General features: G+C 34.1%; 52 protein-coding genes, 1 pseudogene and 1 riboswitch (1 of these 54 running past the window's edge). Of the genes and pseudogenes, 9 read left to right on the top strand and 44 right to left on the bottom strand.

Annotated features, from left to right (window positions below):
- The 3 genes in view from H8R24_RS07195 to H8R24_RS07185 are tightly spaced (at most 20 nt apart) and all read left to right on the top strand, a layout consistent with a single transcriptional unit that may run on beyond the window.
- Positions 1-308, top strand: the final stretch of a protein-coding gene (locus tag H8R24_RS07195) for an MFS transporter (protein WP_187017866.1). It extends 934 nt beyond the left edge of the window; only the last 308 of its 1242 coding nucleotides appear in the window; its start codon lies off the left edge, out of view; its stop codon occupies positions 306-308.
- Between the two features lie 11 nt (positions 309-319).
- Positions 320-1213, top strand: coding sequence for a hydroxypyruvate isomerase family protein (locus H8R24_RS07190; protein WP_187017867.1), 894 nt, complete (start codon positions 320-322; stop codon positions 1211-1213).
- A 20-nt stretch (positions 1214-1233) separates the two neighbouring features.
- Positions 1234-2109 carry a sugar phosphate isomerase/epimerase family protein gene (locus H8R24_RS07185; RefSeq protein ID WP_187017868.1) on the top strand — a complete coding sequence of 292 codons (876 nt, stop codon included), beginning with the start codon at positions 1234-1236 and terminating at the stop codon, positions 2107-2109.
- 39 nt (positions 2110-2148) lie between these two features.
- Here H8R24_RS07185 and H8R24_RS07180 read toward each other — a convergent pair whose 3' ends face one another.
- The 20 genes from H8R24_RS07180 to H8R24_RS07085 form a co-directional block, all read right to left on the bottom strand.
- On the bottom strand, positions 2149-2823 hold the full coding sequence (locus H8R24_RS07180) for a DUF4240 domain-containing protein (protein ID WP_187017869.1): 675 nt from the start codon (positions 2821-2823) through the stop codon (positions 2149-2151).
- A 46-nt stretch (positions 2824-2869) separates the two neighbouring features.
- Positions 2870-4525, bottom strand: coding sequence for a M1 family metallopeptidase (locus tag H8R24_RS07175; RefSeq protein ID WP_187017870.1), 1656 nt, complete (start codon positions 4523-4525; stop codon positions 2870-2872).
- Between the two features lie 49 nt (positions 4526-4574).
- On the bottom strand, positions 4575-5789 hold the full coding sequence (locus tag H8R24_RS07170) for an ATP-grasp domain-containing protein (protein WP_187017871.1): 1215 nt from the start codon (positions 5787-5789) through the stop codon (positions 4575-4577).
- A 5-nt stretch (positions 5790-5794) separates the two neighbouring features.
- Positions 5795-7225 carry a leucyl aminopeptidase family protein gene (locus H8R24_RS07165; protein ID WP_187017872.1) on the bottom strand — a complete coding sequence of 477 codons (1431 nt, stop codon included), beginning with the start codon at positions 7223-7225 and terminating at the stop codon, positions 5795-5797.
- A gap of 6 nt (positions 7226-7231) precedes the next feature.
- The gene (locus tag H8R24_RS07160) at positions 7232-8356 is read right to left on the bottom strand and encodes an alpha/beta hydrolase (protein WP_187017873.1); all 1125 of its coding nucleotides are present in this window, start codon (positions 8354-8356) and stop codon (positions 7232-7234) included.
- Between the two features lie 144 nt (positions 8357-8500).
- Positions 8501-9100, bottom strand: a complete 600-nt coding sequence (gene hisIE, locus H8R24_RS07155; protein ID WP_187017874.1) for a bifunctional phosphoribosyl-AMP cyclohydrolase/phosphoribosyl-ATP diphosphatase HisIE — start codon at positions 9098-9100, stop codon at positions 8501-8503.
- Positions 9101-9178: 78 nt separating this feature from the next.
- Positions 9179-9934: an imidazole glycerol phosphate synthase subunit HisF gene (gene hisF / locus H8R24_RS07150; RefSeq protein ID WP_187017875.1), complete on the bottom strand. Its 756-nt coding sequence runs from the start codon at positions 9932-9934 to the stop codon at positions 9179-9181.
- 63 nt (positions 9935-9997) lie between these two features.
- On the bottom strand, positions 9998-10720 hold the full coding sequence (gene hisA, locus H8R24_RS07145) for a 1-(5-phosphoribosyl)-5-[(5-phosphoribosylamino)methylideneamino]imidazole-4-carboxamide isomerase (RefSeq protein ID WP_187017876.1): 723 nt from the start codon (positions 10718-10720) through the stop codon (positions 9998-10000).
- Between the two features lie 100 nt (positions 10721-10820).
- Positions 10821-11402, bottom strand: coding sequence for an imidazole glycerol phosphate synthase subunit HisH (gene hisH, locus H8R24_RS07140; RefSeq protein WP_187017877.1), 582 nt, complete (start codon positions 11400-11402; stop codon positions 10821-10823).
- A gap of 77 nt (positions 11403-11479) precedes the next feature.
- A complete protein-coding gene (gene hisB, locus H8R24_RS07135; protein WP_187017878.1) occupies positions 11480-12616 on the bottom strand; it encodes a bifunctional histidinol-phosphatase/imidazoleglycerol-phosphate dehydratase HisB in 1137 nt (378 codons plus the stop codon).
- 184 nt (positions 12617-12800) lie between these two features.
- Positions 12801-13379 (bottom strand): hypothetical protein, encoded by a 579-nt coding sequence (locus tag H8R24_RS07130; protein ID WP_187017879.1) that lies wholly within the window; start codon positions 13377-13379, stop codon positions 12801-12803.
- A 15-nt stretch (positions 13380-13394) separates the two neighbouring features.
- Positions 13395-14444, bottom strand: a complete 1050-nt coding sequence (hisC, locus tag H8R24_RS07125; RefSeq protein ID WP_187017880.1) for a histidinol-phosphate transaminase — start codon at positions 14442-14444, stop codon at positions 13395-13397.
- A complete protein-coding gene (gene hisD / locus H8R24_RS07120; RefSeq protein ID WP_187017881.1) occupies positions 14434-15726 on the bottom strand; it encodes a histidinol dehydrogenase in 1293 nt (430 codons plus the stop codon). The genes hisC and hisD overlap by 11 nt, the downstream gene beginning before the upstream one ends.
- Positions 15727-15797: 71 nt before the next feature.
- Positions 15798-16655 carry an ATP phosphoribosyltransferase gene (gene hisG / locus H8R24_RS07115; protein WP_187017882.1) on the bottom strand — a complete coding sequence of 286 codons (858 nt, stop codon included), beginning with the start codon at positions 16653-16655 and terminating at the stop codon, positions 15798-15800.
- A 270-nt stretch (positions 16656-16925) separates the two neighbouring features.
- Positions 16926-17426 carry a hypothetical protein gene (locus tag H8R24_RS07110; protein WP_187017883.1) on the bottom strand — a complete coding sequence of 167 codons (501 nt, stop codon included), beginning with the start codon at positions 17424-17426 and terminating at the stop codon, positions 16926-16928.
- 24 nt (positions 17427-17450) lie between these two features.
- Complete coding sequence (locus H8R24_RS07105; RefSeq protein WP_187017884.1) at positions 17451-18176, bottom strand: VIT1/CCC1 transporter family protein; 726 nt, start codon at positions 18174-18176, stop codon at positions 17451-17453.
- Between the two features lie 78 nt (positions 18177-18254).
- Positions 18255-19373, bottom strand: coding sequence for an efflux RND transporter periplasmic adaptor subunit (locus tag H8R24_RS07100; protein WP_187017885.1), 1119 nt, complete (start codon positions 19371-19373; stop codon positions 18255-18257).
- Positions 19374-19383: 10 nt separating this feature from the next.
- Positions 19384-23718, bottom strand: coding sequence for a CusA/CzcA family heavy metal efflux RND transporter (locus H8R24_RS07095; protein WP_187017886.1), 4335 nt, complete (start codon positions 23716-23718; stop codon positions 19384-19386).
- 84 nt (positions 23719-23802) lie between these two features.
- Positions 23803-25182 carry a sensor histidine kinase gene (locus tag H8R24_RS07090; protein ID WP_187017887.1) on the bottom strand — a complete coding sequence of 460 codons (1380 nt, stop codon included), beginning with the start codon at positions 25180-25182 and terminating at the stop codon, positions 23803-23805.
- Positions 25179-25850 carry a response regulator transcription factor gene (locus H8R24_RS07085; protein WP_187017888.1) on the bottom strand — a complete coding sequence of 224 codons (672 nt, stop codon included), beginning with the start codon at positions 25848-25850 and terminating at the stop codon, positions 25179-25181. Before H8R24_RS07085 ends, H8R24_RS07090 begins: the two co-directional genes overlap by 4 nt.
- A gap of 279 nt (positions 25851-26129) precedes the next feature.
- Here H8R24_RS07085 and H8R24_RS07080 point away from each other — a divergent pair, with 279 nt between their 5' ends.
- Complete coding sequence (locus H8R24_RS07080; protein ID WP_187017889.1) at positions 26130-28226, top strand: LTA synthase family protein; 2097 nt, start codon at positions 26130-26132, stop codon at positions 28224-28226.
- A gap of 60 nt (positions 28227-28286) precedes the next feature.
- On the opposite strand, the gene H8R24_RS07075 is transcribed toward H8R24_RS07080, so the two are convergent.
- Entirely contained in the window at positions 28287-29291 is a 1005-nt protein-coding gene (locus H8R24_RS07075) for a zinc dependent phospholipase C family protein (RefSeq protein WP_187017890.1), read from the bottom strand.
- Between the two features lie 96 nt (positions 29292-29387).
- Between H8R24_RS07075 and H8R24_RS07070 the strand changes: the two are divergent.
- Positions 29388-30121: pseudogene (locus H8R24_RS07070) on the top strand (YoaK family protein).
- Here H8R24_RS07070 and H8R24_RS07065 read toward each other — a convergent pair.
- The 14 genes from H8R24_RS07065 to H8R24_RS07000 all read right to left on the bottom strand — a co-directional run bounded on the left by H8R24_RS07065 (position 30118) and on the right by H8R24_RS07000 (position 44766).
- Entirely contained in the window at positions 30118-31095 is a 978-nt protein-coding gene (locus H8R24_RS07065; protein ID WP_187017891.1) for a YeiH family protein, read from the bottom strand. The pseudogene H8R24_RS07070 and the gene H8R24_RS07065 overlap by 4 nt on opposite strands.
- 73 nt (positions 31096-31168) lie before the next feature.
- Complete coding sequence (locus H8R24_RS07060; RefSeq protein ID WP_187017892.1) at positions 31169-32065, bottom strand: LysR family transcriptional regulator; 897 nt, start codon at positions 32063-32065, stop codon at positions 31169-31171.
- A gap of 20 nt (positions 32066-32085) precedes the next feature.
- Complete coding sequence (locus tag H8R24_RS18280) at positions 32086-34113, bottom strand: hypothetical protein (protein ID WP_262891093.1); 2028 nt, start codon at positions 34111-34113, stop codon at positions 32086-32088.
- Positions 34114-34186: 73 nt separating this feature from the next.
- Complete coding sequence (fabG, locus tag H8R24_RS07050) at positions 34187-34933, bottom strand: 3-oxoacyl-[acyl-carrier-protein] reductase (protein ID WP_187017893.1); 747 nt, start codon at positions 34931-34933, stop codon at positions 34187-34189.
- A 187-nt stretch (positions 34934-35120) separates the two neighbouring features.
- On the bottom strand, positions 35121-36443 hold the full coding sequence (locus H8R24_RS07045; RefSeq protein ID WP_187017894.1) for a Na+/H+ antiporter NhaC family protein: 1323 nt from the start codon (positions 36441-36443) through the stop codon (positions 35121-35123).
- A gap of 58 nt (positions 36444-36501) precedes the next feature.
- A riboswitch (SAM-I-IV-variant riboswitch) is annotated at positions 36502-36598 on the bottom strand.
- A gap of 117 nt (positions 36599-36715) precedes the next feature.
- Entirely contained in the window at positions 36716-37138 is a 423-nt protein-coding gene (locus H8R24_RS07040; RefSeq protein WP_187017895.1) for a hypothetical protein, read from the bottom strand.
- 87 nt (positions 37139-37225) lie between these two features.
- A complete protein-coding gene (gene sucD, locus H8R24_RS07035) occupies positions 37226-38098 on the bottom strand; it encodes a succinate--CoA ligase subunit alpha (RefSeq protein WP_187017896.1) in 873 nt (290 codons plus the stop codon).
- An 85-nt stretch (positions 38099-38183) separates the two neighbouring features.
- The gene (locus H8R24_RS07030; RefSeq protein WP_187017897.1) at positions 38184-38546 is read right to left on the bottom strand and encodes a nuclear transport factor 2 family protein; all 363 of its coding nucleotides are present in this window, start codon (positions 38544-38546) and stop codon (positions 38184-38186) included.
- A gap of 2 nt (positions 38547-38548) precedes the next feature.
- Positions 38549-39478, bottom strand: a complete 930-nt coding sequence (locus H8R24_RS07025; protein WP_187017898.1) for a UDP-3-O-(3-hydroxymyristoyl)glucosamine N-acyltransferase — start codon at positions 39476-39478, stop codon at positions 38549-38551.
- Between the two features lie 66 nt (positions 39479-39544).
- Positions 39545-40111, bottom strand: coding sequence for an elongation factor P (efp, locus tag H8R24_RS07020; protein WP_187017899.1), 567 nt, complete (start codon positions 40109-40111; stop codon positions 39545-39547).
- Positions 40112-40209: 98 nt separating this feature from the next.
- Entirely contained in the window at positions 40210-40995 is a 786-nt protein-coding gene (gene lpxA / locus H8R24_RS07015; RefSeq protein WP_187017900.1) for an acyl-ACP--UDP-N-acetylglucosamine O-acyltransferase, read from the bottom strand.
- Between the two features lie 77 nt (positions 40996-41072).
- Entirely contained in the window at positions 41073-42461 is a 1389-nt protein-coding gene (locus H8R24_RS07010; RefSeq protein ID WP_187017901.1) for a bifunctional UDP-3-O-[3-hydroxymyristoyl] N-acetylglucosamine deacetylase/3-hydroxyacyl-ACP dehydratase, read from the bottom strand.
- Positions 42454-43497, bottom strand: coding sequence for a UDP-3-O-(3-hydroxymyristoyl)glucosamine N-acyltransferase (gene lpxD, locus H8R24_RS07005; RefSeq protein ID WP_187017902.1), 1044 nt, complete (start codon positions 43495-43497; stop codon positions 42454-42456). Before lpxD ends, H8R24_RS07010 begins: the two co-directional genes overlap by 8 nt.
- Before the next feature lie 39 nt (positions 43498-43536).
- A complete protein-coding gene (locus H8R24_RS07000) occupies positions 43537-44766 on the bottom strand; it encodes an HD domain-containing protein (RefSeq protein ID WP_187017903.1) in 1230 nt (409 codons plus the stop codon).
- A gap of 207 nt (positions 44767-44973) precedes the next feature.
- Between H8R24_RS07000 and H8R24_RS06995 the strand changes: the two genes are divergently transcribed.
- The 4 genes from H8R24_RS06995 to H8R24_RS06980 are packed head-to-tail and all read left to right on the top strand — an operon-like array spanning position 44974 to position 51197.
- On the top strand, positions 44974-45468 hold the full coding sequence (locus tag H8R24_RS06995) for a GbsR/MarR family transcriptional regulator (protein WP_187017904.1): 495 nt from the start codon (positions 44974-44976) through the stop codon (positions 45466-45468).
- Between the two features lie 28 nt (positions 45469-45496).
- Positions 45497-46603 (top strand): efflux RND transporter periplasmic adaptor subunit, encoded by a 1107-nt coding sequence (locus H8R24_RS06990; protein ID WP_187017905.1) that lies wholly within the window; start codon positions 45497-45499, stop codon positions 46601-46603.
- A 33-nt stretch (positions 46604-46636) separates the two neighbouring features.
- Positions 46637-49804 carry an efflux RND transporter permease subunit gene (locus tag H8R24_RS06985; protein WP_187017906.1) on the top strand — a complete coding sequence of 1056 codons (3168 nt, stop codon included), beginning with the start codon at positions 46637-46639 and terminating at the stop codon, positions 49802-49804.
- Entirely contained in the window at positions 49794-51197 is a 1404-nt protein-coding gene (locus tag H8R24_RS06980; RefSeq protein WP_187017907.1) for an efflux transporter outer membrane subunit, read from the top strand. The genes H8R24_RS06985 and H8R24_RS06980 overlap by 11 nt, the downstream gene beginning before the upstream one ends.
- Before the next feature lie 93 nt (positions 51198-51290).
- On the opposite strand, the gene H8R24_RS06975 is transcribed toward H8R24_RS06980, so the two are convergent.
- The 9 genes from H8R24_RS06975 to H8R24_RS06940 form a co-directional block, all read right to left on the bottom strand.
- A complete protein-coding gene (locus tag H8R24_RS06975; protein ID WP_187017908.1) occupies positions 51291-52085 on the bottom strand; it encodes a 3-keto-disaccharide hydrolase in 795 nt (264 codons plus the stop codon).
- A 230-nt stretch (positions 52086-52315) separates the two neighbouring features.
- A complete protein-coding gene (locus tag H8R24_RS06970) occupies positions 52316-52951 on the bottom strand; it encodes a nitroreductase family protein (RefSeq protein ID WP_187017909.1) in 636 nt (211 codons plus the stop codon).
- A 34-nt stretch (positions 52952-52985) separates the two neighbouring features.
- Positions 52986-53408: an organic hydroperoxide resistance protein gene (locus H8R24_RS06965; RefSeq protein WP_187017910.1), complete on the bottom strand. Its 423-nt coding sequence runs from the start codon at positions 53406-53408 to the stop codon at positions 52986-52988.
- 2 nt (positions 53409-53410) lie between these two features.
- Positions 53411-53830 (bottom strand): MarR family winged helix-turn-helix transcriptional regulator, encoded by a 420-nt coding sequence (locus H8R24_RS06960; RefSeq protein WP_187017911.1) that lies wholly within the window; start codon positions 53828-53830, stop codon positions 53411-53413.
- 125 nt (positions 53831-53955) lie between these two features.
- Positions 53956-54219: a hypothetical protein gene (locus H8R24_RS06955; protein ID WP_187017912.1), complete on the bottom strand. Its 264-nt coding sequence runs from the start codon at positions 54217-54219 to the stop codon at positions 53956-53958.
- On the bottom strand, positions 54216-54566 hold the full coding sequence (locus H8R24_RS06950) for a hypothetical protein (protein WP_187017913.1): 351 nt from the start codon (positions 54564-54566) through the stop codon (positions 54216-54218). Before H8R24_RS06950 ends, H8R24_RS06955 begins: the two co-directional genes overlap by 4 nt.
- Positions 54567-54677: 111 nt before the next feature.
- Positions 54678-55283: a hypothetical protein gene (locus H8R24_RS06945; protein ID WP_187017914.1), complete on the bottom strand. Its 606-nt coding sequence runs from the start codon at positions 55281-55283 to the stop codon at positions 54678-54680.
- A 239-nt stretch (positions 55284-55522) separates the two neighbouring features.
- Entirely contained in the window at positions 55523-55645 is a 123-nt protein-coding gene (locus H8R24_RS18275) for a hypothetical protein (RefSeq protein ID WP_262891094.1), read from the bottom strand.
- 137 nt (positions 55646-55782) lie between these two features.
- Positions 55783-57468: a TonB-dependent receptor gene (locus H8R24_RS06940; RefSeq protein ID WP_187017915.1), complete on the bottom strand. Its 1686-nt coding sequence runs from the start codon at positions 57466-57468 to the stop codon at positions 55783-55785.
- Positions 57469-57671 lie beyond the last annotated feature (203 nt).

Genomic DNA, 57671 nt, shown 5'->3' with positions numbered 1-57671 from the left:
TCGCTTTGCATGGAATATGTTACGATTTCTTTTTTGTAGCAGGTCAAATTTACACCAATTCTAAAGCGGGTGAAAAATACAAAAGTGCCGCCCAAGGATTGATAACACTAGCGACTTATGGAATAGGAATGCTTGTTGGATTTATGGTAGCAGGTTTCATTACAGACAATTATAAGTTAGCAGATGGTTCCGCAGATTGGAAAATGGTTTGGATTATTCCTGCGGCTATTGCATTAGCAGTATTTTTACTGTTTGGACTCGTATTTAGTGATACAGCTACAACCGAGAATAAAGCAACTGCTGTTTAAATCAAATAGAAATGAGTGGACAGTTAAATAGAAGATCGTTACTAAAAGGAATCCTTGCTGGATCAGCTGTTTTAGGCTTTCCTACTGGTTTTTCCGCTTTCGCAAAAGTAAACCAACAATCTCAAATAACACCCGACTCTTCAAAAGGACAATTAAAACATTCGGTAGCACGTTGGTGCTTTAATGATTTTAACATAGAAACGCTTTGCATCGAACTAAAAAAAATAGGTGTAACAGGTATTGACCTGGTAGGACCAAAGGATTGGCCTGTGTTAAAAAAACACGGCCTATTATCAACGATGTGTAATGGCGCCGAAATTAATTTGGTTGATGGTTTTAATGATGAGCAATTTCATGAAAAACTTCTTAAAAATTATAGTCAGATGATTCCACTGGTCGCTGATGCAGGTTACCAAAATCTAATTTGCTTTAGCGGAAGCAAAAGAGGAAAAACAGATGAAGAAGGTTGGCAAAATTGTGTTAAATCACTACAGCAGCTCATTCCGTTAGCCGAAAAGTATAACGTAATCTTAGTAATGGAACTTTTAAATAGTAAATTGGACCACCACGATTACCAATGTAACAAAACGTCATGGGGCGTCGAACTGGCTAAAAGATTAAATTCGGATCATTTTAAATTGCTATACGATATTTATCATATGCAAATTGATGAGGGTGATGTCATCCGTACCATAACCGAAAATCACCATTATATCGCACATTACCATACTGCCGGAGTACCTGGACGCCATGAAATTGATGAAACGCAAGAATTAAATTATGCGGCCATCATGAAAGCTATCGCGGCTACGGGATTCAAAGGATTTATAGGGCAAGAATTTATACCAAAAAATGCTAACAAATTGGAATCTTTAAAAAAAGCAATTTCAATTTGTTCTATCTAATAAAACTAAAAAACCAACTCATGATAAAAAGAAGAGATTTTTTAATAAGTAGCGGCTTGGCACTGGGAGCAATTGCAATTGCACCTTCCCTAGCCTTTTCGATGAAAAAAAATAAAATTGGGATCCAGTTATGGACTTTAAGAGATAGCTTACCAAAAGACGTTAAAGGAGTTCTTGCCCAAGTAGGAAAAGCAGGGTACACAGAGGTGGAGACTTATGGTTATTCGCCTAAAACCAACTTTTTTGGTACATCTGTGAAAGACTTTAAGTCCATACTTTGTGATAATAATTTGAAAGCTACCAGTAATCACTTTGATTTCAATGGCTATTTAGAAAATGGAAATACAGATGTTTTCAAGTCGTACACGGAAACAGCAAATCTATTGGGAAGTAAGTACATAGTATTTCCTTATGTTGTTGAAAACTTACGTGCAAAATCGGCTGATGATTATAAAATGATGGCTGCTAAGATTAATAAAGTAGCCGCAGTTGCAAAGGCGGCAGGCCTAAAATTTGCTTATCACAACCATGCTTTTGAATTTGAAAAATTTGGAGCAACCAATGGCTATGAAATTTTGCTAAATGAAACCGATAAAAATCTAGTTGATTTTGAAATGGACCTGTATTGGGTAGTTCGCGCAGAACATGATCCTTTGCAATTATTTAAAGAGCACCCAGGTCGGTTTAAAATGTGGCATGTAAAAGATATGGATAAAGTAAATCCTGATTTTAATGCCGAAATTGGAACTGGAAAAATTGACTTCAAAGCTATTTTTGCGCAAGCGAAACTTGCAGGCATGGAACGCTTCTTTCTAGAGCATGAAAGTAACTACAAACCTAATCCTATTGAATCATCAATCACAAGTTATAATTACATCAAAAATAATTTGATCTAAAAGCTATAAAACTATGGGATATTCAACTATCCCACAGTTCTATTTCCAAAGATTTTTATATAAAATAGGACAAATTTTCTCCATTGTTTTAGGCTGATCTACATTCCAAGTAAAGTCTAAAACAGGATAATTTTCGTCATTTGTAACAAAAGTATCATAATCAATATACAAGAATAATTCCTTATTCGTTTTGTTCTTGAATGCGTTCATGGCTACATACCAAAAACCCTCAAATTCATAGTTTTCTTGCCCTTTCACCACTAAATTCATCAGAGCATCTGGATTGTTTTTTACTTTATAATATGCTTCTTTTCCTCTCGAAATTAACCAGCATCTAAAATACTCAAAACCACCATCAGAGCAACCTCCGTTGATGATATAAGCGGCACACCAAAGGTTTTCATTGTAGGTATCAAATAACAATTGATCTGTTCTTAATCGAAAACCAATCATCTCTTTTGGAGTTAGTTTCTCGATTTTAGCAATTAAATAGATTTCCTGATCTTCTTGCGTTTTTGTTTCTTTAATCGAACTTTCAACTATTGACCAATACAATTCTTCATCAAGCATTTCACTTGAAGGAGACAAACTAAGGGTATCAATTGAAATCGCATTGGCCCCTGCAGTCAAATTAGAGGTCTTGACACTATTCTGCCCTAAGGCAAAACTAGTTACAAATAGAAAAGAGACCATTCTTTTAGCTGAATTTTTCATAAATCGAAAAGTATAGTTACACATACCGATGTAAAATTAGCAAAAATTATTCTGTAATATCAAATCCTGCCACATAAAAATCAGGATCAATCTTTAGAGTCGGTTTCTCTACATTTAAAGGTTCCTTGTTCCAATTAGCACTAGGTTTCAACCATTTTTCTTGACCATCAATAATCACTTTCAAAGGCATGTTAAAACCTTCAACACAATTTGTCCACCGATATGTAATTGTATTTCTATTAAAAAAATACTCCAATGTGGGAATGCGAATATCTCTTAAATATTGATTAAATACAGTCGATAAATCTATTCCTGCTTGAGCACTTAAATAATCTTCAATTTGTTTTGTAGTGACCGTTTGATGGTAAAAAGTACTGTTTAAACCTCTCAGAATGGCTCTCCATTTTTCATCATTGTTCACTATTTGTCGTATCGTATGCAACATATTGGCACCTTTATAATACATATCACTTGAGCCCTCATTGTTCACATTGTACTGACCAATTATAGGTTTGTCATTTTCTATGTTTTTTCGAATGCCCCGCACATACTCATTACCAGCTTCTTTACCATAGTAGTATTCTACAAAAAGACTCTCGGAATAGTTAGTAAAACTTTCATGAATCCACATATCTGCAATATCTTTATAGGTGATATTATTAGCAAACCACTCATGTCCTGACTCATGAATAATGATAAAATCAAACTTAAGCCCCCAACCAGTTCCGCTTAAATCGCTACCGCGGTAGCCATTTTTGTACCCATTTCCATAGGTAACAGAGCTTTGATGTTCCATACCTAAATAAGGAGCTTCCACTAGTTTGTAACTGTCTTCGTAAAAAGGATAAGGACCAAACCAATGTTCAAATGCTTTTAACATACGAGGTACATCTTTGAATTGTACTTTGGCTTTCGCCAAATTTTCTCTTAAAACATAATAAACACAGTCTAGATCTCCTTTTTCACCTTTATATTTCTCTGAAAATGTTACATAATCTCCAATATTGATGTTAACGCCATAATTATTGATAGGGTTTTTAACTACCCAGGTATAGGTTTTAGTTCCATCTTTAAGTGTTTTTACTGCTTCTAGTCGACCATTCGAAACATCCGTTAAATTACCCGGAACATTCACGCTAATTTCCATTCCTTCAACTTCATCATACATATGGTCTTTATTGGGCCACCAAACACTAGCACCCAACCCTTGACAAGAAGAGGCGATAAATAGATTTTTAGTACTATCTTTTTTCCAAGTTATTCCACCATCCCAAGGCGGATTAACAGCTACTTTTGGTTTACCTCCATAAAAAATAGTTAGTTCCTTAGTCGTACCTAGAGTTTGAGCCGCTTCTAGATCAATATAAAATACATTCCCTTCACGTTTGAATTGCACTGTTTTACCATCTTGCATTACTTTGTAAATCTCCATCGGTTTTTGCAAATCGATTTGCATCCTTTTATATTCCTGTAACACTTTATATTGAATCGTGTTATAGCCTGTAATAGTGCTATCTAACGGATTTACTTTTATATCTAAATGATAGTATTTTACATCCCACCAAATCCTTTCTTTTGTGATGCTTCCACGCAAAGAATCTTGTTTACTAAATTGATTTTCAGACTTAGATAGTAGTCCCTGCGCCTCGCTATATGTTACAGAAAGCAGGAATATAAAAAGGAAAATAGAATATTTTTTCATGAATGGATGAACAGGTTATTACTTATTATTTAAATTTTTATTTTCGAACTTAATGAAGTTTATCTAATTTTTCGGGCGCAACTACAACCGAAAAATCACTAATCAATCGATCAGTGTAGTCGTTCAACAATTCTAATACACGTTCATTCTTTTTGGATTCGACTATAAGCCCAGCATGGTAATCCAATGGTACTGTAAAACAAACCTCCGGATCTGAGAAAGAAGATAAATCGGGATGTTGGTATTTAGACAGCGTCAGTACAATACCAGCATATTCTTTCTTTACTTTGGGTAGTTTGTATTTTTTACCTTTTACTAATGCATTTTCAATAGCAGCCCATTCCTTCCACAAATTAATATTAGATGCTGCGGCAACCATTTCGGCAAGGTGAGCGCCACCTACGCGCGACGAAGTCTCTAGAAAGTAGATCTTACCATCCTCCTTGCACTTAATAAACTCAGTGTGTGCGGCTCCATGTTTTAAACCAAAACCTTTCATGACCTGCTCGTTTACCTCTTTAATAGCTTTATCATCTTCTGATCCATAAGGAACATTTGAGCTTCTAAAAACACCTCCTCCTTGTGAAATTTCCATAGGAGTGGCTAAATATCTAGAAGTTAAGCTAAAGATTACTTTTTTATCCAAAATTAAACTATCACAATGGTACACATCACCTGGTTTAAATTGTTCCAATACATATTTAAAACGGTTATTTCCCATTTCATTGATGTGAATCCATAGCGCTTCCTTATCAAAAACCTTAATAATCCCAGATGCCGAAGCTTCGGAACGCGGCTTTAAGACCCATGGCGCCTCGACAGTATCTGCAAAAGTATTGATATCATGATCGTTAAAAAGCGAGCAAAATGAGGGATTGGGAATAGCACAACTTTTGGCTCTCATACGCATGGCAAGTTTATCTCTAAAGTAACGACCCGTAGTTTGCCCCATGCCGTCAATTCGCAAGTTTTCCCTTAGATAGGTTGCTTTTTCAACATCGTAATCATCCAAGGCTACTATGGCATCAATTTTATTCGATTTCATTAAATTACCAACCCCCAATAATAAATGCTCTAAGTTCCAGTCGATGTCCTGCCCTTGCATGAAAAAAATCTCTTCGATAGCATCATGTGGCCAGGGTTTATCACGTAATTTTTCACTAGTGATTAGATAAACTTTATTTCCAAGATCATTTAAATGAGTCAAAAAATCGGCTCCTTTGAAATAATTAGAAATACAAATGAAGGTTTTAGTAGTTTCCATAAGCGCTATAAATTTTCTATGAATTTAGTTAATAAATGAACACCATAAGCGGTTGCATGCTTACTTTTTGCAAATTCGTCATCTCCAAACGCGACTCCTGCTACATCAAGATGCGCCCATGCTGTATGCTCTTGCGTAAAAAATTCTAAAAACTTAGCAGCGCTAATAGCACCAGCAACAGGTTTTCCACTGTAATTTTTCACATCGGCAATATCACTGGCTATATCTGATTTGTAAGAATCCCAAAGCGGCAACGGCCACAATCGTTCTCCAACAGCGTCTCCTGCTTCTTGTATTTTTTTCGAAATAGAATCATTATTGGTGAACAAAGCACCACATTCATAACCAAAAGTACCTACACTACTTCCCGTCAGAGTAGCGATATCAACGATATATTCGGGTTTGTAATTTTTAATTAGGTACGATAATCCATCAGCAAGTACTAATCGTCCTTCAGCGTCTGTATCGATAATTTCGATCGAATGACCGCTATAACTTTGAATCACATCACTAGGTAAAAAAGCAGTTTTATCAACAGCATTTTCTGCGCAGGGAACAATTGCAGTAACTTGTACGGGTAGTTGCAGGTCGGCTATTAATTGCATAGCGCCAAAAACCGCGGCACCGCCCGCCATATCACATTTCATATGAACCATTCCTGCCGTCTTAATATTTAAGCCCCCTGTATCAAAGGTGATTCCTTTTCCAACGAGTCCGATATGCTTTAATTTAGCCGAACTCATTTTTGGTGTATAAGTCATAATAACAAATTGCGGTTCATTTTGACTTGCTTTACCAACAGCAAGAAATGCACCTAAACCTTCTACTCTTGCAGCATCTAAGCCCAATACTTTGACCTCAAATCCATACCTATTTCCCTTTTCTTGTGCCCAAGTAGCTAGGTATCTTGGTGTTACGGTATTAGGTGGTAAATCAACTAATGATAAGGTTTCTAATTGCGCTTTTGCAATTTTAATAGCCTTGTTTACAACAGTTGTATACTCTTTATTGGAGCAGATTTTTAAATCGAAATTGGTGTCCAAGAACGGATGCTCCTTTTCATTTTTAAAATGACCTAGATTGTAAGTCCCCAACAATAATCCCGAAACTGCCGCCTCGACTTGATCGTCCCCAAATTCTTCGGGAATATTCAAAACTACTTGATTTTCTAATATAGCTTTTTCCTTTACTGCGATTCTTCTAAAAATAGTTTTTAACGATTTGTAATCAATGGTTTTTCCTAGACCTATGAAAACATAGGTTTTACCTCCATTTACGGCTAAGTAATAACTGTCTTTTTTTCCAGTAAACACTTTAGGCGATATTGCTAAACCATCAAATTCAATTGTTACCGTGTCATTTGTTTTTGTTTCGAATAGGGGAACTAATACCGTTCCTGAAAAATTTTTGATACGATCCACTTTTGATGTTTTCATTTCCTTTTATTTAGTGTTAAAAAATAACCATTCGATTGCCTTCGGGAATTCATCACTCCAGTACAATTCGTTGTGTTTCCCCTCTTTGTTAATACTTAAATTAATTTCCATTTTATCTTTTACAAACTCGCTCGCGATAAGCCGTTCTTTAAAATTTTTAACATGAGAAATCATTGTTTCACTTTCGTCTCTTCCAGCATACAAATAGATCTTTGTGTCCCAATCATTTTGATTTGCCACCTTAATTTTCATATCTGGTTTTACCCATAAGGAAGGAGAAAAAATCATCAACTTGCCATAAATACTAGGATACCGTAAGCCGCTAAAAATACTGATTAATGCTCCCATTGAACTACCTCCAATTCCTGTGTTTTGCCTATCGGTTTTAGTTCGGAAATTAGCATCTACAAAAGGTTTCAATGTTTCGGTTAAAAATTGCATGTACTTTTTTCCTTGTCCTTTTCCAAGAACTGTTTTGCCTACATTGTATTCTCTAATCCGATCTTCTTCGGCATGTTCTATCGCAATGATTATAATTTTGCCCACTTTGTACTCGCTCATTACAGCCAGTTTTTTATCTATTTCCCAATTACCATAGTCGGCCTCTTCGTTGAATAAATTTTGTGCGTCTTGTAAGTACATTACAGGATAACTTTCGGTAGAACTATCATAATCATGAGGCAGTAATGCCCATATTTTTCTCGTTTTGTTGAGCTGCGGAATCTCAAATTCATCCGAAAGGAGCACTACTTGTGGTAAAAAATTAGGTTTAAAAGGCAGCCAATTTTTTCTCCATCGGGCAACATGTTCATTTTGAATACCTGTATGCCTGCCGGTTTCTCTATTTAATGTTCTATTTCCATTTTCGTCAATTTCAACTTCGCTCCAATCTCCCTTAGTAAATTTATAAATCAGCTGTTCAGGATAATTAAAATCATGTGTGAATTTATAATGGTACAAACCGTTTCCAATTTTTTCCATTACAAACGCTTTATCCTGAGTAAGCCAATGGTTAAAATTACCCGCAATATAGACTGGTCGCGCATCATCATCGTCTGTGGTCAATATAATATGTAATCCCGTTTTAATAATGGTCTGTTTTATTGTTTGAGTATCCGTTTGTTGTTCCATATACATATTCTCGTCCGTGGTATTTTTTTTTAAATATAATAAAAAATACAGTGGTTGCTTTACAGATAGGCAGAAAAAAAAGAAAACCCAATAACGAAATCCTTCATTAATGGGTAGTCTACTATTTTTAACCAGAATAAATCTTTATTTCTGACGGCTTTTTAAAACTTTAACCACATCTTCTAATTCAAATCCTTTGGCTTGTAGTAGAATTAAATAGTGAAACAATAAATCAGCACTCTCGCTCAAGAATAAATCATCTTTGTTATCAAGCGCTTCGATAACCACTTCAACTGCTTCCTCGCCTACTTTTTGAGCAATTTTATTCATTCCTAATTTGAATAAAGATGCCACATAACTCTTCTCTGAGTCTGCGTTTTCTCTCCTAGTTTTGATAGTTTGCTCTAAGTTTGATATAAATCCATAATCTGATTTATTCTCTGTTTGCCAACAAGTGTCTGCACCAGTATGACACGTAGGTCCCACTGGTTTTGCTTGAATTAATAAAGTATCACCATCACAGTCATTTTTTATATCTACCAAGTTTAAAAAGTTTCCACTTTCCTCCCCTTTGGTCCAAAGTCTTTGTTTTGAACGACTAAAAAAAGTTACTTTTTGTGTATCAATTGTTTTTTGGTACGCCTCTGCATTCATGTAACCCAACATTAAAACGGCTTTGGTTTCGCTATCTTGTATAATTCCCGGAATTAATCCGTGTGCGCTTTTTGAAAAATCTATGTTCATTTTTTATTATTTAATGATTAAAAGATTCAAATATTGAAAGATTTTCAGATCTGACTTCTTTGCTCTTTTTTCTATGTTTTATAATCGCACTGCGATATTATTATTTCTCAATTCCCGCTTCAACGTCTTGATTTCAATTTCTTTAAAATGGAATACGCTTGCCGCTAATGCTGCATCTGCTTTACCTTCTATAAAACTGTCAACAAAATGTTGCATATTCCCTGCTCCTCCCGAAGCGATTATCGGAATATTAACTAACGTTGATAATTTAGCCAAAGCCGCATTAGCAAAACCGTTCTTTGTTCCGTCATTATCCATCGAGGTAAACAAGATTTCTCCCGCTCCTCTTTCGGCTACTTCCACAGCCCAATCAAATAAATTCAGTTCTGTAGGTACTTTTCCGCCCATTAAATGCACGATCCATTGCCCATCTATTTGTTTAGCATCAATGGCTACAACCACGCATTGGCTTCCAAATTTATTAGCCAAATCATTAATCAACTGCGGATTTTTTATCGCTGATGAATTGATCGAAACTTTATCGGCTCCGTTTTGCAACAACACTTCCACATCGGCTACAGACGAAATTCCTCCACCTACAGTAAACGGAATATTGATGGTAGATGCCACTTCACGAACCAAATTGACTAATGTTTTTCGGCGTTCTTCAGTTGCTGATATGTCTAAAAACACCAATTCGTCAGCCCCTTCATTAGAGTAGATCTTTGCTAATTCCACCGGATCACCCGCATCACGCAAATCTACAAAATTTACGCCTTTTACAGTACGACCATTTTTTATATCTAAACAGGGGATTATTCTTTTTGTTAACATGTTTTATTTTTTTATTTCATTCCGTAGAGACGCACTGCAGTGCGTCTCTACAACATTGCGTCTCTACCCAATGATAAATTGTTCCAATTGTTTCATTGAAATCCTTCCTTCGTAAATCGCTTTTCCAATGATTGTTCCTTCACAACCTAATTCGGCCAATTTAGGTAACTCATCAAAAGTCGAAATTCCACCGGAAGCGATTAATTTAATTCCTTGGGCTTCCCCTAAAATTTTTGCGTACAAGTCAAAACTCGGACCTTCTAACATTCCGTCTTTTGCAATATCAGTACAAATTACATACTGAATTCCCTTGGACTGATACCCTTGAATAAAGGGAACTAAATCTTCATCAGATTCTTCTAACCATCCTGAAACAGCAACTTTTTCGTTATTCGCATCTGCTCCAAGAATGATTTTATCAGCACCATACTCTGCAATCCATTTTTCGAAAATAGTTCTATTTTTTACAGCGATACTACCACCTGTAATTTGGTTTGCACCACTTTCAAAAGCAATTTTCAAATCGGCATCCGACTTTAATCCACCTCCAAAATCGATTTTTAAGCTCGTTTGACTTGCAATTTGTTCTAGTATTTTATAATTGACAATTTTGCTTGACTTCGCTCCGTCAAGATCTACTAAATGCAAATATTCAATTCCGTGTGCTTCAAATTCTTTGGCAACTTCAAGCGGGTTTTCGTTATATATAATTTTGGTATTGTAATCGCCTTTTGATAAGCGAACACATTTTCCGTCAATAATGTCAATGGCAGGTATTATACGCATGATTAGCCCCCTAACCCCCGAAGGGGGAATTCCTATTAGGGGTCAATAGGTTTTTTAATTAATATTTATTTGCGTCTTTTAATATTTCCCTCTTTGGGCACTAAAGCGCTAAAAAATTTCCCAGAATTTTCTCCCCTACGTCACCACTTTTTTCTGGGTGAAATTGGGTTCCGTAAAAATTATTTTTTTGCAATGCCGAAGCATATTCTAGTTCGTAATTTGTAGTAGCAATCGATTCGGCGCAATTAGGAGCATAAAAACTGTGTACCAAATACATGTATTCGTTTTCTGAGATGTCTTTGAGCAAATCCGATTTCAAGTTATAAATCGTGTTCCAACCCATTTGCGGCACTTTAACTTTATTCGAAAATTTAAGTACATCTACGTCAAAAATTCCTAATCCTTTTGTGTTTCCCTCTTCGGTTTTGTTGCACATCAATTGCATTCCTAAGCAAATACCTAATACAGGCTGCGTCAATGTTGGAATCAATGCATCCAAACCACTTGCCAAAAGCATTTTCATTGCTGAACTCGCCTCGCCTACACCCGGAAAAATCACTTTATCCGCTGCTTTTATCTCGGCTGGATCATTACTCAAAACTGCGTTATATCCCAATCTTTCGATAGCAAACATAATGCTTTGAATGTTTCCTGCTCCGTAATTTATTATTACTAGTTTCATTGTTTTTTGTTTCAGGTTTAAAGTTTAAGGTTTAAGGTTCATCACAGAACCTGAAACTTTAAACTTTAAACAAATTTTTACAACATTCCTTTCGTAGATGGCAAAATCATTTTCTCTGTATCGCGTTTTACGGCAACCTTTATCGCTTTGGCGAAAGCCTTAAAAATAGCCTCGATCTTATGATGCTCATTGTCTCCTTCAGCTTTGATGTTGATGTTTGCTTTAGCTCCGTCTGAGAACGATTTAAAGAAATGCAAGAACATCTCTGTTGGCATCTTCCCTACCATTTCACGTTTGAATTCGGTTTCCCAAACCAACCAGTTTCTACCTCCAAAATCAATAGCCACTTGTGCTAAGCAGTCGTCCATTGGTAAACAAAAACCGTATCTTTCAATACCTAGTTTGTTTCCTAACGCTTTTGCAAAAACTTCTCCTAGAGCGATAGCGGTATCCTCAATAGTATGGTGCTCATCAACTTCTAGATCTCCTTTTACCAAAATCTCCAAATCCATTTGCCCGTGACGTGCAATTTGGTCAAGCATGTGATCAAAAAAGGCAATTCCGGTTTCGATTTTGCTTTTCCCTGTACCATCAAGATTCAAGTTAATGTAAATATCAGTTTCATTGGTTTTTCTCGAAATCGTTGCTGAACGTGCTTCAAGTTTTAAGAACTCATAAATCACTTTCCAGTCCATCGATTGCAGGGCTATTGTCTCATCTAGCTCTTCTCTTTTGGCGCTAATCTCTTCACTACCTGCTCCATCAGAATCATTCATAAAAACCGCCTTTGCACCAAGGTTTTTAGCTAGTTCAACATCCGTTAATCGATCACCTAATACAAAAGAGTTAGCCAAATCATACGACGGATTGTCAATATATTTTGTCAACATTCCTGTTCTGGGCTTGCGTGTAGGTGCATTGTCTTCAGGAAATGAGCGATCTACAAAAATATCGTCGAATAAAACTCCTTCATTTTCAAAAGCTCTCAAGATGAAATTTTGCGTTGGCCAAAACGTATCTTCCGGAAAACTATCTGTTCCCAATCCGTCTTGGTTGGTCACCATTACCAATTCATACTCTAATTCCGTGGCAATTTTAGCCAAATACTGAAAAGCTTTTGGATAAAACTCTAATTTTTCCAGGCTGTCTAATTGATATCCTTCTGGTTCCAAAACAATCGTTCCATCACGATCGATAAAAAGTACTTTTTTCATTTTATATAAGCTTTTAGCTGTTAGCTTTTGGCCTTTAGCTAGTTGTGTTTTATTTTTTATTTTGGCGTGTCCCTTCGGGTCGGGCTATTCGTTCCCGCTTTTTTTATCTTGAAAAAACAAGATAAAAAAGAGCTTCACTGCTATCCCTCACGCAATGCTCCATAATTCAAAAACATCAGTATATTTATTTCTTCTTTAATGGCTTGCATTCTTTACAAAAATCAGAAAGTTCCGCAATATCCAACATAACTTGTTGGTGTAAAGTGGCTAATTTATTCTGGGATTTTCCTAGATCTGTTTCTTTTGATGCGTTTGCTAATTTTTCATTCAATTCTCTTTGAAAATCATCATAAATTGGCTTTAAGAAAGATACATTAGATAAAGTCTTCTTATCGTCATAAATCTTTTTTCTTAATTTTCTTGCGTACAATTCTGTTAAATCAAATCCATATTGTGCAAAATTAACTAAGTATTTTGCTGTAGCTTCATCAACTGCAATAATTGACGCCGCTTCTCTATTAAAACTATTACCTACTTTTGAATTAAAATTTTTAGTAAACATAAATTCTACGTTTGACATCATGATAGAAAATTCAAATCCAATAGGCATCATAATATTGTTTATCTGTACACCCCCAATTTGTGTTGATGCTGATTTAAAATCCGATAACTGTAAATTATACTTTCCATCCCAATTAATTTCATTTTGAGAGTAAGTAATTAAATTTATAAAAATGCATAATAAACTAAATAGCTTCTTCATAGAAATAAATATTTTTTATATTAGTTGTAATGCCTCCATCAGCAATTTATTCTCGTCAACAGTTCCAATAGTCAAACGTAACGTATTTTCACAAAGCGGTTGTGTCGTTCTGTTTCTGATTACAATTCCTTTGGCAATTAATTCATTGTATCTTTTTGTAGCATCATCGACTTTTATTAAAACAAAATTAGCTTCAGTAGGATAAATTTTAGATACAAATGAAACTTCATTTAATACTTTAAGTAAATCATCTCTTTGTATTACTATAGAGTCTATTTCGAGTTGTATTTTTTCTTTTTCAGCTAGTCTTTCTAATGCTCTTTGTTGTGTTAACTCATTCACATTATAAGGAGGTTTTATTTTGTTTAAAACCGCGATAATCGCTGCCGAAGCATAACAGATTCCCAAACGAATTCCTGCTAAACCATACGCTTTCGACAAGGTTTGTGTGATAATCAAATTTGGATATTCATCGAGTTCATTCAGCCAGCTTTGCTTTTTCGAGAAATCGATATACGCTTCATCGATAACCAGCAACCCTTTGAAATTTTGCAACAATGTCACGACACTTTCATCACTAAATGAATTTCCTGTTGGATTGTTTGGTGAACAAAGAAAGATCATTTTTGTATTCCCATCCACAGCATCTAGAATGGCGTCAACCTCAGGTTGGAAATCAGTTGAAAGTAAAACTTCTCTATTCTCTACTGCATTGATAATTGCCAAAACACCATACATTCCGTAAGTAGGTGGCAATGTAATTACATTATCTACTTTAGGCTCACAAAAGGCTCTAAATAGCAAATCCAATACTTCATCACTACCGTTTCCTAATAAAACTTGATTCGTATTCAAATTTCTTTGTTTCGCTAAAACGGCTTTCACGCTACTTTGTTGCGGATCTGGATACCTGTTTACGCCATTTTGATACGGATTTTCATTGGCATCCAAAAAAATCATTTGAGCCACATCAAAATCTTTAAATTCATCACGTGCCGATGAATACGGCTTCATGGTTTTTACGTTCTCACGAACTAAATTATTTATATCGAAACTATTTTCCATCTTTAATCGCTTTTAATCGTAATGTCACTGCATTTTTGTGTGCTTGTAAACCTTCAGCTTCCGCCATAATTTCAATAGCGTTTCCAATATTCTGAATTCCTTTTTCAGAAATCTTCTGGAAAGTCATTGATTTTGTAAAACTATCTAAGTTTACACCGCTATAATTCTTAGCATAACCGTTTGTTGGCAAAGTATGATTAGTTCCTGATGCATAATCTCCAGCGCTTTCAGGTGTATAATTCCCAATAAAAACAGATCCTGCATTTTCTATTCCGTTGATGTAAAAATCATCGTTAGCAGTACAAACAATAAAGTGTTCTGGTCCGTATTCGTTGATTAAATCTAACGCAATTGCATCATTTTCGACAAAAATTAATTTGGAGTTGGCGATCGCTTTCTCAGCAATTGCTTTACGTGGTAATTGCTCTAATTGAAGTTGAATTTCTTCTTCAACGGCATCAATCAATTTTTTAGAAGTAGAAACTAAAATCACTTGACTATCCGTTCCGTGTTCTGCTTGAGATAATAAATCCGAAGCTACAAAAGCAGGAACAGCCGCGTCATCAGCAACAACTAACAATTCCGAAGGTCCAGCTGGCATATCAATTGCTACTCCAAACTGTGTTGCTAATTGTTTTGCAACAGTTACGAACTGATTTCCAGGTCCAAAAATCTTATAAACTTTTGGAATTGTTTCGGTTCCAAAAGTCAAACCAGCAATGGCTTGAATTCCGCCTACTTTTAAAATTTTAGTAACTCCACATAAATTGGCAGCATATAAAATTGCTGGATTTATATTTCCTTTTTTGTCTGGTGGTGAACACAATACAATTTCTTTACAACCTGCTATGTTTGCAGGAACTGCCAACATTAAAACTGTTGAAAACAAAGGTGCTGTACCGCCCGGAATGTATAAACCAATTTTTTGGATTGGTCTTTTTTCTTGCCAGCATTGTACACCTTCAACCGTTTCTACTTCAACCTTAGCTGTTTTTTGGGCTGCGTGAAACTTTTCGATATTGCTTTTTGCCAATTGAATCGCGTCTTTCAATTCAGTAGGGACAGCAGCTACCGCGTTTTCAATTTCTTGTTGTGAAACTTCTAAATTTTCAAAGGTCACACCGTCAAAAATCGAAGTGTATTTGGCTACGGCCTCATCTCCTTTTTTCTGAACTTCCTTAAAAATTTCTTTTACTGTTAGTTCGATATCGTCCACCGTTTTAGTAGGGCGCTCTAAAATAGCTGACCAGGTTTCCGGTTTTGGGTTATATATTTTGTTCATGATTTTTAGTTTAAAGTTTAAGGTTTAACGTTAAGCACTGCTTGACAAACTCTAAGTCACTTACAACTTAATTACAGTACCATTTTTTCAATTGGGCAAATCAAAATCCCTTCGGCACCAGCCTCTTTTAATTGATCGATTACATCCCAGAACGTATCCTTATCAATAACAGAGTGCACACTGCTCCAACCTTCTTGTGCCAATGGCAATACGGTTAAACTACGTAATACAGGCAAGATCTTACCTACTTCCTCAATTTTGTTATTTGGCACATTCATCAAAATATACTTTGATCTACGTGCTCTTAAAACCGACTCGATTCTGAATTTTAAGGTGTCGATTAGTTTTTGAACATCTGGAGTTACTTTTGGAGAAACCGCTAAAACGGCTTCACTTTTATAGATGATCTCAACTTCTTTCAAATTGTTTTTGAACAAGGTACTTCCGCTAGAAACGATATCTACAATAGCATCAGCAAGACCTATATTTGGAGCAATCTCTACTGAACCCGAAATTTGGTGAATATCAACATTTACTCCAAAAGAGTTGAAATATTCGATAACTGTATTTGGGTAAGAGGTAGCTATACGTAGACCGTTTAAATCTTGAATCGAATTGTATTCGAATGCTTTAGGAACGGCAACAGAAACTTTACATTTAGAAAACCCTAGTTTTTGAACTACTTGAATTCCTTTCCCTTTTTCGACTAATAAATTATCTCCAACAATAGCTATATCTACTACTCCGTCAATTAAATATTGTGGAATATCTGAATTTCTAAGGTATAAAACTTCAAGAGGAAAGTTAGACGCTTCGGCCTTTAATTGATCAATTCCGTTGTTGATCGAGATTCCGCAATCTTTTAAGATTTGGATACTGTCTTCGTTTAAACGTCCTGATTTTTGAATTGCAATTTTTAATGTACTCATTTTTTTGTTTTTTTTTAAGAGTGATGTCTGAGTACAGTTTGAGGCAATAAAAAACCCGTTTGATGTACTCAAACGGGTTTTTTAATATGATGATTTACATGCATACCATTAACACATCGCTTGAGAGCAATAATGAAAATGATGATGATGTAATTTGTTTGTAAACATGACTTGTTATTTTTTTCTTCTGCAAATATAAAAGCTTTTTTCATTAAAAAGCAATTATTATTTTAACTTAAAGTTACTTTTTTGTTAAATCTAATATTTACACTATTCTTCTTTATCATTGTCAGTTGTAATACTTTCCATATTTGGAGCAGCATTAATAACGTTTTCTCTAATTTCTGTATGACGAATTTCTCCGCCAGAATTACCTACAAATGTAGCAATCACAGTAGATGCTAAGGCTAATAATAGTGTTATCAAGGATACCGCTTTGGCATATTTATGCTTTTTGACATCCGTATAAATGGACAGCACACTAAAAAATGACGTGGCATAAAGTAAAATCGCTAATTTCTCTGCAAGTTCCTCATGCTCGTGAACGATCTGATGTCCTATATTAGGCATGTCTTCCACCAGCTCCTCCGAACCATCACCGGTTGCCATACTTGCAAATGCAAAAATTGCAGCTATTACAAATAAAATATAGCCCGTGTTTTTCACTGTATTATTTTTTAAAACCAATCCTGCAATCAAAATTCCCAAACCAAACATGGATCCTATAATTGGAAAATGATTAACTACTAAGTGCCAATGTGCGTCGTTCATAATTACTATTTAAAATTGTTATTTTTATACTCTTACACCGAAAACATAACCTACTAGTGCGGACAAGCCCATTGCAATTGTACCCCAAATCGTAATTCTTAAAATTGCCTTAGAGATACTTGAACCCCCAGTTTTTGCTGACAATCCACCTAAAAGAATCAGGAATAAAATTGTTGATCCATATAGCCAATATTCCATTCCCTCAATTGGTGCAAAAAGCACTACAATAAGTGGTAAAACTCCACCGATTGTAAACGAAGCTCCTGAAGCAAATGCTGCTTGAATTGGGTTTGCTTGACTAATTTCATTAATACCTAATTCGTCTCTTATATGTGCCGCTAATGCATCTTTTTCAGTAAATTCAATAGCTACTTGCATTGCAGTTTCTTTTTTGAGTCCACGTTTTTCATAAATTTGTGCCAATATATGTAACTCTTCCTCAGGCATTTCTCTAAGTTCTGTTTTTTCTCTTTCAATGTCGGCATTTTCGGTATCTGTCTGAGAACTTACAGAGACATACTCACCAGCTGCCATAGATAAAGCGCCCGCTACGAGACCTGCGACAGTAGCCAGAACAATTGGCTCCCTACTTGTACTTGCAGCCGCAATACCAATTGCTAAACTTGAAATAGAAATGATGCCGTCATTTGCTCCAAGGACGGCTGCTCTCAACCAATTGCTACGATGAATATAGTGGCTGTCTAAATAATTGTCAATTGTTATATTTGACTTTATAGGATCGTTTATCATAAAATTGAACTTATTATATTGTTGTATTTGCTAGATTAAAATCGAAATCTATTTATTAATCCAATCTATTAATCCGTACTAATTTGAAACATCAAAAACTCCTTTAACCAAAATCTTCGACGAAGCATTGATTTTATTATTTGGTATAATTTCAACATAATTATCAGCGTGTTCTCCGATAGTTACTGCTGTTTTTTGGAAGGCGTAACTATTATCTTTATTTTCCTTTAGTAAAAGTACAAAGTTTTTATTGTTTTCAGTGATAAGTGCTTCCACAGGAATAGCCAATCCTTTCTTGGAATCGACAACAATCCCTGCTTCGACAAACATCCCTGTGATCAATTTTTGGGTCATTTTCTCGTCTAAATGTCCGTGAACATTAATCGTACGATCATTTCCTTCGATAGATTTACCAACCAAATGTACTTCGGCGTTAAAAACTTCTTTTGAAGCTTCGGGAACCGTAAATTTAATCTTTTGTCCTTCTTTTACTTTCAAAATGTCTTTTTCAAAAACATTCAATTCTAAATGTAAATGTGATGTTTGAATTATATCAAGAATCACATCGGCAGGCGATACATGCATGCCTACATTCGCATTCATCACTACAATATCACCCGATATAGGTGCATAAATAGTAATGACAGAAGTTAATTTTCCTTTTTCGACATTTGCAGGACTAATATTCAGTAGTACTAATTTAGCTCTTAAACTTTGATACATTCCTTTGGCCCTGCGATACTCGCTCTCTGCTTTTAAATAATTCTTTTGAGAAGTTATTTTTTCATCGAATAAGGTTTTCTGGCGCTCGTATTCTGATTTTAAATAGTTGATTTGCTCGGCTACGTCCAAATATTCTTTTTGAATATCTAAAAATTCTGTATTTTCCAAAGTAAGCAATGCTTGTCCTTTGGTAACTTTATCTCCAACCAAAAGTGTTGTTGACTTCACATAACCTCCTATAAAAGAAGTTATTTGCGCCCTATTTTGTGGTGGTACATCAATCTTTCCCGAAGTTTTTACCGTTACATCAAAATCTTGTTCAACCGCTGAAGCGATTTGCATGGCACCTGATTGGAATTGCGCGGCAGTAACTCGTATTAAATCATCATTTTTTTCTGGCGCTTCTTCCGTTTTCGTTTCTTTGCACGAAACAATAAGTAAGGAAAGGGATAGTATATATAATATTTTTTTCATTGTAAGTATTTTAATAGTTTAAGTACTGAATCTCTAATTGTGTTTGATTATAACGAAGGACATTATCTAAATAATCCACTTGTATGATTGTGGCATTTTCTAGGCTTTGGATGTATTGAAAAAAATCAATTTCACCATGTTTATAACTCATATTTCCAACTTTTATAATCTCATCTGATAATTTTTTCCCAAATTGATTGTAGTAGTTTATCGCCTCTTGATATTTGGCTAACTCTTGCTGTTTCTGACTTAAATAGTTGTCAATCCTGAACGTTTCATTTTGCTTTTGTTGTTCCCAACTTTCCAGTTCTAATTGCGCTACCTTCGATTTAGATACATTGCCTCCGTATAAAATTGGTACTGCAATACCTACTTGAAATCCATTCAAAGATTGGGAAATCCCTTTATTCGAACCTCTAAAGACATCAAAGTGTAAATCAGGTAACCAGTTTTGTTTTTGCAGTTTTAATTGACTTTCATAATTTTTACTAACAGTCTCTAAATAGGACTGATGAATATTTCTATTTGATTCATTACTGAAAGATTTTAAAGGACTAATTGTACTGCTTTTTATCAGTATTTCATCTTCGGATTGCACCCAATTTTGCATTGTGACATAGGCTGCTTTCTTTTCGTTTCCTATTTGCGTTAGCTTGGTTTTTATTTGTCTAAATTTTGCTTCAGCAGTAATTTTTTCTAAATAATTGGTTTCGCCCAATTCAAATCTTCTATTGCTCGCTGTTGAGAAATTATGATACAAACTATCCAGATAATGATACAGTTTTTCTTGATGTTGTAAAAATACTATTTGGTGGTACGTTTTGGCGATTTCGTATGACAGTTTGTTTTTCTGAATTTCAAAATTGGCTTTCTCTTTTTCAAATTCTGTTGCATTGGCTTTTTTTCGAGCACCATAAACCGTAGGAAAATCAAATCGTTGCTGGAGTCCAAATACCTTTAGCGGCTCATTGTTATACGCAATATTATTCTGGTCATAATTGTAATAAATATTGGTTTTATCGAATGTAAATGCGCTGTTTATATTCGCTTCGTATTTGGCTACCTGCAATTGGTATGCTTTTAAACCTTTGTTATTATTAATTCCTTTTATAATCAGAGTATCTAATTCGGTTGAAGGGTTTTGTGCAAAACCTAAAGTAGAACTCAATATAAATAACAGCATATAGGTCGCACTCTGGTGTTTTTTAAACTTCGGTTTTTTAAATTCTTTTTCGTCAAATAATTTATATAAAATAGGCAATACGATCATCGTTAAAATAGTTGCTGTAAACAAACCACCAATGACAACGGTTGCTAAAGGACGTTGTACCTCTGCCCCTGCAGATGATGAAATAGCCATGGGTAAGAACCCAAGTGCTGCTGCTGCTGCAGTTAATAATACGGGACGCAAGCGATCTGTGGTTCCTTTTAAAATAAGTTCGTCTATATTTTTCATTCCTTGGTGTTTTAATTCTTTAAAATGCTCAATTAATACGATTCCGTTTAGCACTGCGATTCCGAATAATGCAATGAACCCCACTCCTGCTGAAATACTAAAAGGAAGATCACGTATCCAAAGAAATAATACGCCACCCACTGCAGATAAAGGAATAGCGGAGTAAACCATTAAAGCTTCTTTTACAGATCCAAAGGCAAAATACAATAAGATAAATATTAAAAACAAGGCAATAGGAACAGCGATCATCAACCTTGCTTTTGCAGATTGCAGATTCTCAAACTGTCCGCCATATTGCACATAATAACCCGTTGGTAACTTAACTTCTGTGTCTACAATTTTTTGAATATCTGTCACTACGGATTGTAAATCTCTGTTGCGAACATTGATTCCTACTACAATTCTCCTATTGGTATTGTCTCTCGAAATTTTGGCTGGACCTTGCGTATATTCAATTGATGCAAGCTGTTCTAATGGCACTTGTTCTCCCGTTGCTGTTGTAATATACAGCTCTTTCAAATCGTTGATACTTTTTCTATTAGTTGCATCCAATCGGATGACCATGTCAAAGCGTTTTTCTCCTTCAAATACGTTTCCTACCGTTTTACCAGCAAAACCGAGGGCTATCATTTCATTCAAATCGGAAATATTCAAACCGTAGCGCGCTATTTTAGAACGATCATATCTCACGGTCATTTGCGGTAAGCCTTCGGTTTTTTCGATAATAATATCCGATGCTCCTTCTACTTTGGCAATCGCTCTCTTGATTTCACCTGCTTTTCGAGCCAAAACATTTAAGTCTTCTCCAAAAATCTTAACAGCAACATCAGATCGCGTCCCTGAAATTAATTCGTTAAATCGCATTTCTATGGGTTGCGTAAATTCAATTTCCATATTTGGAATTTGTTCTTCGATTTTAGCTTTTATTTTGTCTGCCAACTCATCTTTCGTATTAGCTGAAACCCATTCAGATTTTGGTTTTAACTTTACGATTACATCACTTTCCTCCATGCTCATTGGATCTGTAGGAACTTCGGCAGCACCAATACGGCTTACCACTTGATCCACTTCGGGGAAGTTTTTAAGGATGATTTTTTCGATTTTAGTTGTGGTTGCAATCGTTTTGGTTAATGTAGTTCCGGTTTTAAGCACGGGTTGAATCACAAAATCACCCTCGTCTAAGGTTGGTATAAACTCTCCTCCCATCGTTATAAATAAAATGATCGCCATCACTAAAAGACTTCCTGCGCCATACAATACTTTTTTAGTATTTACCAATGCCCATGTGATAATAGGTAAATACCATGAATTTAATTTGCGAATCAATCTACTCGAAATCGATTTTGGATTTTCGATAGTCGGTTTTAAAAATAATGAAGAAACTACAGGCACATACGTAAAACAGAAAATCATAGCCCCAACTAAGGCAAAACTGAACGTCATGGCCATAGGTTTAAACATTTTACCTTCTATACCTGAAAGTGAAAGAATAGGAATAAAAACGATTAAGATAATCAACTGACCAAAAATAGCCGAATTCATCATCTTGGAAGCACTTTTATACGTGATTTGGTCTATTTCTAGTTGACTTTCTTCCTTAGACATGGGACCTAATTGTGCCGCTTTATTGGCAATTTGAAATGCAATAAATTCGACAATAATCACGGCACCGTCAATGATGATTCCAAAATCAATAGCACCTAAACTCATTAAATTAGCATCGATACCAAAAATATTCATTAGTGAAATAGCAAACAGCAAACAAAGCGGAATCACCGAGGCCACCACCAATCCAGAGCGCCAGTTTCCTAATAACAACACGACTACAAAAATTACAATCAGACAGCCCAAAATAAGGTTTTCGGCCACCGTAAAAGTAGTTTTGGCAACTAATTCACTTCGTTCCAGAAAGCCGTTGATATAGACGCCTTCAGGCAATGACTTTTCAATAATAGCAATTCGAGCTTTGACATCATTAATGACTTGTTTCGAGTTGGCACCTTTTAACATCATCACTTGACCTAGTACTTTTTCGCCTTCGCCATTTCCTGTTATGGCTCCAAAACGATTGGCATGACCAAAACGAACATCAGCCACATCTTTAATGTAAATAGGAAAACCATTACTGTTTTTCACCACTATATTTTGAATGTCTTCAAGGCTATTCACTTTACCCTCGGCACGAATGAAATAACTTTGATTTACTTTTTCGATATAAGCACCACCTGCAATACTATTGTTTTTTTCAAGTGCAGTAAACACATCTGTAGTAGCAATATTCATTGCTTTGAGTTGTGCCGGATTGATTGCTATTTCATATTGTTTTAAGTAGCCACCCCAGGTATTTATTTCGACAACACCTTTTATTCCGGACAATTGACGTTTTACAATCCAATCTTGAATCGTACGCAAATCTGTAACCGTATAATTATTTTTAAATTCGGGTGTAACTTCTAATGTGTATTGGTAAATTTCGCCTAATCCCGTAGTAATAGGTCCCATTGTGGGAGTTCCAAAACCTGCTGGAATTTTTTCCGAAGCCGATTTAATTTTCTCAGCGATTAATTGCCTTGGCAAATAGGTTCCTAGATTGTCCTCAAAAACAATAGTAACAACCGATAATCCAAATTTTGAAATGGAACGAATTTCTTTAACTCCAGGTAAATTAGCCATTTCGATTTCTACTGGATACGTAATGTATTGTTCAATATCCTGAGTAGATAAATTTCCAGAAGTGGTGATCACTTGAACCTGATTATTGGTTACATCAGGCACCGCTCCTATTGATAATTGGAAAACAGAAAAAATTCCAAATCCAAAAACAGCGAGTGTAAAAAGGAGAACGATCAGTTTATTTTTTAAGCTAAAAGCTATAATTTTCTCTAACATAAATATTTTATTTTGATGCTCCAAAATTAAAATATAAAGATATATATAAACTTAAGATAGCCTTAAGGGATTCTTAACTAATGCTTAATTAAAATGAAGTTTTACTTGTGTTCCTTCATTTAATTGACTTGAAACAGAGATTTCAATCTTTAATAATTCACACAAACGGCTCACGATAGAAAGACCTAGACCATTTCCTTTGATATCAAGTTGATCAATAGATTGCGAACGAAAGAAAGGATTGAATATTTTTTTTAAATCTTCGGTGGGAATTCCAATTCCTGTATCATTAATTTCACAAATAACTTGACCATTGACTTCCTTTACAATAACGGTAAGTTGATCCTTCGATCTAGAGTATTTAACTGCATTTGAAATCAAATTGTTTATAATTATGGCAACCAAATAACGGTCGTTATTAATATAAGACGCTGCTAGCAATTGCGTATTAATTTGCATATTTTTATCATCAATAAGTGTCGCATAACTTGAAAGTGTCTCCATTATAATTGTGTTCAATGATATCTTTTCAATTTTCAAAGATTGATTGTTATTTTCATATCGGGCCAGCAAAAGCAATTGATCTACAATCGTATTTAAACGATTCACCTCTGTGATACAATAATTAATTTTTTCTTGATATTCTTCGTTATTACGAGGTTTTCGTATTAAAACTTCAAGTGTTCCTTTAATAACAGTAAGTGGTGTTCGAAGTTCATGTGATGCATCAGAGGTAAACTGTTTTTCCCTCTCAACTGCTGTTTCTATTCGGTTTAAAAGATTATTTATCGTTTGAGATAAAATATACAACTCGTCTTTCTTAGCAGGTAATGGAATGCGCGACTTCAAATTATCCTTGGTAATAATATTAGAAGTTTCTATGATAGCGCTAATGGGTTTTATGCTTCGTCCAGCTATAAAACGAGCTATTAAAAACAAAATTATCAGAATTAAAGGAAAAGCGATTATCAGTATTTCAGATAAGTTATGTAGTACCATAGAAGCGTCTTCTAGTGACATAGCTATTACTAAATATCCAATTACTTCTTTTTTATCGTAAATAGGAACTTGAATTTGTCTGATTTTGTTTTTCAGAATGGTGGTATCAAACAGTTCGTTGTTCTCTACATCTTTATTAAAATGTAAAAACTGTTTCTTTAAGTTGGGAGATTTTTCAACTACTTCATTCTTATTGTTTAGAAACTGAATAAAAACGGGATTTACATCGACGGTATTGTGCTCACGCTCCATCCATTCTTCCATATGGATCAGAAAAAAAGCGTTGTTTTTAATTTCGATTTCGTTAAGGTGGTTTTGCACCTCCTTTGCAATATCCGTATTCACATGGTTGTAAACACTAAATTTGACAATAGTATAGATTGCAAAAAACACCACACAGATTAATAATCCAGTGGTAAAAATATAGTTAGAAGCTATTCTATTTTTAAACGAAAATTTTTTCATCCTTCATGCTCATTAGCAATGTATCCTACACCACGTACGGTTTTAATATAGTCTTCCTCTATTTTTAGATTTAATTTTTTACGTATTCCATTAATAAAAACATCAATAACACCCGTATCGTATTCAAAATGAATGTCCCATACGTCTTCAATAATTTGATTTCGAGTACACACTTTACCTTTGTTTTTAATGAGATAATACAACAACTCAAATTCTCGTTGTGTTAATGAAACAGGCGCTTTATCAACCGTTACATAGTGCTTCGTTTTATTAATTGCTATAGTCCCAAGAGTTAGGATATCTTCTAAAATTTGATTTCTAAAATGAATTTTAATGCGTTCTACCAATTCTTCAAAGCTAAATGGTTTTTTTATATAATCATTGGCTCCAGCTTTTAAACCTTCAACGGTTTCTTGCACAGTATCTTTGGCCGTTAAAAAAAGTATGGGAACTTTACTATCTGTTATCCTAATAGCTTTACATAAATCGATACCACTCATTTTTGGCAACATCCAATCTAGTAAAATCAAATCAAAACTAGTATTCTGAATGAGTTCAAAACCTTCAACACCATCCGTTGCTGTTGTGATAGTATATCCCTCCTCTTCCAGTCCTTGCTTTAAAAACTGGATAATACCTAACTCGTCTTCCACTAGTAAAATATGCATTTCTAAGTAATTTTATTGTACTTCAAACTTAAACCCAAACGAAGCAATATTGGCTGCTAGTCCATCACTTCTTTGATACAGGGTTCAAAATACAAATCAATTGACCTTACTATTTAAATAATAACGTTCTATAATTGTAGTTGGACAAATTTAACTTAAAAATAAAATAGATGTTACTAATCGAAACTATTCTTAAGCTAAAATTAAGAATGCAATAGTGTGCTGACTAGACCTATTATATGTACTAAATTGTATATTTTTGCCTAAAATTATTCAAATATGACTTTTTTAAAAAAATTATCTCCTTTTTACAATCTTATTATTTTTTATGTACTAGTAAGTTTCGTGTTGCGAATTGTATTGCTTTTTCATCCGATTACACAGTCATCGTTTAAAATAATCGACGCAATCAAAATATTTTCTTTAGGATTAATCTCTGATATTTTTGTGTTTGTTTTAGCCTCTGGATTTTTATGGCTGTATTTAATTTTTATTTCGAATACTAAATACCTGAAACCATACGGATACATCATTTTGGGCTTTTTCATTGCTATTTTATTGTATATTCTATCGGGTAAATCGATTCTTCACGAGTATGGCGGGGCATTACCTGAAATAGGTTTGGCCTTTGTAGGATTAAAAACTATACTTTTTGGACTGTTCCTTTTCTTACCCAAACAGCGTGATAAAATTAGATTTTGGTTGTTTAGTTTTGTTATGTTTCTCTTTGTTGTTTTGATTTTGCAAAACGCCATTAGCGAGTACTTCTTTTGGAATGAATTTGGTGTGAAATATAATTTTATCGCGGTTAATTATCTGGTTTACACCAATGAAGTAATAGGAAATATTATGGAGTCCTATCCTGTTGTCCCATTATTTTCTGGCTTGTTTTTAATTGCGGGAATAGTAACCTATTTCATTGTAAAGCGTTCAAAAAACTACATTGTAAACATTCCTACTTTTGCAGAAAAAATCAAAATATCAGTTTTGTATTTTGCTTTATTCGCATTTTCATTAGTAGCTGTTCCAGCATTAGCAACAGCTGAAAATTCTCAAAATATTTTTGCTAATGAACTACAATCTAACGGAATGTATAAGTTTTATTTGGCTTTCATGAATAGTGAATTGGATTACTTCAAATTCTACAAAACACTGCCAGAGCAAGAAGCGTACGCCCAATTAAACCAACAAATTCCTGGTATTGCAACTCAATCTACTTTAAGAGATATTAAAGGAGCGGCAGCCGAAATGCATAAAAATGTAGTTTTAATTACTATCGAAAGCTATAGTGCTGACTTCATGGAAGTCTACGGAAGCGATAAAAAAATCACTCCGTTTCTAGATAGCTTGGCAAAGGAAAGTTTGCTGTTTACTAATTTTTATGCTTCTGGAAATAGAACCGTTCGTGGATTAGAAGCCGTGACTTTGTGCTTACCCCCTACTGCTGGCGAAAGTGTGGTAAAAAGAAAAGATAACAAAAACAAATTTACAACAGGTAGTGTTTTTAGACAAAAAGGCTACAACGTAAAGTACTTGTATGGTGGTGATGCGTTTTTTGATAATATGGAAGATTTTTTCTCAGGAAATGGCTATGATATCGTTGATAAAAAAACCTTTAAACCAGAAGAAATTACATTTTCTAATGTGTGGGGGGTTTGCGACGAGGACATGTACAACAAAGCGATAAAGGTTATGAACGCTGAAGCAAAAGAAAACAAACCATTCTTTAATCATATTATGACGGTAAGTAATCATAGACCATTTACGTATCCAAATGATAAAATTGATATTCCTGGCGATGCAAAGTCTCGTGATGGTGGTGTAAAATACACTGATTTTGCTATGAAAAAATTCTTCGAAATGGCCAAAAAACAGCCGTGGTTTGCCAATACTGTTTTTGTAATTCTTGCTGACCACTGTGCTTCAAGTGCTGGAAAAACAGAATTGCCATTAGACAAATACCGCATTCCTGCAATGATTTACAGTCCTGGATTTATTCAACCACAACAATACAATAAATTAATGTCTCAAATAGATATTATGCCTACTGTATTTGGACTACTGAACTTTAATTATCAATCTAAGTTCTTTGGACAAGATGTTCTAAAACCAGATTACAAACCAAGAGCATTAATTGCAACTTACCAAGATTTAGGTTTGATTAAAGATGATGTTTTGACCATAATTTCACCTAAACAATCATTCAAACAATATCAATTGACGTTATTACCAAAGCCTGGTATAGCAGATAATTTTCAAATATATTACGATGAAAAACCGCTAGCAAAAGAACGAACTGATTTAGTGAATGAAACCATTTCCTTCTATCAAACTGCTTCGGACATGTTAAAGAAGAAAAAATATCAAAAAAATTAATTATAAAACAATAAAAAGCCTGTGAAATTTCACAGGCTTTTTATTGTTTTTCAAAACTAATTATTCAGCGTCTTTATCACTTTCAATTCCAAATAAATCTCCTTTAACAAATAGTTTACTGTCTTTCTTCAAGTTTTTCGCATTACGCTTAGTTAAAGAGGCAGCATCTAGATTACTTAAATCTGGTTTGCCAGCATTAACCCATGCAGTGTACCAATAACTAGCGGTAGCAGTAACAGCTTTCTTCATTTGGCTTTCAACCATTCCGTTTAAAGCCTTGTGAAATTGACCTGCATATTCATCAGTATACTTTGCGCTGTTGTATTTGTTTTTAACTACATTTCCTTCAGCATCTGTTACAAAAATCTGATTAACAGGTAAAGATGTTCTTAATCCTTTATCAGCTGCTAATAATGCTGGAACTAAACGGTGTGTATCCATAATCATATCCCAAGTTGCTTTTTCTACATTCTCATAATAATGAGCTGGTGCAACTGTAAACTTGTACTCTTTTACAAATAACTCAGGCAACCTACTTTCCCATAAAGAATGGATTCCTTTTTGATCTGTTAGTTGACCATCATGGTTATCGGATGTATGTAAAGGCATGTGTGCATCTGCAATATAATGACCTAATTCAGCCGAAATAAACAAGATTTCTGATTTTCTTTTGTCTTTAAAAGCTTGTGTCAGCTTGGCCATCATGTCTTGGATATACCAAGGTAATGTTCCGTTTTTTGATAAAAATTTATCATCATACTTCTTCTTTGCTTCTGTCATCGTTTTAGGAAAACTATCTACTGCACCAAAATTTTCCATATCAAAATAATGACGTGGCCCCTCGGCTTTATCTTGTAAAATGTATTTTCTCAAATCAGGAACGGTAGATTCTTGTGTGATAAAATCAATATGATTATAAAAAAATGACTGCATCGGTTTAGGCAACGCCATTACTGCCGCTTTGTTAATTCTTTCATGTCCTACAATTCCCCATGAGACCGTAATAAAACAAACAACAATTGCAGTTATTGTCAATACTGTAGGCTTAAACTTGATATTTTTCATTACATTTATTTATGTGAGTTACAAATGTATTTTATTTTTGTACAATTAAAAAATTATGAGTTTAAGAAAATATCAATTTATAAAGCGTAATTAATCATGTTTCGGCATCAAGGGAAAAATAGAACATTTACACATAATTTACGTTTGGCAACTTTACTTTCATTTGTTGCCGGAATCGTTAATATTTCAGGAGTTTTAGCAGTAAAAACATTAACTACAAATGTAACTGGGCATTTTGCCTTTTTTGCCGAAGAATTAATTAAACACAATTACGCTGCTGCAGTTACTTTTTTTATTTTCACCCTTTTTTTCTAATGGGTGCATTTACTTCCAATTTTCTATCTGAACTAGTTGCTCTTCGATACCCCAAATTAATGCATCTAATTCCCATTTCATTGGAAATACTTATTCTACTGTTGATAGGTGTTTACGGTACTCAAGCAGATTTATCGTCTATAGCAGGAAAATTGATCGCTTTTGCAATGCTTTTTGCAATGGGAATTCAAAATTCATTAGTTACTAAGATATCCCAATCTACGGTAAGAACTACACACTTAACAGGGCTTTTTACTGATTTAGGCATAGAATTATCCCAACTATTTTTCTACAAAAAACCAAACGAAAAAAAACATCTACATGCTAGTATTTCTTTACGGTTATCGATCATTTCTTTTTTCTTTATAGGTTGTATTTCTGGCGGTTACCTTTATACTTATTACCAAATCAAAACTGTATTTGTTGGTGCTTTTTTTTTAATGATCGCATTACTATACGACTACATTCGCTTGCAATTTTTTATTTTAAAAAGGCGAAATTTAAAGCAGCATTAATACACATAAATAATCGCGCTTAAACTAGCTAACGCTATAAATACCCATAGTACAACACCTTGCAATAATGGTAAAACGCCAACAGTTTTTAATACCTTCCAATTTAAACCTGCACCAATTAGAAACAATGTAAGTGTCAATCCTATCTTGGCAACAGAAACTATCGCAGGAGCAACAATACTCGCAGTTGGAACAAAGGTGTTCAAAAGCACGATCAAAATAAAGAAGGCTATAAAATAAGGAATCTTTATTTTCATTTCCTTACTTTTAAATAAGATCGAACTAAGTGCAGCAATGGGAATAATCCATAAAGCTCGAGCCAGTTTGACAGTCGTGGCTATTTGCAGAGCTTCAGGACCGTACTTATTGGCTGCACCTACGACTGAACTAGTATCGTGTATAGCAATAGCACACCATAAACCAAATTCTTGTTGCGACAGATGAAGCCCATGTCCTACCATTGGGAAAACAAATAAAGCGACTGAATTTAATATAAAAATTACTCCTAAAGCCACGGAAGTTTGATTTTCATCCGATTTTATAATTGGGCTAATGGCCGCAATAGCACTCCCTCCACAAATAGCGGTACCACAAGAAATTAAATGTGCTGTTTTCTTTTCAATTTTGAACCATTTTCCAACAAAGTACCCAAAAATCAACGTACCAAAAATCGAACTTACGGTAAATAAAAATCCGGATTTTCCTGCAGCCAAAGCACTGTTGATATTCATTCCAAAACCTAATCCCACAACTGAAAACTGCAATAATATAGAAGTCGCTCGGTGATTTAAATGTAAAAATGGATTCCCAGACAAATTAGCTACCACCAATCCTAATAAAAGCGCAATAGGTGTTGACACATAGCCAGATAAACAAACAAATGCTAACAGAATAAAAATAATTTGCTGCTTTCTTTTCGCCATCTCCAAAGAAAATAATGAATGGCTAGTAGTTTTAATGGGCGTATCTTCCATAGTTTGGCATCGGTTTTTATACTGCAAAGGTGATGCAATAAAAACATACTAACCAATCGTAATAAACAATCTGCTATAACTTGAAGTTATATTGATTTGCGATAGTTTTGACAAACAAGTCCGAAAGAGGATCTGTTTTACCTTGCAAACTAATAATGTAAAAAAACCTTTCGATCACTAAGTTATCAATGTCTAAGATCACTAATTCTTGATTTTTTAATTCTTTTTCGATGGCGTGAATGGATATGAAAGCCACGCAATTGGAATTAATCAAATACGATTTAATACTCTCTGTACTCCCCAGCTCCATTTCAATTTGAAGGTGTGATAGATTTATATCCAATGGTTTTAATGCATATTCTATAACTTCTAGTGTTCCAGAGCCTTGCTCGCGCATCAAGAAGCGCATTTGTAGTAACTCCTTTTTGGTTAGTTCTTTTTGAGAAATCAAAGGATTACTAGCATTACAAACTAATACGAGCTCATCTTTCAAAAATGGACTGTATTTGATCGCTTTATTTTTTGACTGTCCCTCAACAATACCTATTTCAATCTCTTTATTTAAAAGCGCATTTTCTATTTGCTCTGTGTTGCCATTTTTTAAATTCACCTTCACATCTTTCAGTTTTTGATGAAAACGCGCTAGCAATGGTGGAATAATATAATGTGAAATGGTTGTGCTTGCACCTATTCGTAACAAACCACGTTGCTGATTGATAAGCGAACTCATATCAAAATCAATTTCTCGATATACTTCAAAAATTTTATTAGTATGTGTTAATAATATCGATCCTGCATTAGTCAAAGCAATTTTATTTCCAAAACGATCAAAAAGCTTAATTTTATACGTTTCTTCTAATTCCTGAATGTGTTTTGAAACTGCCGGCTGTGTAATAAATAATTCGGTTGCAGCTTTAGTAAAACTCAATCGATTGGCCACTGTATAAAATACTTTAAGTCTAAAATCCATAATTCATAATTAGTATTAAATTACAGCAAACCGTTGTACTTACGGACAAACCATTCTGTTGAAAGGAAAATAGCAATCAAAACCAATAACCAATACCAATCTATTAATGCGGTACGAATAACCTTATTTTTCTGAATGGATTTATAAGTTTCATCGGCTAATAAAGTTTTTATTAAAACGGCTATTTGGTCCGAATAAAATAATTCCCCCTTCGTATTTAGGGCTAATTCCTTTAATTTATCAACATCAGGATTGACAAATTGTTTCTCGATATCAAAATCCAAAATTTCAAAATGACCTGCATAAGCCGTTTTTGAATTCAGCTCGGTTACTTTAAAAGTATAATTTCCGGCTGCTAATCCATCTAGATTTACTTTGTAAGCCGTGTTACTTTTTAATAAATCGTAATTCTTTGTTTGCTTTGTTTTGGTATTCATCAGCGCTATTGTCAAACGCGCTTTTTCGTCAAACTCATAATTTTTATTAAAATATTGAGCTGTGATTTCTATAGACTCACCAGAATTGTAAAAACTTTCATGATTAACAACTAACGATTTCTTAGAATTATTAGAGGCTAAAAACTGAATGATTTTATCCATGAACAAATCATATTTATCAAATGAATCCAAATTGACATGCGATTGCAAACGCCATTTCCAACTATTTTCGCCCATTAAAAAAGCAGCACGTTTTCCTTGATTTTCAGCGAAAGCTAATAAAGGTGCATTAGTAGCAATGTTTCTAATTTTCGAACTTAGTAAAACCGAAACAGAACCATTAACGGTGACTTTTCCATACGAATTCTCTAGAGGAGGGAAATTTTCAAAACCAATATCATCAGTGGCAAATAGATTAAACTGAGAATTAAAACCAGCCAAATAATCTTCTTTTTGACTACTCATTTTGAAATCTAAATTATTTTGTTGTTGATTTAAAAAAGCAAAATCAGTATGTGTTCCTGTAATGATAAAACTATTAATACCAGCTATTTTATTCTCGTCAAATATCTTTTTAAAACTACCATTTGGTTGGTATAGAATTAAAACATTATAATCGCTTAATGAATTGATCTTATTGGGATTAAATATGGTCACTTGACGCTGAGAATTAGACTCTATTGCACGTTTTAATGCTGCTATATCAGGGTGGTTAATAGCCGTTATTATTGCAATATTAGTCTTTTGATCAATAACTTCTACAGCAAATTTCTTGGTATTATTATAGGTATTAACCTCTTTTTCTCTGGACGAAAGTCGAGCTGAAAAAACCTGAGATCCTATCTTATCAGCCGTAAGCAATACTGTTGCAACTGCTGTATTTTTTGCCTTAGAAAAAGAAATGGCCTTTTTACTTAAAACCGTATTCCCTTGAGATATTGTAAAATCGGCAAGAGCATTTTTATCTCCTGAATATTGAAAAAAAACTTCTACAGGAAACTTATTTTTGTAAAATGCATATTTGTTGACATTCAGCTGCGTGATTTTAAAATCCAAAACTTTCGTTGTATCCCCTACAGCAATCGGGAAAACTTTATTATTGTTGGCAAAACTATACACATAATCGTTTCCTGTAGTTTGATTTCCGTCAGTAATAATCACAGTAGGAAAAACAACATTTTTGTGAATGCTTTTTAAATTCTTGGCTATGGCATCAAGATTGGTTTGTTTGCCTGTAAAATCAAATTGAGTATCTGATTGAAATTCCGTATCAAATCGATACGATTCAATTTCAAATTTTTGCTGCAAGTCAGCATTTGATGTTAAGGCTGCATACAATTCTTGCGTTTTATCTTTTGCTTTAAGCGCTACGATCGAACTAGAATTATCAATCACAATTGGCAAAGGTGGTTTTTCTATTTCTAAAGTATTCCTTGTAACTACAGGATTGATCAACAACAGTAAAATTCCGAATACGGATAAAAAACGCAAAAAAGCCAAAAACAAATTCAGCTTTGAATTGTTTTTGGCCTTGTAAATATATTGAAAAAATGACAAACCTCCAGCAACTAATAATGAAAGAACAACTAATAGTACGGTGTTTAAAGTCATATGATTTATATTTGATTCAAAAATAAAAAAATTAGAGAATCTTTACATCTTTCAATCATTAAATTTTTAAATATTAGGTAAGCATTCCTCCACAAACATTCAAGACTTGTCCTGAAATGTAAGCACTCATGTCAGATGCTAAAAATAAACACGCATTGGCAACATCTTCTGTAGTTCCTCCGCGTTTCAACGGAATCCCATCTCTCCATCCTTGAACCACATCATCATTCAATTTTGCAGTCATTTCAGTTTCAATAAATCCCGGAGCAATTGCATTACAACGGATGTTACGAGATCCTAATTCCAGCGCTACAGATTTTGTAAATCCGATAACTCCAGCCTTAGACGCAGCATAATTCGTTTGTCCTGCATTTCCTTTTACCCCTACTACACTACTCATGTTGATGATAGATCCAGCACGTTTTTTCAAGAAAGTTCTTTGAACTGCCTTAGTCATGTTAAAAACCGACTTTAAATTAACGTCAATTACTTGGTCAAAATCAGCCTCAGACATACGCATAAGCAGGTTGTCCTTAGTAATTCCAGCATTATTAATCAAAATATCCACCGTACCAAATTCAGCAATTACAGCATCTACCATCGTTTGCGCTTCGTTAAAATCGGCAGCGTTTGACTGGTATCCTTTCGCTTTAATTCCTAAAGCGTTCAATTCATTTTCTAATGCTAATGCCGATTCTACAGATGAACTGTACGTAAACGCCACATTTGCTCCATGTTTTGCAAAAACTTCTGCGATTCCTTTCCCAATTCCACGACTTGCGCCAGTAATAATTGCCACTTTTCCTTCTAGTAATTTCATATTCAAAAGTTAGTTTAATTTTTATTTGAAGCTATTCCTGCTATCCACTTCAATCTTTTATTTTTTTAAAGAAAAAAAATAAAAGGATTTCCGCTGCTATCAGGGCTACCTTAGACTTGTCAAATATAGAATAATTCCCTTTTTAAAAAAAGTTTCAAATTCAATAAGTACCTAAAATGAACCGATTCTAAATATCCAAGAATCGTTTTACTAATTTATCCCAAAAAGAGCTATAAATAGCAACCAAGGTAAAAATAAACAAAAATAAATGATACCAAGCATTTCCAAGCAAATCCATGAAGTCTAGTTTACCATTAGCAAAACTCAAAATCAATAAAACTTGTGCTCCATAAGGTAAAATTCCTTGAATAACGCAAGAGAAAATATCTAGAATTGCCGCTGTTTTCTTTGAACTCAAATTGTACTCATCATTAATCTCCTTTGCAATTCCACCAGTAATCACAATAGATACGGTATTATTTGCGATAGCAACATTTGCAAAACCTACCAAAGCTCCTATGCCCGCTTGCGCTGATTTTTTACTTTTTATACGTTTTTTAATTTGGTACAATAAAAAATCAATTCCGCCCGCTTTATCCACCATTGCTGCCAGACCACCTGTAAGCATCGAAAGCAAAAAGATTTCAGTCATACTGGTAAACCCTTCATAAATTTTTCGAGCAAATTCCATCAAAGTAAAATGATTGCCATAAAAACCTATTATTCCCGCAAGAACCGTCCCAATAACCAAAGTCGCAAAAACATCTACTCCCACAAGTGCAAGTACGATAACCAATACATAAGGAACAATTGCAATCCATTCAAAACTCGTCTTAGGAATCGCCACAGCGATTATATCTGAGTTCAAACCCAAATAAAAGAAAACTAAAATGGTAATAAGTGCCGCTGGAAAAGCGATAAATAAATTGACCTTAAACTTATCCTTCAATTCACAACCCAAAGATTGTGTAGCCGCAATGGTAGTGTCAGAAATCATAGATAAATTATCTCCCAACATGGATCCACCAAGTAAAGCACCTGCAATCAATGGCAAAGAAGCACCACTAGAAGCTGCCAGATTTACAGCAATAGGCCCAATTGCTACAATTGCTCCTACTGATGTTCCTGTTGCTGTAGATAAAAATGCAGCTATTAAAAATATCCCCAAAGGAAAATAAGCGACATCAATAGTATTAATCCCTAGACTTACTACAGCATCTACTCCACCCATGGCTTTACTTACCACTGCAAATGCACCTGCCAAAAGATAAATCAAACACATAGTCATGATTTTACTCTCACCACAACCAGCAATCAAAGTTGCCACTTTTTCTTCGGTAGAATTTTTAAACAACAAAAAAGCTCCTATAATACCCAACATTACAGCTATTGGAGCCGGTAAAGCATAAAAATCGTCCAGCCATATACCTGCACCCAAAAAAGTAAAAATAAAAATTAACAAAGGAATTAAAGCGTAAGCGTTTCCCTTTTTTTTAAATAAATCTGTCATAAATCAATTTTATAATGAAATGATTATAACGAATTGCGATAGCTAAATTATGGGAATGTAAAACAACATTTTTTCCAAAGGATTTGGCTTATCGTTTTAGCACCTTGCTCGTTGTTGCAGGTTGCTATCTCATTTAGAGATTCGTGATAACGGCTGCAAAAGTACTTATAAAAATGCTAATAAAACAACAGTTAGTATAATTTTACGAATTAAAAACAAAAAAGCCTTACCGAAGTAAAGCTTTAAATATAAAATATAAAAAGGTTAATTGCTTAGAAAGCAACATTCCATCTAGGTAGTTTTCCGTTTTCATCAAGGAAGTTTTGTAAAACTTGACCTTCAACAGCAGTAGGAATTCCTTTAGCATCAGCGCTAAAAGTTTCGTACCATACTACTTCTAGAGTATTGATGTTTTCTTTTAACATTTGTGCTGGCCAAGAATATTTTCTTCCAGTTTTAGCAAATTGGTGCCCTTCCACAATTTTATCGTTTAAGCCACCATTTTTGATTTTCAAAGAACCATCGTTTTGAACAGTTCCAGTAGAACCTACCATGATTAACTCTTTTTCATCTCCAACTGCATAAACCAAAAATACTCCACTTCCTTCAGAAGCGTTACATACTTGCTCTAGGCTATCATCTGCTGTAAAAGTAAAACTGTCGCTTACTTTAAACTTTTTTAATTCTTTGTACATCTTTCTATTGTATTAATATTAAATAAAATGCCTCACAAAAAAGTGAGGCATCTTTATAATGAAAAGTTTTCATTGGTAATTTTTCAATTAACCGATAACTTCTTTAACTTTTTTACCAATCTCAGCAGGAGAATCTACTACGTGGATTCCACACTCTCTCATGATTTGTTTCTTAGCTTCTGCAGTATCGTCAGATCCACCAACAATAGCACCTGCGTGACCCATTGTACGACCAGCTGGAGCAGTAACTCCCGCTATAAATCCTACTACTGGCTTACGGTTACCATCAGCTTTAATCCAATGAGCAGCATCAGCTTCTAATTGACCACCAATTTCACCTATCATTACGATACATTTAGTTTCTGGGTCATTCATTAATAGTTCAACCGCTTCTTTAGTAGTTGTTCCAATGATTGGGTCTCCACCAATACCAATAGCAGTAGTGATTCCTAATCCTTGTTTTACTACTTGGTCAGCAGCTTCATAAGTTAAAGTTCCTGATTTAGAAACAATACCTACAGTACCTTTTTTGAAAACAAAACCTGGCATAATACCAACTTTAGCTTCACCTGGAGTAATGATACCAGGACAGTTAGGTCCAATTAATCTAGCATTTCTTTCTTTTACGTAAGCATTAGCTTTGATCATATCAGCAACTGGAATACCTTCAGTAATTGCAATAATAACTTTAATTCCTGCATCAGCAGCTTCCATAATTGCATCAGCAGCAAAAGCAGGTGGTACAAAAATGATAGTTGTGTCAGCACCAGCTTGATCAACAGCATCTTGAACAGTATTAAAAACTGGACGATCTAAGTGAGTTGTTCCCCCTTTTCCTGGAGTAACACCACCCACTACATTAGTACCGTATTCAATCATTTGAGAAGCATGGAAAGTTCCTTCGCTTCCTGTAAATCCTTGAACAATTATTTTGGAATCTTTATTAACTAAAACACTCATGATATATATTTTATGTGATTTTTAAATTTGTCTTGCAAAAGTAAGGTTTTGAAAATTATTTTTGGCCCTTTATTATCAAAATAAATTAGGATAATTGACTCATTTGATACCCTCTGTATAATTTATTGTCTTTTATTTGCCAAATTACCATAAAATGAGCCAATAACATCTCTTCTCTAGGGTTCTCAATTGTTTTTACAAAATGAGAATAGCGAACCGTTACAAAATCATTTTCGGATACAATATGACTTATTCTTACTTTCGAACGTACGTATGCTTTACTTAATTCATCGGATATATTGACAACTGAATCGTAATTAAGCTGAACGAAGCCTTTACTACTATTCCAATCTAAGATAATCTCCGGATGCAAATATTCTTTCATAATGCTACTATCAATAAGCGCATCTGACTTATAAAACTTTTGAATCAATTCTTTTTCAGACATAATTATTTCAATTTTTGGAGTAACTCAGGTATTTTTTTTATGTTAGCCAATTGTTTCAACTTCTCTCTAGATTCTTCAATTGGCGTACCAAAATAAGATTTTCCACCTTCCACAGATTTTGTAACTCCTGTTTGGCCTAAAATTACTGCTTTTTTTCCTATTGTAATACCACTTGTAGTACCTACTTGTCCCCAAATAGTCACTTCGTCTTCTATAATTACACAACCTGCAATACCAGTTTGAGAAGCAATTAAACATTTTTTACCTATAACGGTATCATGACCTACATGAACTTGATTGTCTAATTTTGTTCCTTCTCCAATAGTGGTATCACCAGTAACCCCTTTGTCAATAGTACAAAGTGCACCAATACCCACATTATCAGCAATAACCACTCGACCACCCGAAATTAGCTGATCAAAGCCGTCTTCTCGTTTTTTATAATAAAAAGCATCAGCTCCTAGAATAGTTCCTGCGTGAATAATTACATTGTTGCCAATAACCGTATTGTCATAGATAGAAACATTGGAGTGAATCAAGCAATTTTGCCCAATGACTACATTATTTCCAATAAAACAATTAGGTTGTATAATGGTATGAAGTCCAATTTTTGCAGAAGCGGCAATAGCAGCATTCGATGATTGAAAAGGATTAAAGTGCTTGGTTAATGTATTAAAATCTCGAAAAGGATCTTCCGAAATTAATAATGCTTTTCCCTCTGGACAATCCACTTTTTTATTAATTAAAATAATAGTTGCCGCCGAGTTTAAAGCTTTATCATAATATTTAGGATGGTCTACAAACACAATATCGCCAGGTTCTACGACATGTATTTCATTCATTCCTAAAACTTGAAACTGTTCATCACCAACAAACTCACATTGAAGTAAATTTGCAATATTGATTAAAGATTGTGCTTGTTTAAATTTCATTTATTGAATTTTAGTTTTGGTTTTCAAATCGTCTATTAACATTCTGAAAACCAAAACATATAAAAACTATTCCTTCACACGCTCCATGTAGTTTCCAGAAGCAGTATCTATTTTAATTTTATCACCTTCATTGATGAACAAAGGTACATTTACGCTCGCACCGGTTTCAACCGTAGCCGATTTTGTTGCGTTTGTAGCTGTATTTCCCTTAATACCAGGCTCTGCATAAGTTACTTCAAGTACTACTGATGCAGGCATATCTACTGAAAGAGGTAAATCAGTTTCGGTATTGATACTTACCATAACACTTTCACCTTCTTTTAATAAATCTGGTGAATCTAAGATATTCTTATTCAATGAAATTTGCTCAAATGACTCCGTGTTCATGAAATGAAACTCATCACCTTCAGGATATAAAAACTGAAATTTATGGTTTTCAACTCTAACTTCTTCAATTTTATGACCAGCACTAAAAGTGTTATCTAACACTTTACCGTTACTCAAACTTCTTAATTTTGTTCTAACAAAAGCAGGTCCTTTCCCTGGTTTAACATGAAGAAATTCAATGATTTTGTAAATATCATTGTTATATTTAATACACAATCCGTTTTTGATGTCTGATGTAGATGCCATTTTTTTTTATTTGAGCTAGTAGGTTTTGCCAATTAGCAATTTATAATTATTTTTTTTATTTATTTGAAACTAAAAACTAATATTAGAGTAATAGCTTTTTAATAATTCCCAGTATACCCTTTCATTACACCTCTTGATGAATTTCTAATAAAATCTATGATTTCATCTCTTTCTGGAGTTGCTTCCATCTCCCCTTCTATAATCCCTACAGCTTGCGTTACGTTGTAGTTCTTTTGATAAAGAATCCTGTAAATTTCCTGTATTTCTTTAATTTTTTCTGAGGTAAAACCTCTTCTTCTTAGTCCTACAGAGTTAATACCTACATAAGACAAAGGCTCTTTGGCTGCTTTTGTATAAGGAGGCACATCTTTTCGTACTAATGAACCACCTGAAACCATAGCGTGATCTCCTACACTGATGAATTGATGAATTGCCGCCAATCCACCTATAACTGCATGGTTACCAATAGTAACATGACCACCTAAAAGCACGCCGTTTACAATAATCGCATTATTACCCACATGACAATCGTGAGCAATATGTGCTGCAGCCATGATCAAGCAATTGTTACCAATGACTGTTTGACCAGAAGCGATAGTTCCTCTATTTATTGTTACACATTCTCTAATGGTACAATTGTCTCCAATTATAGCTAAAGAATCCTCTCCTCCAAATTTTAAATCCTGTGGTACTGCCGAAATTACTGCACCAGGAAATATGTTGCAATTTTTACCTATTCTTGCGCCTTCCATGATTGTAACATTCGAACCTATCCAAGTTCCATCACCAATAACTACATTATTATGAATGGTTGTAAATGGTTCTATTACAACATTTTTGGCGATTTTAGCGCCAGGATGAACATATGCTAACGGTTGATTCATCTGCTTTTTTTTATATTAATATTTTATGACGAATAAAATTGTACTAATTACTTATATACAACTACTTCCTTTTTGTTTTATTGCTTTTTAGCAATTTGAGCCATTAGTTCCGCTTCAGCAACTAGTTTCCCATTTGCGTAAGCATTAGCTTGCATATGACAAATTCCTCTTCGAATAGGTGTAATCAAATCACATTTAAAAATCAAAGTATCACCTGGTAATACCTTGTGTTTGAATTTAACATTATCAATTTTCATAAAATAAGTTAAATAATTTTCTGGATCTGGAACTGTGCTTAGCACTAAAATTCCTCCCGTTTGTGCCATCGCTTCAACTATTAAAACTCCTGGCATTACCGGTGCTTCTGGAAAATGACCAACGAAAAAATTCTCGTTCATCGTTACATTTTTCATCCCTACCACATGACTTTCTGACATTTCAATAATCCTATCAATCAATAAAAATGGCGGTCTATGCGGAAGCACAGCCATAATTTTATGAATATCCATCAATGGCTCTAAATTCAAATCATAAACAGGAACATAATTTCTTTGTTCGATTTTAATGATTTTTGCCATCTTTTTAGCAAACTGCGTGTTTACAAAATGTCCTGGTTTATTAGCAATTACTTTACCTTGAATCTTGGTACCTATTAAAGCTAAATCACCTACTACATCGAGTAATTTATGTCTTGCAGCTTCATTAGGATAATGCAATGTAAGGTTATCTAAAATTCCGTTTGGCTTAACGTTAATAACGTCTTTACCAAAAGCAACTTTTAAGTTCTCCATTGTTGCTGCTGATATTTCTTTATCAACATATACAATTGCATTATTCAAATCACCTCCTTTTATTAGACCATTGTCCAATAAAGTTTCTAATTCGTGTAAAAAACTAAAAGTTCTAGATTGAGCTATATCGGTCTTAAAATCAGCTATACTTTTCATATTGGCATTTTGAGTACCTAAAATTTTAGTACCAAAATCAACCATTGTAGTAACTGAATAGCTGTCACTTGGCATGATTAAAATTTCACTGCCAGAAGCTTCATCCGTGAATGAAATAACTTCCTTAACAACGTAAACATTTCGTTTTGCATTTTGTTCTTCAATACCCGCTTTTTCAAGAGCTTCTACAAAATATTTAGAAGATCCATCCATAATAGGAAGTTCTGAAGCGTTTAGTTCCACAATAACGTTATCAAGGTCACATCCTACTAAAGCAGCTAAAACGTGCTCTGGAGTTTGTATCTTAACACCTAGTTTTTCTAAATTGGTACCTCTTTGTGTATTTACCACATAATTTGCATCTGCTTCAACAACTGGTTGTCCCTCAAGATCTACTCTTATAAAAGTAAATCCATTATTAACTGGAGCAGGTTTAAAAGTCATTTTCACTTCTTTCCCTGTATGTAATCCAACTCCTGTTAGTGAGATTTCCGCTTTGATGGTTCTTTGTTTAACCATTGTTTCCATTTTTTGTGTTTATTATATGTTTCTTTAATTCTTCTACTTCGGTAACAATTTTTGGCAATTTTTTAAAATGCACGTATGATTTACTGTAGTCATTGTAGCCAAAAGCTGGACTTCCTTGTAAAACCTCATTGTCTTTAATTTTTCTACCAACTCCAGATTGTGCTTGAATGCGCACATTATCACCTATTACTAAATGTCCAGCGATACCTACTTGACCACCGATCATGCAATTTTTTCCAATTTTAGTAGAACCAGCAATTCCTGTTTGAGCAGCAATAACGGTGTTCTCCCCTATTTCTACATTATGTGCAACCTGAATTTGATTGTCTAGTTTTACTCCGTTTCTAATGATTGTAGAACCCATTGTAGCTCTATCTATTGTTGTACAGGAACCAATATCAACATTGTCTCCAATAATTACATTCCCTATCTGAGGTATTTTTTTAAAAGTTCCATCTGAATTTGGTGCAAAACCAAAACCATCAGAGCCTATGATAACACCGGAATGAACAGTAGTATTATTACCAATTATAGTGTCCGAATATATTTTGGCACCAGCAAAAATAGTGACATTATCTTTAATGACAACATTATCACCTATAAAACAATTGGGATAAATTTTCACATTGTCACCTAAAACCACATTAGCGCCTATGTAGCTAAAGCTTCCTAAATAGAGATTGTTACCATATTTTGTAGCTTCTGGAAGCACAGATGGTTGCTCAATTCCAGTCTTAATTCCTTTGGCTTGATCATAAAACTCTAATAATTTTGAAAAAGCTAAATAAGCATCAGCTACTTTTATTAGTGTAGTGTTGATTTTTGATTCTGCTGTAAAGGATTTATTTACGATTGTAATTGAAGCCTTTGTAGTATAGATATAATTATTGTATTTTGGATTTGACAAAAAAGTCAAAGATCCTTCTTTTCCTTCTTCGATTTTAGATAGCTCAAAAACTTCAGCATTGGGATTACCAACTACTTCACCTTCTAATATCCCTGCTATTTGTTCTGCTGTAAATTTCATTCCGACAAAAATATAAAAAAATAGATTTTAAATGTTAATTTATATCAGTTGTTTTGGATAACAGATATAATATTTTGTAACCGACTTTGATAATGATTTTAAATTCAGCTGATCAGAGGACTCAATTACGTCTTCAACGGTTCGGTCTTTTTTCAAGATTCGAATTGGTTCTGCTTCCTTGCTATACGCTTGGTTTTTAATTTTACCTTTAAAAATAAAATAGTTCGTTTCTGCTAAGCTAATGTTATTTTCTAATGCAAAACGCTCCTTTAGAGGTTCTAAATCTTCCAAAGAAACTTTTTCGCTTGTCAACTTGATCTTCAAAAGGTCTCTATTTATGATCATTTTACTCAAAGACGATAAAATAAAATCGTCCTGATATTGCCACCCTTTTAAAGCACTTATGATGTCAAAATCATCTAAGCGCGAAAACAAATTTAGAATTTGATTGTCAAATGCATCTAAGGTTATCTTGTTTTCAAGAAAGAACTGCAACGGCTGACTGCAGGGTAAAATGCTACCTTTTAAGGTTAATTCTTTGGCTCGTTTTAAGATTTTTGTCAAAATTTGTTCCGCCACCAAACTCGTTTTATGCAAATAAGCCTGCCAGTACATTAAACGTCTTGACATTAAAAATTTCTCGACAGAATAAATTCCTTTTTCTTCGATAACCAAGAAATCATCCGCTACATTCATCATTTGGATCAAACGTTCCGAGTTCACATTCCCTTCAGCCACGCCAGAGTAAAAGCTATCTCTTTTTAAGTAATCCATCCGATCCATATCCAACTGACTCGAAATCAACTGCAACATGAACTTTCGATGATAATCACCCTCAAAAATTTGAATAGCCAAGCTCAACTGTCCGTTAAACTCCTTATTTAGCTGATGCATGAACAACAGCGAAATTTCTTCGTGATGTACATCTTCAACTATACTGCGCTCCATGGCATGCGAAAAAGGACCATGACCAATATCGTGCAATAAAATGGCAATATACAACGCGTTTTCTTCTTCGGGAGAGATCAAAACCTCTTTGAAACGCAATACATCTACTGCTTTTTGCATTAAATGCATACAACCTAGGGCATGATGAAAACGAGTATGATTAGCACCTGGATACACTAAATAAGATAAACCCATCTGGGAAATCCTACGCAACCGTTGAAAATAAGGGTGTTGTATAAGGTCGTAAATTAACGCATTCGGTATGGTTATAAACCCATAAATGGGATCATTGAATATTTTTAGCTTATTGATCTGAGTCACTATCACTTTATTTAGGTCAACAAATATAAGCAAATTAGATTTTAATAGCATAAGTGTTTTTTTGTGCCTTGTTTATTTACTAAACAACGCATTATAAGCCCTTTTTTGAAGGTAATTCAAGTTGTTAAAAAATTAACATTTTATTAGGTTCGATTAGTTCGGTGTTTTGCGAACCAACTGTATCTTTGCAAACTAAAAAAACGGAAAATGGATATTCAAAAAGAAAAAAACGAATTACGTGAGATGTTTGGAGATCATTTTGAAAAATTATACAATATTCCACCTTTAGCAGCGCGCATAATTGGCTTGCTTATAATTGATGGATGCAAATCAGGCTTAACATTTGAAGCATTAGTAGCAACTATGGGAGCTAGTAAAAGTTCTATTTCAACTAATTTGAATTTACTGCTAAAAATGGAAAAAGTCACCTATTTCACGATTTGTGGAGATCGTAAAAAATATTTTAAAGCAGCCGATTTGAGTAAAAGACTAGAAAATTATTTGAAACTCTTAGACTCAGAAGCTGCAATTATTGATCGAATAATAACATACCGAGAACATACTGCAGCCTGCCCCGAAGAATTATGTAATCTCGAAAACGCAAGAGCCTACAAAGTACATGTCAATGAAGCCGAAAAGCTTATTGCCAATACCATCAAAAAATTTCAAGAAATAGAAACAATAAATAAAAACAAACAATAATTTAATTCACCTACATAAATAGATCCAAATGAAAAAGAGATACTTCATAAGCGCCCTTCTTTTGACCATGAGCTTTCTTTCGTGCAAAAAAGAAACTGTTCATACCGCACCACCAGTACCATCCTATAAAGTTGTACCTATATCAACATCAAGCACTACCCTACTTGCAGAATATCCAGCCAGTTTAGAAGGGGTTACTGATATCGATATTCGTGCAAAAGTGGATGGTTATATCGAGAAAATATTTGTTCACGAAGGACAAGAAGTGAAAAAAGGTCAAATTCTTTTTAAACTAGAAACGCAAACTGCTACTCAGGAAGCTGCGGCTGCCAAAGCTAAAGTAACCGCTGCACAAGTGGAAGTGAGCCGTTTAAAACCTTTGGTAGACCGAAACATTATTAGCGATGTACAACTAGAAACTGCCAAAGCAAATCTTGCAAGTGTAAGAAGTACGTATCAAAGTATAATTGCTCGTATTAATTATGCAACGATAAAAAGTCCAGTAAATGGAATTGTAGGGACATTGCCGTTGCGTTTAGGAAGCTATGTGAGCAGTCAAACAGCTGAACCATTGACACGCATATCCGATATTAGTACTGTCTACGCTTATTTTTCTGTAAATGAAAAACAACAGTTAGATATCATGATGAACACGGATGGAAAATCTTTTCAAGATAAAATCAATCAGATGCCAGCCGTAAACTTAGTGTTAAGTAATGGTGTTGCTTATGAGCAAAAAGGAAAAATTGAAACTTTTAGCGGTCAAGCCAATATGCAAACAGGATCGTTTAATGTAAGAGCACGTTTCCCGAATGCAAACCGATTGTTACGTTCTGGTGAAAGCGGAACACTGCAAATTCCAACAGCTTTGCAGAATGTGATTATTATTCCGCAAAATGCGACAATTGAATTGCAAGACAAGCGTATTGCCCTTGTAGTTGATACCGAAAATAAAGTAAAAGCGGTACCAATCGTAGTGCGTTCAGTACCTGGAGGACGCTTTTTTGTTGTCGATAGCGGACTGAATCCTAATGATAAAATGCTAATTGAAGGAGTAGGAATTGTAACCGAAGGAACACTTATAAAACCTGAGGTTGTTGATTACAAAACGGTAATCGATCCAACAAAAAAATAATTGACAAACTAACTATTGAATAAATAACAAGATATGTTTTCAAAATTTATTGACAGACCGGTATTGTCAACGGTGATTTCTATAATCATCGTAATCCTAGGAGGGATCGGTTTAGTATCGCTCCCTGTATCACAATATCCCGAAATAGCCCCGCCCACTGTTACCGTTACAGCAAATTACCAAGGCGCAAGTGCCGAAGTAGTAATGAACTCGGTAGTAATCCCGTTAGAAGAGCAAATTAATGGTGTTGAAGACATGTCATACATGACATCAACATCAAATAATGATGGATCTGCTTCGATTAGTATTTACTTTAAATTGGGTACAAATCCAGATTTGGCTGCCGTAAACGTACAGAATCGCGTATCACGTGCTACCCCTCTTTTGCCTCAAGAGGTTACAAAAGCTGGAGTTACCACTTCAAAAAGACAAAGTGATAATATCTTGATCTTCTCCTTATACAGTGAGAATCCCGATTACGACATGACTTTTCTGCAAAATTATGCCAATATCAATATTCTACCTAAGATAAAAAGGGTTGCTGGTGTTGGAGAAGCAGTCATTTTTGGACAAAAAGATTACTCTATGCGTATTTGGTTAAAGCCCGATGTTATGGGGGCTTATGGCTTAGTTCCATCTGATATTACTGCTTTATTAGCAGAGCAAAATATCGAAGCAGCTCCCGGACAATTAGGAGAAAATAGCGGACAATCCTTTCAATATACCTTAAAATATAAAGGGCGTTTACAGGACGCAAAAGAGTTTGAAGAAATTGTGGTTCGCTCTACGGCAAATGGGGAAGTTCTTAAATTAGGTGATGTAGCTAGAATTGAATTGGGAGCTGTTAACTATGCCAGTAACACACTTACTAATGGCAATCAATCTGTGGCAATTGCCATTGCACAAACGGCAGGATCAAACGCACAGGAAGTAATTGAAGGCTCGCTAAATGTGTTAGAAAAATCATCTGTAAACTTTCCTAAAGGAGTAAAATATACCACTTTAATTAATGCAAATGACTTCTTAGAAGAATCGATCACAAAGGTAATTCATACTTTAATCGAAGCCTTTTTACTAGTTTTTATTGTAGTTTTTATCTTCTTACAGGATTGGAGATCGACTTTAATTCCAGCAATATCAGTACCGGTTGCCATTTTAGGAACCTTCTTTTTCCTGAGTGTCTTTGGGTTTACCATTAATTTACTTACGCTATTTGCGTTAGTACTTGCTGTAGGTATTGTTGTCGATGATGCCATTGTGGTTGTCGAAGCGGTTCATGCCAAAATGGAAGCTGGAGAACACGATCCTAAAAAAGCAGCACATAGCGCCATGGGCGATATTAGTAGCGCCATTATCTCCATTACACTAGTCATGTCGGCGGTATTTATTCCGGTTTCATTCATTAGTGGTTCGGCTGGGGTTTTCTACAAGCAATTTGGATTAACCTTAGCGGTTTCTATTGTGTTATCGGCTATAAATGCATTGACACTTTCACCTGCTTTGTGCGCTATTTTCTTGAAACCTCATGACAATCAAAAGAAAACAGGATTTCTAGATCGATTTTACACGGCCTTTAATGTTGGTTTTGATAATACGACTCAAAAATACAAGCGTTCTGTTGAATTTTTCATCAAAAAGAAATGGTTGGCATTCTTAGGAATTGCTGTTTTTGCCGGAATATTTGTTTTATTATTAAACATTACTCCAAAGGCGTTTGTCCCTGGAGAAGATACTGGTGCAATCCTTTCGGATGTATCGTTACCACCTGGAACCTCTTTAGAAAATACCGAAAAAGTATTATTACAAATTGAGAACAAAGTAAAAGATATTCCAGAGATCAAAGAAGTTTTACGTATTTCTGGTCGAAGTTTGATCAGTGGAACTGGTAGTAATTACGGGATGGTAATTGTAAAATTAAAACCTTGGGCTGAACGCAAAGAAGCCAATCAAGAAATTTCGATGATTGTACAAGAGCTTTTCAAGCGAACTGCTGCGGTTAAAGATGCGAAAGTACTTTATTTTGCAAGACCTACGTTAGTTGGTTTTGGATTCACCAACGGTTTTGAACTGCAATTGCAAGATCAAAAAGGTGGAAGCATTCAGGAATTAAGTGAAGTAAACAATGCGTTTTTGACAGCATTAAACAGCCGTCCAGAAATTAAGTATGCTGCTACTTCTTTCTCTCCAAATTATCCGCAATACCGCATTGATTTGAATGTGGCAGCAATCAAAAGATCAGGCTTAACGGTAACTGATGTATTGGGAACCATGCAAGGGTATTATGGTGGTGTTTATGCATCGAATTTTAATAAGTTCGGAAAACAATTTCGTGTTGTTTACCAATCTGAGCCGCAGTTTAGAGCCAATCCCGAATCATTGAATAAAGTGCTTGTTCGAAATAGCCAAGGACAAATGGCACCAATCTCGCAGTTTGTTACGTTAGAAAAGGTTTTTGGTCCGCAAGCAATTGATCGTTTCAACTTATTTACTTCGGTTAAAGTTACAGGAGCACCTAATGACGGTTTTAGTACTGGTGACGCCATTAAAGCGGTAGAAGAAGTAGCGGCTCAAAAATTACCTCTTGGTTACGGTTACGAATTCTCAGGAATGACTCGTGAGGAAATTAGTGCAGGCGGACAAACCTTGTATATTTTCTTGCTGTGTTTGATTTTTGTTTACTTTTTACTAGCCGCACAATACGAAAGTTATATGTTGCCATTTGCAGTATTAATTTCACTACCAATTGGATTAGCAGGTGTCTATATTTTTGCCTATTTATTCAATGTGAGCAACAATATATACCTACAAATCACACTGATTATGTTGATTGGTTTACTAGCCAAAAACGCCATTTTGATCGTCGAATTTTCGGTAGAAGCTAGAAAAAAAGGGCTCAGTATTGCCCAGGCTGCTATTCAAGGAGCAGTAGCCCGTTTACGTCCTATCTTGATGACATCATTTGCCTTTATCTTCGGATTATTGCCTTTGATGTTAGCACAAGGTGCTGGAGCGGTAGGAAATAAAGCAATTGGAACAGGAGCAATTGGAGGGATGTTAATAGGAACATTGTTAGGAGTTTTTGTAATTCCTGTATTGTTCATGGTTTTTCAAACCTTACAAGAAAAAATTAGTACAAAACCAATTACTAGTACTATTCAGGAATCAAATGTTGCACTTTTAGATGAAAATAATGAAAAATAAAATATATAAAATCGCACTTTTAGGAGTTACGGCGACACTACTACAATCGTGTTTTGTTGCTCAAGATTACAAACGGCCAGCTTTAAAAACAGAAGATTTATATCGCAATGAAGTGGTGTCAACAGACACTACTTCACTTGCAAATGTATCTTGGAACAATATTTTCACTGATCCTTTATTGCAAGGTTATATTACCAAAGGATTAAAAAATAATTTGGATGTGCGCATTGCCATGCAAAATATAGTTGCTGCACAAGCCACCATGAAGCAAGGTGAAATAGGCTACTTCCCTACACTATCTGCAACCACAGACTGGACACATAATAAAATTTCTAAAAACAGTCAGTCAGGATCCTTTTTGAGTGATTTGAATACTGATCAATACCAATTGTACGGCAGCCTTTCATGGGAAGCTGATATTTGGGGGAAAATAAGAAGTAATAAACGTGCTACAAACGCATCATTTTTACAAACAACTGCCGTAAATCAAGCGATAAAAACGCAATTAATTGCTAACATAGCAACTACTTATTACCAATTGCTTGCAGTAGATGCTCAAATAAAAGTAGCCGAAGAAACTTTAATTAATCGCAATAAAAGTGTGGAAACCATTCTGGCTTTGAAAAAAGCAGGAAATGTAACTGAAGTTGGAGTAAAACAAACCGAAGCACAAAAATACGCTACGGAAATCATTATAGCCGACCTGAAAAACAACGTACTTATTCTAGAAAATACCATGAGTGCGCTTCTAGGTGAAGCTTCGGGTAAAATTGCACGTGGTACATTTGAAGCACAAAAAATGCAATCCAATATCACACTTGGTGTTTCGGCTAGTTTGCTGCGCAATCGTCCTGATGTTATTGCGGCCGAATACAACTTGATTTCTAACTTTGAAATGACGAATGTGGCTAAAAGTGGTTTTTATCCAAGTTTAAAAATCACAGCTTCTAGCGGATTACAAAGTATTGATTTAAAAGAATGGTTTAGTGCTAATTCTATTTTTGCCAATATCGTGACTGGATTAACACAACCTGTTTTCAATCAAAGACAAATACGAACTAAATATGAAATAGCGAAAGCCAATCAAGAAAAAGCGTATTTACAGTTTGAGCAATCTTTATTAACAGCTGGAAAAGAAGTTTCGGATGCACTAGCACAATACAACAATGAAACCTATAAAATCACTGTTCGCGAAAAACAAGCAGATGCTTTAACAAAAGCTGCTAATTTCTCAGATGAATTATTAGTGTACGGTTTAGCTAATTATTTAGAAGTATTGACTTCAAAAAACGATGCCTTGAATGCGAAACTCAATCTAGTAGATAATAAATTTCAACAATATAAAGCAGTCATTCAATTGTATCGCGCCCTTGGTGGTGGTGGATGGCAATAAGAATGATTAAAACACAATGTTTACTAATCCCGAAAAAGCCGCTAAGTATTATACTTAGCGGCTTTTTCATTTATAATGCAAATTATAGTTTGCTTACAATTTTCTAATCCAGATATTTCTAAATTGTGTTTTACAGCCGTGTTCTTGTAATGAAATCACATCTTCTCCATGAGGAACAGGGTAATTATGCAAGCCTGCATACAAAGTTAAACCATTAATTGTAGCATTATTTTGTATTAAAACGCCGTTATGAAAAACAGTAATTCTTGCTGGCGCATCAATTAGTCCATTGGCTTTAAAACGAGGAGCTGTGTACACAATATCATATGTATTCCATTCCAACGGACTTTTCATCGCATTTACTAATGGGGGATGATCTTTGTAAATGCTTCCTGCTTGACCGTTACTATAGGTTCTATTGTTATAAGAATCTAATACTTGTAATTCATACCTGTTTTGAAAAAAAACACCACTATTTCCACGCCATTGACCACCATCTACTACAACATCAGGAGCACTCCATTCTATGTGCAGCTGGCAATCGCCAAAGCTCATTTTAGTTTGGATTCCACCAGCATCACTAACCACTTCCATATAATCATTGTTAACAATTTTCCATGGTGCTGATTTATTAGTATCTTTTTGGCTAACCCATTGATCCATATTTTTCCCGTCAAATAAAATAATAGCATCCGATGGTGCATCACCTAATTTCTTAGCGGGAGTAATTACCTTAACTTGTGGTTCCCAAATCTCGGTCATCTCAGGTTGCATGGTCATTGGAGAAACGGCTGGAGGTATCGTAATAACGGTATGTTGTCCCATCATAGCTGCTGAAGAAAACAAAACAGAAAAAAGCAAGTAACGACTGATTGTATTAAAATTCATAACATATTGGTTTTAGAAATTTGATCAAAAGATAAATTTAGAATAAAAACGTTGATTTACACTAATTTATCAAAGTAATTTTCTGTTTGATCCTAATGAAATCAACCGTTATTGTTTTCGATCTAAACTTCCATAAAAAAACCTAGATTAAAACAACGTTCTAATCTAGGTTATTAATTATTAGGTTTATGAAGGAAACCATAATTTAAAAAATCGTTATCAATCAAAAATTATTTGAATTCGATAACAAATTCATCTTTAGGAGTTCTCACCTTTTTCATAGGAGCAATCCAGTCATTTGGTGTATCAGCATATCCTACGTACATCAGTGAAACGCTTTTCAATCCTCTTTTTTCTAGTTCTAAGATTTCATCAACTACACTGTTGTCAAATCCTTCTACTGGTGTACTATCAACTCTTAATTCTGCGGCTTGCGCCAAAGCAAGTCCAAGAGCAATATAGGTTTGTCTAGCGATGTGAGCAAAATTCTCTTCGGCTGGTTGCGCCAAGTAGATTTTTTTCAACATATCAGTATAACTACCAAAACGGCCTCTTTCTAATCCACGCTCATCCGTAGTATAATCAAATACTTTGTCGATACGCTCAGCAGTATATCGATCCCAACCTGCAAAAATTAATACATGAGAACAATCTCTCATACATTCTGGATTCAAAGCTCCTTTTACTAATTTTTCTTTTAATTCTTGATTTTCGACCACAATTACTTGGAAACCATGTAACCCTGAAGAAGTAGGAGCTAGTCTTGCTGCTTCTACAATTTTATCAATATTTTCTTTGCTTACTTTTTTAGTAGCATCGTATGCTTTTACAGCATGTCTCCAGTTCAAATCTTCTATTAAAGCCATTCTATTTGTATATTTATAGTGGGTAAAAATTTTATTAATTGTTTGAAACCGTTAAAGTAACAGGCATATTTCCTCTTGTAGCGTTTGAGTACGGACAAACCTCATGTGCCTTTTCTATTAACGATTGCGCGACTTCCATAGTTACTCCAGGAATAGTAGCGTGTAGCTCTGCAGCTAGTCCAAATCCACCATTGTCATTTTGACCAATATGCACTTTCGCAGTTACCGTAGTTTGGCCAGTTTGAATATTTTCCTTTTTGATAACCAAGTTTAATGCACTATCAAAACAAGCCGAATAGCCTGCAGCGAATAACATTTCAGGATTAGCAAAATCATCATTTGCTCCACCTAATGCTTTTGGATGTCTTACTTCCAAGTCTAAAATTCCGTTTTCGCTTTTTACTTGTCCGTTTCTACCACCTGTTGCGGTAGCATTTGTTGTATATAAAGTTTTCATTCTTATTGTTTTAAAATTTTCGTTATTATATTCTTTAAGTTCGTTAAATCCTCCAACGACACATTCATGGATTCCATTAATTGCGCGGGTATGCAAGAGGCTTTCTCTTTTAAGGCCTCCCCTTTTAACGTAAGTGAAATATGCACCAATCGTTCATCAATTGTACTACGAGTTCTACAAACCAAGTCTTTTTGTTCCATTCTTTTTAGCAAAGGCGTTAGTGTACCACTGTCTAATTTTAGTTTTTCACCCAGCTGATTGACTGTTTGCTCTTTGTATTCCCACAACACCATCATAACCAAATATTGTGGATAGGTCAATTCTAATTCCGTTAATAAAGGGCGATATTGATTAATAATTTCCTTTGCAAAAACGTAAACTGGAAAGCAAACCTGTTCACTAATATGTAATTGGTCTTTCATTTTTCTTATTTGTAGATACAAATGTAATACACAATTAAATTGTGCGCAATTTAATTGATCGATATTAATACATTTTTAACAAATGGTGCTTTGCCTGGTAATACATGTTGTGCAACCTCCTTATATCAGTAAATTATGCAATCTGTAGATTTATAATAGAACCCATTGCTTTTTATGTTTGCAAGAGTACCATTGTAATTAACCGATAAAGTAAAACTCTCTTTTGATTCTGGACAGTTGTTATACTTCATCATTTTAAGAGTGTATCCATCCTCAACTTTTAAAAACCCATTGCCTTCTTCTGAATTTTGATCGATATCATATTCATTAATTTTTCCTATCAAATAAGCTTCATACACATTATCAACTTTATCAATAAAAGTTTTCAATTCTTTTTCTGACCGTACGATTTTCCATTGGTCATTTTCCAAATAAGTAATTCTGTAAGCACAAAGTGATGGATGACAACCTGAAAAAAACCATTTAAATTAAATTTGCTTTTCGGTATGGCTATATTTTCTGTATTTCCTTTTGAAAATAAGATTTCAAAATCCAACTTATCAGTTTTATAATTTGGAAAGTGTTCAATTTGCCAATATTTAACAGTTTTATTTGGTATAATTTTTTTCAGCAGAACTTCGTTTTCCGCATTTTTTGCTGATAACGTTTCGAAATTTTGATTGCAGGAGCAAAAAAATAAAATACAAAAAATTGATCTAATTATCTTTAATTTCATTTGTTAAAGCGTGTTTTTAAAATGTTGCATAACAGTTAATAATAATATGAACCTCACCAATCTCATAACTAGTCCAACTAAATTAATTGGCGTTATAAACAAGCAATTTAGTTAGGATTCAATTCCTAATAGTAAAACAGTTTCGCCTTTTTTGTTTTTATAAACGGTGATTTCTGATAGATCTAAATCGGCTATGTCGTGGCCCCAAACACCGTATTTTCCGTTGGTTTGATTTCTATTGTACATGGTGGTTCTCTGGTTAATGGGTATCGTTTTTACAGTAGCTGTTTGCTCTTCTTCGGCATATAATTTGTAGTAATGTTTGCTGATTTCTATTAGTAATTGTCCTCGAGTAAAACCTTTAGCAGATTGTAGTACAAAATCATATTGGTTCGTTAATGGGTAATCAATGACTACTTTTACTTGATTATCCTTGATCACAATTTCGTCACGCTTGTCTAAAAATACCAACTCTTGTTGGGGTTTTTCAAGATCAGCCCAAGGAATCATTCCGTCTTCGAAGTTTTCGACATCATCAGTTTTGACTTGAAATTCAAAGGAACCAATCCTAGTTCCTAGATCATCATGGGTTTTCTCCATTGATTTTTGTTCGTTTTCTTTAACCAAGTCAATTGGTAATTTGGTCGCTGCATTATCCGTTTTGCCTTTACAGCCTATTGCTAGAATGGAAACAAAAAGTAAAAAGTATTTCATCATTGATTTCAATTATTTGTGGGTAATTATTACTAATTCACGATTGGTTTTAATATTCATGAGCCATGCGCAAGGATTCACCGCGAAGCGTCTCGCTCGTGCCTATTATTAAAAGCAATTTAAAATAAAATAAACCATAATTTTGATAATGTATTAATGAACTATTTTTATAAATAAGTTAAAAAATAAACTGCTATAATAGAAAACCACATTTATATTTTTGCATCCAACTTTGGTTTTAATTACTTTGTAGGCACGAACGAGACGATCGCGCTAGCTGGGTCTCCAAAACCTGTACAGGTTAGGATTAGTGTTTCAAAGGTTGTTACATTTTTGTTGTGTCCAGTTTCTGAAATTGAAGCCATAATATTTGATTTTTAAGTTGTTAATGATTTTAAAAATAATGATTTTTAATAATTAAAAATTTATTTAGACGAAAAGTTTTATGAAAAAAAACAGCGGTTTTGAGCGAAGCCTAAAACTGATGTTACTATTATTTTTTTTAAAATCGAAACTCCATTTTTAAAAGTACATATCTTGGTCGCAAACGGTATTCGGTTTTTGAAATGCTGATATCGGTTATATTATAATTTTTAAATGTTTTTGTGTTAAATAGGTTATTTCCTAAAACAGAAAAAATAAGTTTATTTTTTTTTGCAGTATAATTGGCTTTTAAATCCATAAAGGTGTATTTATTGTTTTGGTTGTCTAAATTACCAAAATAGTAACGCTCTGTATCAATTTCAATATTTAATTTATCATTTAACATGAAGGATAGGTCTAAAAAACTTGTATTATCAGAATATGAATTTGAAATAGTTGTATTGATTTCATTGTAATTCCATTTTGTTCCAATATTATAACTAAACAATCTTTTAAATCCAGAACGCAATTCTATACCATAGCCAATAGATGAGTTAGTTACTTTTCTTAACTCTGAATTGTTTACAATGTTTTTATAGTTTGATTTTGTTGCATCTAATGTTAATTTTAAATTTGTCGATATTATTTTGAAATAACGGTCTATATTTGTAGATAATATTAAGAAATCTCTGTCTTTTATAATAATTTTTTCCGACAGAGAATAATTTTGGTTTATTGTTGTATTGGTGCTTAAAAAATCATGGTTTTTTGAATAAAGAAAAAATACATTGCTGAAAAATTTATCACCCCAATTGCCATAAGTATGATTTAATATTATAGTCGATAAATTTAATTGATTAAAACTATCGATTCCTTTTGAGAAGGAACGAAAACTATTTTGAATGTAATTGTTGTTTACATCAAGAATAGTTGCATTTTTAGTATTTATAGAAAATGAAGTTGTTAATTTGTTTTTTTTGTTTACTTCCCATTCAAAACCTATTTTTGGGTTAATAAAAAAAACATTTTGATTTTTGATTTTTTCTGAATTTTGAATACTATTAAAAATTTGATGAAAATCTGCTTGCGTTAGTAAGTAGATTTTATTGAATTTAAATCGATATTTTGAATTTAAATATAAATCATCGACAGAGTAAATCGTTTTATTTTGATAATTTATTGGTTCGTCAATAATTATTTCGTTTATTTTGAGTTGAAAATTAGTTGTTAGATTGTCATACCTAAATTGATTTCCAAATCGAATTTCTAATAAATCATTACTTTTTTTTCGGTTTAATAAATGGGCCTCAAAACCAGCAAATTGCATTTTATTTTCACTTGATTGGTTTATGTCATCTGCATTTTGATTAAATAAGGTTTGATATATAAATTGATTGGCAGAATAGATTTGGGGTGTTTTTTCGTTTATATATCTTCCTGATAGAATGAAAACTTTATTTTCTTTGAATTTGTTTGTAAAAACAATTTTTTGATCAAAAAGATGGTTATTACTTTGTAATTTTTCATTTAATAAATTGCTGTTAAACATTAAATCACTAGTACTCTTTTCATTAGTTGTGCTTATTTTTCCAGTATATTCTAAAGTTTTTGATTTTGAAATATCATAAGTTAAATCTACTTTCCCAAAACCATTTGCTTTAACCTTTTCCGCAAAATAATCTTGTTTATTCTCAAAAGATGTGCTTCCGATTGAATATGTTTGAAGACTATTTTTGAAATAATCATTTTCATCGGAATAAAAAAAAACTAAAGTTTTGATTTTGGTTTTGGGAGAAATTATGAAAATAGAATTTAGTGATACCATCTCCGAATTATTTAAATTTATTCTATTTTGATTTAAGTTAGGAATATCATTATTTATTTCAAGAACTGATTTTGCATTTTGATTATCTCCTATGCTTGCGGGTTCATCGTTATGTGCTGGTCTAATTAGGGCTTGCTGAAAAATTGCAAATCCAATAAAACAGAGGTATTTAGAGCTACTTTTTCTTGTTTAAATGCAAAGAA

The organism is Flavobacterium muglaense, assembly GCF_014305155.1.
Taxonomy (GTDB): Bacteria; Bacteroidota; Bacteroidia; order Flavobacteriales; family Flavobacteriaceae; genus Flavobacterium; species Flavobacterium muglaense.
The sequence above is the reverse complement of the archived record's forward strand: the minus strand, read 5'-3'. Positions and strand labels throughout refer to the sequence as shown.

Excerpts from the sequence above, each read along its gene's own strand:
- H8R24_RS07190 (WP_187017867.1), top strand. The coding sequence starts at position 320 with ATGAGTGGACAGTTAAATAGAAGATCGTTACTAAAAGGAATCCTTGCT.
- H8R24_RS07185 (WP_187017868.1), top strand. The coding sequence starts at position 1,234 with ATGATAAAAAGAAGAGATTTTTTAATAAGTAGCGGCTTGGCACTGGGA.
- H8R24_RS07180 (WP_187017869.1), bottom strand. The coding sequence starts at position 2,823 with ATGAAAAATTCAGCTAAAAGAATGGTCTCTTTTCTATTTGTAACTAGT.
- H8R24_RS07175 (WP_187017870.1), bottom strand. The coding sequence starts at position 4,525 with ATGAAAAAATATTCTATTTTCCTTTTTATATTCCTGCTTTCTGTAACA.
- H8R24_RS07170 (WP_187017871.1), bottom strand. The coding sequence starts at position 5,789 with ATGGAAACTACTAAAACCTTCATTTGTATTTCTAATTATTTCAAAGGA.
- H8R24_RS07165 (WP_187017872.1), bottom strand. The coding sequence starts at position 7,225 with ATGAAAACATCAAAAGTGGATCGTATCAAAAATTTTTCAGGAACGGTA.
- H8R24_RS07160 (WP_187017873.1), bottom strand. The coding sequence starts at position 8,356 with ATGGAACAACAAACGGATACTCAAACAATAAAACAGACCATTATTAAA.
- hisIE (WP_187017874.1), bottom strand. The coding sequence starts at position 9,100 with ATGAACATAGATTTTTCAAAAAGCGCACACGGATTAATTCCGGGAATT.
- hisF (WP_187017875.1), bottom strand. The coding sequence starts at position 9,934 with ATGTTAACAAAAAGAATAATCCCCTGTTTAGATATAAAAAATGGTCGT.
- hisA (WP_187017876.1), bottom strand. The coding sequence starts at position 10,720 with ATGCGTATAATACCTGCCATTGACATTATTGACGGAAAATGTGTTCGC.
- hisH (WP_187017877.1), bottom strand. The coding sequence starts at position 11,402 with ATGAAACTAGTAATAATAAATTACGGAGCAGGAAACATTCAAAGCATT.
- hisB (WP_187017878.1), bottom strand. The coding sequence starts at position 12,616 with ATGAAAAAAGTACTTTTTATCGATCGTGATGGAACGATTGTTTTGGAA.
- H8R24_RS07130 (WP_187017879.1), bottom strand. The coding sequence starts at position 13,379 with ATGAAGAAGCTATTTAGTTTATTATGCATTTTTATAAATTTAATTACT.
- hisC (WP_187017880.1), bottom strand. The coding sequence starts at position 14,444 with ATGGAAAATAGTTTCGATATAAATAATTTAGTTCGTGAGAACGTAAAA.
- hisD (WP_187017881.1), bottom strand. The coding sequence starts at position 15,726 with ATGAACAAAATATATAACCCAAAACCGGAAACCTGGTCAGCTATTTTA.
- hisG (WP_187017882.1), bottom strand. The coding sequence starts at position 16,655 with ATGAGTACATTAAAAATTGCAATTCAAAAATCAGGACGTTTAAACGAA.
- H8R24_RS07110 (WP_187017883.1), bottom strand. The coding sequence starts at position 17,426 with ATGAACGACGCACATTGGCACTTAGTAGTTAATCATTTTCCAATTATA.
- H8R24_RS07105 (WP_187017884.1), bottom strand. The coding sequence starts at position 18,176 with ATGATAAACGATCCTATAAAGTCAAATATAACAATTGACAATTATTTA.
- H8R24_RS07100 (WP_187017885.1), bottom strand. The coding sequence starts at position 19,373 with ATGAAAAAAATATTATATATACTATCCCTTTCCTTACTTATTGTTTCG.
- H8R24_RS07095 (WP_187017886.1), bottom strand. The coding sequence starts at position 23,718 with ATGTTAGAGAAAATTATAGCTTTTAGCTTAAAAAATAAACTGATCGTT.
- H8R24_RS07090 (WP_187017887.1), bottom strand. The coding sequence starts at position 25,182 with ATGAAAAAATTTTCGTTTAAAAATAGAATAGCTTCTAACTATATTTTT.
- H8R24_RS07085 (WP_187017888.1), bottom strand. The coding sequence starts at position 25,850 with ATGCATATTTTACTAGTGGAAGACGAGTTAGGTATTATCCAGTTTTTA.
- H8R24_RS07080 (WP_187017889.1), top strand. The coding sequence starts at position 26,130 with ATGACTTTTTTAAAAAAATTATCTCCTTTTTACAATCTTATTATTTTT.
- H8R24_RS07075 (WP_187017890.1), bottom strand. The coding sequence starts at position 29,291 with ATGAAAAATATCAAGTTTAAGCCTACAGTATTGACAATAACTGCAATT.
- H8R24_RS07065 (WP_187017891.1), bottom strand. The coding sequence starts at position 31,095 with ATGGAAGATACGCCCATTAAAACTACTAGCCATTCATTATTTTCTTTG.
- H8R24_RS07060 (WP_187017892.1), bottom strand. The coding sequence starts at position 32,065 with ATGGATTTTAGACTTAAAGTATTTTATACAGTGGCCAATCGATTGAGT.
- H8R24_RS18280 (WP_262891093.1), bottom strand. The coding sequence starts at position 34,113 with ATGACTTTAAACACCGTACTATTAGTTGTTCTTTCATTATTAGTTGCT.
- fabG (WP_187017893.1), bottom strand. The coding sequence starts at position 34,933 with ATGAAATTACTAGAAGGAAAAGTGGCAATTATTACTGGCGCAAGTCGT.
- H8R24_RS07045 (WP_187017894.1), bottom strand. The coding sequence starts at position 36,443 with ATGACAGATTTATTTAAAAAAAAGGGAAACGCTTACGCTTTAATTCCT.
- H8R24_RS07040 (WP_187017895.1), bottom strand. The coding sequence starts at position 37,138 with ATGTACAAAGAATTAAAAAAGTTTAAAGTAAGCGACAGTTTTACTTTT.
- sucD (WP_187017896.1), bottom strand. The coding sequence starts at position 38,098 with ATGAGTGTTTTAGTTAATAAAGATTCCAAAATAATTGTTCAAGGATTT.
- H8R24_RS07030 (WP_187017897.1), bottom strand. The coding sequence starts at position 38,546 with ATGTCTGAAAAAGAATTGATTCAAAAGTTTTATAAGTCAGATGCGCTT.
- H8R24_RS07025 (WP_187017898.1), bottom strand. The coding sequence starts at position 39,478 with ATGAAATTTAAACAAGCACAATCTTTAATCAATATTGCAAATTTACTT.
- efp (WP_187017899.1), bottom strand. The coding sequence starts at position 40,111 with ATGGCATCTACATCAGACATCAAAAACGGATTGTGTATTAAATATAAC.
- lpxA (WP_187017900.1), bottom strand. The coding sequence starts at position 40,995 with ATGAATCAACCGTTAGCATATGTTCATCCTGGCGCTAAAATCGCCAAA.
- H8R24_RS07010 (WP_187017901.1), bottom strand. The coding sequence starts at position 42,461 with ATGGTTAAACAAAGAACCATCAAAGCGGAAATCTCACTAACAGGAGTT.
- lpxD (WP_187017902.1), bottom strand. The coding sequence starts at position 43,497 with ATGAAATTTACAGCAGAACAAATAGCAGGGATATTAGAAGGTGAAGTA.
- H8R24_RS06995 (WP_187017904.1), top strand. The coding sequence starts at position 44,974 with ATGGATATTCAAAAAGAAAAAAACGAATTACGTGAGATGTTTGGAGAT.
- H8R24_RS06990 (WP_187017905.1), top strand. The coding sequence starts at position 45,497 with ATGAAAAAGAGATACTTCATAAGCGCCCTTCTTTTGACCATGAGCTTT.
- H8R24_RS06985 (WP_187017906.1), top strand. The coding sequence starts at position 46,637 with ATGTTTTCAAAATTTATTGACAGACCGGTATTGTCAACGGTGATTTCT.
- H8R24_RS06980 (WP_187017907.1), top strand. The coding sequence starts at position 49,794 with ATGAAAAATAAAATATATAAAATCGCACTTTTAGGAGTTACGGCGACA.
- H8R24_RS06975 (WP_187017908.1), bottom strand. The coding sequence starts at position 52,085 with ATGAATTTTAATACAATCAGTCGTTACTTGCTTTTTTCTGTTTTGTTT.
- H8R24_RS06970 (WP_187017909.1), bottom strand. The coding sequence starts at position 52,951 with ATGGCTTTAATAGAAGATTTGAACTGGAGACATGCTGTAAAAGCATAC.
- H8R24_RS06965 (WP_187017910.1), bottom strand. The coding sequence starts at position 53,408 with ATGAAAACTTTATATACAACAAATGCTACCGCAACAGGTGGTAGAAAC.
- H8R24_RS06960 (WP_187017911.1), bottom strand. The coding sequence starts at position 53,830 with ATGAAAGACCAATTACATATTAGTGAACAGGTTTGCTTTCCAGTTTAC.
- H8R24_RS06950 (WP_187017913.1), bottom strand. The coding sequence starts at position 54,566 with ATGAAATTAAAGATAATTAGATCAATTTTTTGTATTTTATTTTTTTGC.
- H8R24_RS06945 (WP_187017914.1), bottom strand. The coding sequence starts at position 55,283 with ATGATGAAATACTTTTTACTTTTTGTTTCCATTCTAGCAATAGGCTGT.
- H8R24_RS18275 (WP_262891094.1), bottom strand. The coding sequence starts at position 55,645 with ATGGCTTCAATTTCAGAAACTGGACACAACAAAAATGTAACAACCTTT.
- H8R24_RS06940 (WP_187017915.1), bottom strand. The coding sequence starts at position 57,468 with ATGGTATCACTAAATTCTATTTTCATAATTTCTCCCAAAACCAAAATC.